The sequence below is a fragment of the Nocardia sp. NPDC050175 genome, assembly GCF_044459885.1.
Classification (GTDB): Bacteria; Actinomycetota; Actinomycetes; order Mycobacteriales; family Mycobacteriaceae; genus Nocardia.
Map to the genome: position 1 here is coordinate 1 of NZ_JBITJI010000020.1, position 57,475 is coordinate 57,475.

Genomic DNA, 57,475 nt, shown 5'->3' on the forward strand with positions numbered 1-57,475 from the left:
CGAACCCCGGCTTCCAGGATGGTCAAGCCACCTGCGTACACCCACTGTGTGAGCCGCCCACCCAGCACAGGAGGTGTGAGGCTGACACAACGGGTATACGGATAGGTTCTCACGGGGTGATCGGGCTGCGGTTGCGTTGCGAGACCTCGATATTCAGCGAACCCCGGCTTCCAGGATGATCAAACTACCTGCGTACACCCACTGTGTGAGCCGCCCACCCAGCACAGGAGATGTGAGGCTGACACAACGGGTGTACGGATAGGTTCTCACGGGTGATCGGGCTGCGGTTGCGTTGCGGGAGAGCGATACTCAGTGAATCCTGGCTTCCGGGGTGGTCAAGCTACGTGCGTGCACCAGCTGTGTGGGCTGCACACCCGGTACAGGGGGTGTGAGGCTCAGACAGCGGGTGTACAGACGGGTTTTCGCGTAGTGATCGGGCTGTGGTTGCATCCCATGGGCTCGGGTGTGGTGAAACCTGTTGGTGGGGATGGGGTTTCGCAGGCCGTGCATAACTTTCACAAGCGCTCACACTCTGTGAAAGGTGTGGGCGGTCTGTGGTTCGGTGTCTGCGGGGACAGGGAGGTGTCGGTCGGCACCGCCTGTTGCGGGTTTCGGGACGTGTCGCCTCGGATCCGCACCCTGTCCCGGGATCCGCACCACCCTGGGCGCCCAGATCGAGTGCAGTTCCCGAGAGGGAGTGCGGACTTGGTGGTGCGGGGTCGGGGCTAGCGCTAGGGGCCGACTCCGGGCGTTTGTCGTGGAGCGACGCTCGGGCACCACCGGTTGCAGGCTCTGTGAGTTCGGCGTGGGCGGGCCGGTGAGGCGTCGGTCAGCGCCACCCGTGGCGGGGTTCGGGCCGGATCGCACGGAACCTGCACTCTCTCTCGGGATCTGCACTCGGAATAGGGCCCTAGAGTCGGTGCAGATCCCAAGTGAGAGTGCGGATTTGGTGGGGCGGGTTAGCTCTGGGGGTGGGCGGCGCCGGGGCGTTCGCGGTGGACGAGGCCGTGGGACTCGTCGCAGTGTTCTTCGAGGACCGGGAGTAGGCGGTCGGCGCTGGGGCTTGCGGCGGTGGAGACCAGTTGGGAGTGGTCTACCTGGAGGGTGGTGTGGGTGATTTCGTAGTCGTGGTCGAGGAGGCGTTCGATTTGCTGGCGCAGGCCGTGGCAGTCGGCGCCGGGTTGGACGAGGACGTGGGCGGAGAGGGCCACGTTGCCGGAGGTGATCTGCCAGACGTGCAGGTCGTGGACCTCGTCTATGCCGGGCATTTCGACCAGGCGGCGGCCGAGGGCGTCCGGGTCGACGCCGGCCGGTGCGGCTTCCAAGAAGATGCGGCCGGATTCGCGGACCAGGCCGAGGCCAGCCTTCACCATCAGTGCGACGACGACCAGGGTGGCGATCGCGTCGGCGCGGGCAAATCCGGTGACCAGCACGACGATGCCTGCGACAGCGGTCGCGATGAAGCCGTACAGATCGTTGAGGACATGCTGGAACGCGCCCTCCACATTCAAGCTGGAGCGGTTCGCCTTGCTGATTGCCCACGCCGCAGCCACATTCACCACGATGCCGACGAGCGCGGTGGCGACCACCAGCCCACCGGTCACCTCCGGCGGGTCGAGCAGCCGTCGAATGGCCTCGTAGGTCAGCCAGCCCGCGAGCACCAGCAGCGTGATGCCGTTGGCCTGCGCGGACAGGATCTCGGCGCGCTTGAAACCGTAGGTGTATTTGCCGCGCGCGGGGCGGGCGGCGAGCCGAATCGCGGTGAGCGCCAGCACGATCGACGCCGCGTCGGTCAGCATGTGGGCCGCGTCGGAGAGCAGGGCCAGCGAATTCGCCAGCAGGCCGATCACGACCTCGACCATCATGAACCCGGCGATCAGCGCCAGCGCGACCGTCAGCCAGCGACGATCGGCATCACCGGACACACCGTGTGAGTGTGCGCCGTGACCGCCGCCATGGCCGTGTCCGTGCTCGTGTTCATGTCCCATTAGCCGCCCGCTTTCGTCACCGCCATGTATGCGCATATCTGCATCTGTGCGACCACCTTAGCTCACCCTATGCCGACCGCAACCTACTACATGGGATGACCTGGATCACAGAGTTGCGGTCGGCAGGTGTGTCAGCTGTAAAGCCCCTTCGCGAGCACCGGCCACGACGCCACGAACGCGTCCTGCCAGTAGCCCCAGGAGTGCGTCCCGGTCGGGGTGAAGTCGAAAGTAGCGGGGATACCCAGCTGGTCGAGCCGGTATTGCAGGTTCGCCGAGCACAACCGGATGCCCGCCTCGATCGCACCACCGACCACCAGCTGATCGGCCCACTGCGAAACGCCGGGCTTGATCTGGAACGGCCCGTCGAGGGTGTCGTGCGCGCCGGGCAGACCGCTGCCGCTGGACACGAACAGGTTCACCCCGCGCAATTTGTCCGCATGCACGAGCGGATCGTTGGCCACCCACTGCGGATCGTCGGGCGGGCCCCACATGTTGGCCACGGTGCCGCCGCCGCGCTCCACCGTCATCTGCACGAACGCCTGACCGATCGGATCGCTGGTCTGCGCGCACCCGCTGTAGGAGGCGACGCTGCGATACAACTCCGGCTTAGCGATCGACAACGCCAGCACCGAGGTGCCCGCCATCGAGAGCCCGGCGATCGCATTCACCTTGTCGGTGCCGAGCGCCGCATCGATCAGCGGCGGCAACTCCTCGGTGAGGTAGGTCTTCCACTTGTTGGGCCCGAGCACCGGATCATCCTTGATCCAGTCCGTGTAATAGCTGAACTGACCGCCGACCGGCTGCACCACGTTGATGTTCTTGTCCGACAGGAAGTCGAGCACATTGGTGCGCAACTGCCAGCTGGCGTCGTCCACACCGCCGCCCGCGCCGTTCAGCAGATACAACGTCGGCCGAGCTTGCGAGGTATCGGCGGGCCGCTGAATATCGACCGGGAAGGTCGCCCCCTCCATCGCCGTCGACCGCACCCAGATCCGAATGTTGCGCCCGTCGGGTTCCTCCACCCGCGCGATCACCGACCCATCCGGTGCGGCGGGCGTATCGACCCACTGCGCACTCGATGCCGTCGCCTGAGCAGGTGCCCCGGCCACGATGCCCACACCGAGACACAGCGACGCCGCGAGCACTACCGCCCGAGCCCGAAACCTCCACATCGATCTGCGATCCACGAACACACTCCAAAAACCCCGACCCACACGGCTTCGAACTCATACACAACTCCCCCACCGTGTCGGTCATCTGCCCAGGTCCGTTACTGGATGTTCGCTGGGACACACCACAGCGACGGCCGCCGTGCGCTATCCCACGAGGGCCGCCGCGAGTTCGATTGCCGGACCACCTAGACGCGGGACAACCCTGCCCCGCCCAGGCACCCTCCGACGGGCGATGGGCGCGATCGCCCTCAGCTCAGCGCCGACCCAGTTCAACCATCTACACGGCACTGGTCTCGCCGCGCGCCACAACGCTCGACGATTGCCTCGGCACCGGAACTCGGTTCGAGACCTTCAGCCCCGAATGGATCCGACTGCCTGCCGCAACGCCGACACTCACCTCGACCGAAACCCCAACAGCCTCCGTGATGGCACGCGATCCCGCAGGATCGCCTGAACGCGGGAACCCTGCCGCGCCCAGGGCCCTCCGACGAGCGCCGACCCCCATCACTCATCCGCACGATACTGATCGCGCCGCGCGCCAAACGCTCGACGATTACCTCGGCACCGAGACTCAGTTCGAAACCCTTCAGCCCGAATAGATCCGACTGCCCGCAACGCCGACATTCTCGCCTCGACCAGAACCCACAACAGCCTCCGACGTGGCATCCGACCCCCAGGACCGCCTGAACACGGGACACCCTGCCGCGCCCCGGCACCCTCCGACGAACGCCGACCCACTTCACCCATCCGCACGGCGCTGATCTCACCGCGTACCCAATCGCTCGACGATTACCCCGGCACCGGACTCGGTTCGACCTCCACCCCGAACGGATCCGACTTCCCCGAATAGGTGTACCTATCCAAGGGAATGACCGAGTAGTGCTGAGCACGTCGCCTGCCGTACCCGACTGTAGTTATCGGTCAGGCGCGCGATGTCGCGTTCCCGAGATGGTCATCTGGCTGTGGTTACGTTGCGAGAGCTCAATAATCAGCGAATCTCGCCTTCCGAGGTGGTGAAGCTACCGTCGCGCCCCCGCTGTGTCAGCCCCACACCCAGTACAGCGGGGGTGAGGCTCACACAGCGGGTGTACGGATAGATTTTCGCGTGACGATCTCGGCGTTGGTTGCGCCCCAAGAGCGGCGCTGATCTCGCCGCCTACCCATCGCTAAACGATTACCCCGACACCGGACTCGGTTCGACCTCCACCCCAAACGGATCCGACTGCCTGCCGCAACGCCGACATGCTCGCCTCGACCGGAACCCACAACAGCCTCCGACGTGGCATGCGAACCCCCAGGACCGCCTGGACGCGGGGCACCCTGCCGCGCCCCGGCACCCTCCGACGAACGCCGACCCAGTTCACGCCTCTGCACGGCGCTGATCTCGCCGCGTACCCATCGCTCGACGATTACCTCGGCACCGAGACTCAGTTCGAAACCCTTCAGCCCGAATAGATCCGACTGCCCGCAACGCCGACACTCTCGCCTCGGACCAGACCACAACGGCCTGCGTCGTGGCATCCGAACCCGCAGGATCGCCTGAACGCGATACAACCCAAGTCGCGCTCAGGCGCCCCTCCGGCGGGCGATCGTGGGATCGCCCCAGCTCAGCGCGCTCCCTCGGCGCCGCGCCGCGCGACCGAGTCGATGGCGACCGAGATCGCGAGCACGGCGCCGGTGACCATGAAGCGTACCGAGGAGTCCACGTTGAGCAGCAGCATTCCGTTCGTAATCGATTGGATGACAAGGATTCCCAGCAGCGCGGCGTAGGCGCGGCCGCGGCCACCGAACAGGCTGGTGCCACCGATGACGGCGGCGGCGATCGCGTTGAGCAGGATGTCGCTGCCGCCGGAACTCTGGTTGACCGCGACCAGCCGGGAGGCGGCGAGGATGCCGCCGACGGTGGCCAGCGCGGAGCAGCCGACGAAGGCGTAGATGCGGATCGCGGTGACGTTGATGCCTGCCCGGCGGGCCGCCTCGGCATTGCCGCCGACCGCGTACATGCGGCGGCCGAAGACGGTGCGCCGCAGGATCAGATCGAGGCCGAGGACGAGTCCACCGAAAATTACCAGGGTCAGCGGCACGCCGCGATCGGAATTCAGCACGACGACGGTGAGGCCCAGCAGCAGGGCCAATCCGCCCGACCGCACCACGATCCAGACCGGCGCTGTGGCGTCGAGACCCGCGTGCACCCGTTGATGCCGGGTGATCAGACTCGCGACGAGGTGCCCGCCCGCGAGCAACACCACGAGCAACCAGCCGAGCACAGCAGGCAGCCAGGTGTCGCTGATGGTGGCGATGCCGCGGTCGAACGGCAGGTTGACGGTGCCTTCCTTGCCGAGCAGATACAGCATCATGCCTTGCCAGCCGATCAGCCCGGCCAGCGTCACGACGAACGACGGCATGCTCAGCATCGTCCGCATCAGCCCGTGCAGCAGGCCGATCGCGGCACCGACGGCAATGGCGGCGATCACCGCGAGTATGACGTTCCAGCCGTGCCGCACGTAGAGCAGCGTCATCACCACGGCCGTCAAGCCGCTGACCGAGCCGGCGGAGAGGTCGATCTCGCCGAGCAGCAGCACCAGCACGATGCCGAGCGCGATGGTTCCGGTCGCGGCCATCTGCAAAGCCAGGTTGGTGAGGTTCTCCGCGGACAGGAAGTGGGCGTTGAGCCGGTAGAACACGATGCCGATGATGACCAGACCGATGGCTACCGGTACCGATCCGACCTCGCCGCGACGTAGCCGATCCATTGCGGCGTCGGCTAATCCACGCCCTTGGTTTCCCTGCCAGACAGTTCTTTTCATTACTACGTCACTCATGCAGCTGCTCCCGTGATCGCTGCCACGATATCTTCTTGAGTCGCTTTAGCGGTCTCGAACTCTCCTGCATTCCGGCCGAGCCGCAATACCACCACTCGGTCGCTGACCGAGCGCACATCGACCAGGTTGTGCGAAATCAACAGCACGCCGAGCCCGCGCTCGCGTAATCGGCCGATCAACGCCAGCACCTGCGCGGTCTGTTCGACGCCGAGCGCTGCGGTCGGCTCGTCCAGAATCACCATCCGCGGCCGCCCGAGCAGCGCCCGCGCGATGGCGACCGACTGCCGCTGCCCGCCGGATAACGAGGACACCGGCGAGCGGACGTCCTTGATCTTCACGTCGAGCGAGGCCAGCAGATCGCGGGCGCTGCGCTCCATCTCGATCTCGTCGAGCACGCTGCAGATGCTGGTCTCCGCACCGAGATGCAGATTGGCGACGACATCGAGGTTGTCGCACAGCGCGAGATCCTGGAACACGGTCGTGATGCCGAGGGCCTGCGCGTCTTGCGGACGGGTGATCCGCACGGACGCACCGGCGAAGACGATCTCGCCCTCGTCGGCCACCGTCACACCCGAAATCGCCTTCACCAGAGTCGATTTGCCCGCGCCGTTGTCGCCGACCAGCGCGACCACCTCACCGGCGTGCACCTCGAGATCCGCACCGTCGAGCGCCTGCACCGCACCGTAGCGCTTGGTCAGCCCGCGCGCCGAGAGAACCGTTGTGGGAGCTGTCATTTGATACCCGCGGCCTGGCATGCCGCCGCCACATCGGGCGTGCAGATATCCGCGACGGTGTATAGGCCGTCTTTGATGATGGTGTCTTTGATGTTGTCCTTGCCGACCGCGATCGCGTCGAGCAGGTACGACGGGATGTCGGTCGCGCCGTTGTTGGTTTTCGCGGGCGCCGTCGGCTTTTCGCCCTTCGCGAGGGCCACCGCGAGTTCGGCCGCCTTCTCCGCCTGGGCCCGGTAGTCCAGGTAGATGGTCATGGTCTGCTCGCCGGTCAGAATCCGTTGCACGCCTGCCAGTTCCGCGTCCTGCCCGGTGAGCGGCGGCAGCGTCGCGTAACCGGCCCGCTTCAGCGCCGCGATCGCGCCGCCGGCCATGCCGTCGTTGGCCGAGTACACGCCGACGATCGCGTCCTTGCCGAGCGCGGTGATGGCCTGCTCCATCTGCTGCTGCGCCTTGTCGGGAGACCAATCGGGAGTGTCGAATTCGCGCCCGATCTTCACCTTGCCGTCCAGTGCCTCGTGCGCGCCCTTCTTGTAGTCGCCCGCGCTGGGGTCGGTCGGCGATCCGTTGATCACCACCAGCTGCCCCTTGTCGGTGGTGCCGCGCTTGTTCAGCTCGGCGAGCAGCGCCTCGCCCTGCACCTTGCCGACCTTCACATTGTCGAAGGAGACGTAGTACTCGTAGCTGATGCCCGAGATCAGCCGGTCATAGGCGACCACCGGTATCTTCTTCTGCCGCGCCGTGTTCACCTGTGGCGCAACGGCATCGGCGTTGACCGCGTCGAAGACGATGACATCGGCGCCCTGGGTGAGCGCGGATTCGAACTGGCCCTGCTGTTTCGCCGCGTCTTGATCGGCGTTGAAGTAGAGCACCTTGCAGTTGCCGCAGAGCTGCTTGACCTTCGCCTCGAACAGCGGGCGATCGAAGGCTTCGTAGCGGGTGGTCTTGGATTCCGGGAGCAGCAGCGCGATCGTCGGGGTGTCGCTGCCCGATTTCGCGTCTTTGGTGCTGTCGCCGGAGCTACAGCCTGCCGCCAGGACGAGTGCGGCCGCCGCCGCGGTGAGGAGCTGAATTCGACGCATGAGGTCACCGTGCCGAGAGGAGAGTGAGAGCGCCCGGTTGAGCGTTGGTAAGAAAGGTAGTTTACTAACACGGAGGTGTCCAGTGGTACGAGCAGGAGGATTGATGAGTAGGGTCGGCAATCCCCAGCTCCTTCGGACGATGAACGAGCGGCTGCTGCTCGACTACCTGCGGCTCAGCGGCCCTGCCTCGCGCGGTGACCTGGCCAAGGCCAGCGGATTGTCGAAACCGACAGTGTCGGCGGCGCTTTCGGGGCTGGAGCAGGCCGGGCTGGTGCAGTTGGTCGGGTCGCTCAGCGGCAGGCCGGGGCCGACCACCGCACTCTACGACGTGAACGTGCGCGCCGGGGTGGTTGCGGGCATAGACATCGGCCGCAACTGGATTCGCCTCGCCATCGCCGACCTGCGCGGCGATTTCATCGGGCGGCGCGATGTGCGCAACTCGGCCCGTTCGGCCGCCGATCTGGTGCGGCGGGTGCGCGCGCTGGCCGACGAGGTCGCCGCCGAGTCCGGCGTCGAGTGGTCGGATGTGCACTACGCGGTCATCGGCAGTCCCGGCGTGCTCAACCCGCGCACCGGCCGCCTCGACTACGCCCAGAACCTGCCCGGCTGGGGCCGTGCCGGGCTGGTCGGTCAGCTGCGGGACGCGCTCGAGGTCGAATCGACCATCGAGAACGACATCAATCTCGCCGCCGTCGGCGAGCTCACCTTCGGTGCGGGCGCGGGTGTGCGCAACTTCGTGCTCATCTCGGTCGGCACCGGCGTCGGCATGGGCATCGTGATCAACGGCGAGCTGTATGTCGGCAATACCGGTGCGGCGGGCGAGGTTTCGTTCCTGCCCGCCACCGAGATCGACGCTCCCCCACTCGATGCCCGCGAGCGCGGGATGACCGAAACCGTCGCCGCCGCAGGCGGAGTCGCGCGTGCCGCCGAGCAGGCCGGTCTGGCCGGGGCCTCGGCCAAGGAGATTTTCACCGCGGCGGCCGCGGGCGACCCACGCGCTCTGGCGGTGGTCGAGTCCGAGGGACGTCGGATCGGCGCCCTCATCACCGCCGTCGCCTCGATCCTCGACCCGGAACTCGTGGTGCTCAGCGGCGGTATCGGCAACAACCTCGATCTGCTCGGCGCGGCGATCGCGCGCCGGATGGCCGAGCTCGGCCCGCTGCACCCACGCATCGTCGCCAGCACGCTCGGCGACGACGGCGTCCTCACCGGCGCCGTCTCCCGCGCGCTCTCCGTCGCCAGGGATCGGCTCTTCGAAAGACGTTCGGCCGGAATCTGATTCGGCTCAGCGGGCGCTGAGCGGTGGGCCGTATTGCGGGCCCTTCGGTTCGGCGAAGACGGTGGGGCAGGTGCGGCGCATCCGATCCATCGAGCCGTTGAGGGAGGTCAGGGCGGCGGTCACCGAGTCGGCGACCGGTTGCGCCGGGCTCCCGTTGTCGAGGACCGCCGCGAAGTCGGACAGCGAGCTGTGCAATTGGCCGCCCGCATTGGCGACGTCGCGGTAGGCGCTGCCGATGAGCGGGGATCCCATTCGATCGACCACCGGGTTGAGGGTGTTCGACACCTGGTTCGACAACCACATGCCATGGGTTACCCGGGTTTTCACCTCGCCGAGGTCGCCGCGGGACGCGGCCGGGCCGAGTCCGTCGAGTTGTTCGGACAGCTGACGGAAGGTGTCGCGCAAACCCGCGACGGCCGTGCCGCCGCGGGCACAATCCGCGGTGTCCGCGTCGGCGACGCGGTTGCGGATCGCATCGTTCGAGCCGCCGCTCGAACACGCGCTGAGCAGCGCGGCGACGACCAGGAACAGTACGGCCATGGCCGTCACGCCGAGGGAGGCTTTCCCTCGGCGTGACGGCCGCCTGCGTGCGTTATCCACCATGGGTCAGCACCGTGAGGATCGCGTTCTGCACCGCGGGCACGAAGGCGAGCGTCAAGACGATCGCCATGCCGAACCCGGCTTGCACGTGCCGGTGCCTATTCCACCATCCGATCGGGGCGGTGCGATGTCGGCCGTTCCACTCGACGCCGGTGGCCGTCGCGACCTCGTTCTGTTCGTAGTAGCCGAACGCGATGGGCGACGATTGGACGTCGAGCAGACCACCGAGCGGGTCGGTGGCAATGCCACCGGGGCCGATGTTTCGCGAATCGAACATGGTGCCAACCTCTTTCGTGCTGGTCGCGGACTACCCGTCGATGTTGCTACTCCACGGCAGCATCAGCTCGTCGTAGACGGCCTGGGTGAATTCGCCCTGGCCGACCAGGTCACTCAGGACTGCCGCGGTGACGGCCTGACCGACCACGGTTACCGCGCCGATCGAGCCGAACGACTCGAGCAACCCGCCGAGGTCACCCGCGCCGGTCGCCGCCGTCGGGGACACGGCCTGCCCGGCGATCATGCCCGCGAGCTGCACATTGCGGGATCGCCCGAACGCCTTGGCCGTCGCGGTCGCGATGTTCAGCGGATGCGACGCCACCGATTGGGCGTTCGCGCCCATGCCGAGCCCGGCCAGCAGGCCGCTGAGGCCACCCTCCAGGCCCGCGCCGTTGGACAGGGCCGAAACCTTGTCCTGCATCAGCTTTTTCGCCGAGGCGTTCAGCTTCTCCCGCTCTTCGGCGGTCAGCTGGCCGGAGCGTTCGATGATGCGGATCGCGTCCTGCCACTGCGGGCCGTAGAGGTACTCCAGGTGCAGGGTTTCCGTGGTGTTCGTCATGTCTGATCTCCTTGGCTAGAACCGGATGTCTTGACACAGAGCAGGATTCGTCACATCGAAACGCTGACAAGGCGCGAGGCGCGATCGTGCGCCACCGCTTCGGCGGCCCCCTTTCCGGTGTAGGGCAGCTCGGCGAACGCCACCGGCGCGGCCGCGGGCTTGCTCGGCAGCGGGGCGAGCAGCTGCTGCAGCGAGGCCGCCAGTTGCTCCAGGCTCGGGTCGTCGGGAATGTCGTCGAGGAACTGCGTGCCTGCCGCGGCCGCCCCGCCACCCGAAGCACCGAGCGGCCCATTGCGATCCAGCGCCGCCCGGATGCCGGAGATGATGCCGACCCGCGCGCCCGGAGTGAGCAGCACGGCGATCGCGAGGGCGAGCGCCACCGCGGCGGCGGCCCCCAGTGCGGCCAGCGGCGCACCGATCAACGCGGCAAGCCCGACCAGCGGCGCGGCAATCAGCGCCGCCACACCCACCGCGGCAAACGGTGCCAGCACCGTCGCCGCCGCGGCCGCCAACGCACCACCGATCAGCAACTTCGGAATCTCGATCAGCGCGAACAGCCCGAGCGCCGCCAGCGGCAGACCGACCAGCGCCGCGAACGCACCACCGGCCAGCAGCACCGGAAGCGCAAGCAGCGCAATGGCGCCCGCCACGGCGAGCGGCACACCGATCAGAGCCGCAAGCGCACCACCGGCCAACAGGACGGGAAGCGCAAGCAGCGCAAGCGCACCCACCGCCGCTAGCGGAACACCGATCAGCGCGGCCAGCGCTCCACCGACCAGCAAGACCGGAAGGGCAAGCAGCGCAAGCGCACCCACCGCAGCAAGTGGCACACCGATCAGAGCCGCCAATCCGGCCAACGCGCCACCGGCCAAGAGGACCGGAAGAGCCAGTACCGCGAGCGCGCCGAGTGCCGCCAACGGAACGCCGACCAGCGCGGCAAGCCCGGCCAGCGCACCACCGGCGAGCAACACCGGAAGGGCAAGCAGCGCAAGCGCTCCGACCACAGCCAGCGGCACGCCGACCAGCGCGACCAGTGCGGCCAACGCACCGCCGACCAGAAGCACCGGCAGCGCGAGCAGCGCCAGCGCACCGAGGGCCAGCGGCAGGCAGATCAGCAGCTTCACCGCGACGAACGCGGCCGCTAGGGCAGCGAGCGCACCGCCGACCAGAAGCACCGGTATGCCGACAATCGCAGCCAACGCAGCACCGACCAGCAGGACCGGAACGACAACCGCAGCGAGCGCGACACCGACCACCGCGACCAGCGCCCCAGCCGCCAACAGCGCCGGAATCGCCAGCAGCGCAACCGCACCCACCGCGGCCAGCGGCACACCGATCAGTGCGGCCAGTCCAACGAGGGCACCACCGATCAGCACGACCGGCAGGGCGAGCAGCGCCAGCGCGGCGAGCGGCACGCCGACCACCGCGGCCAAGGCCCCGCCGATCAGCAACACCGGCAGTGCGAGGAGCGCGAGCCCGCCGACCGCGGCCAGGGCCAGCAGCGGCACGATCGCCAGCAGTGCCAGCGGCGCACCGATCGCGAGAACGCCGAGTACTGCTACCGCGAGTGCCGTTGCCCCGGCGACCGCGCCGGCCACGAGGGTCACCGCCAGCGCGGCCAATCCGGCCAGCGCGAGCAGCGGCACCGCCACCAGGGCGAGCAGCGCGAGGACCGGCAGGGCGAGGACCGCGAGCACCGGAATGGCCACTACGGCAAGCGCACCGAGCGCGGCCAGCCCGAGTACCGGCAGCGCGACCACGGCCAGCACCGGCAGTGCGACCAAGGCCAGCGCACCGAGCGCGGCCAGGCCGAGTACTGGCACGGCGAGCAGGGCGAGTACCGGGAGGGCGAGCAGCGCGAGCGCGCCGAGTCCGGCCAACGCGACCAGCGGCACGAGTACCGCCGCGATGAGGCCGAGCGTGGCGAAGTCGAGCAGCAGGCTGCCGACGAACAGCGTGACCGCGAGCGCGGTCGTCACCGCCACCACCGAGACGCCGATGATCGCCGCCAGCACCGGTAGCCCGACCAGCCCGAACAGGCCGATGCCGATCCCGAGCGCCGCGACGACCAGGCCGGCCACCAGCACCGGCGACCAGACCGCGAGCAGCGCGAGCGCGATGATCGGCGACAGGGCCGTCGAGACCACGACCGCGAACGGCCCGAAGATCAAGAACGGCACCGTGAGCACGGCGGCGAGCACGAACCCGACGATCGCGACCGCGGCGGTGGCGATCACCGCCGCCACGCTGAGCACGGCCGCAATCAGCCAGCCCGCCAACAGGATTGCGCCGAGGCCGACACCGCCGACCGCGAGTGCCGCGATCGCCAGCACCGCCATGACCGCGAACGCGGCGGCCGCGACCGGAATGGTGACCAGCAACAACGGCGGGAACAGCGCGGACGCGGCGACGAACACACCGAGTGCCAGCACGCCGAAGAACATCCAGGCGGCCACCAGGCCGAGCCCGAGCGCCGCGACGAATCCGCCGAGCAGCGTGCTGACCACGGCCACCGTGCCGATGGTCGCCAGCGTGCCCAGCAGCACCGCGCCGAACAGCAGCGGAATCGCGATCAATGCGAGCGGCGGGTTGATCACGATCGCCGCGAACGCCGCGAGGGTGAGCATGACGAACGACAGCACCGAGACCACCAGCCCGCCCGCGAATACCGTTGCGACAACGGCGAGTGCGAACGCCATCAGGCCGAGCACGATGGCGCCACCGCCCACCCAGGTCGCCACCACGAACGCCGCGGCGACCGCGCCGATGCCGACCCCCGCGATGATCGAGAAGGCCAGTGCGGCAACCAGAATCAGCGGGATCGCGTACGGCATGGTGACCATGAACGCCAGCGTCGCCAACAGCGCCGCCCCGGCCAGTGTCGCGATCGCCAACAGTACGGTCCCGGTCAAGGCGAATACCGAGAACGCGATCAGGCCGAACCCACCGAACAACACCGCGAGCCCCAACGCCGCCGGAATGGCGACCAGGCCGATGAACAGCAGCGGCGCCAACAGCGGCCCGAGCACCGGAATGGCGAAGACCAGCGCGATGGTGGCGATCAGACCGCCGACCACCGCGAGCGCGACGCCCGCCGCACCGAGCGCGGCGAACACGATGCCCGCCGCGGCCAGCCCGGCCCAGAACACCGCGGCCGCGACGAGCTGAATCGCGGTAGCCACCACGGCAAGCGCGAACAGCACCGTCACCGCGGCACCGGCGACCACCGAGAGCACCAGCAACCCGGCGAGTGCCACCACGGCAAGAATCACGCCGCCCGCGAGCCCGACCGCGCCGAACGCCACCAGGGCGACGACAGCGAGCGCGATCAGGATCGGAATGGCGATGAGCCCGAATGGAGTCAGCAGCGACAGCAAACCAAAGCCGACAATCAGTGCGGCGGTAGCGAGTCCAGCGACACCGAGCACGCCGAAGAAGGCCACGGCCGTGGCGATGAGGCTGACGACCAGGAAGGCCAGCACGCCGCCGAACAACAGCGGCGCGAGCACCAGGCCGAGGACCGGAACGAAGACCGTGGTCAGCAGCGCGGCCACGGCAAGCACGACGAAACCGACGACACTCAGCGCGAGCCCAATCGCCAATGCGACTACGGCAAGGGCGATTCCGCCGACGATGGCCACCGCGATCGCGGCGATACCACCGACCAGGATGACCGGCGCCAGCACCGAGAACGCGACGATGGCGACCGGAATAGCGATGAGCAGCACCGGAATAGCGATCACCGCGAGCACGATCAGCACCGGGATGGCCAGCACCGCGAGGATCAGTCCGCCGATGATCAGCGCACCGATCACCAACGGCGCCAACAGGATCGCGCCGAGCACCACCGCACCGAGCGCGAGTAGGGCGGCCACCCCGATCCCGCCCGCGAACAGCAGCGGCACGATCGCGAGTACCGCGATCACCGGAATCGCGAGCAGCGGCAGCGCCGCCGGATGCCTGGCATCGGACACCAGCCCGCGTACTGCCTCGCGGATCTCGGTGAACACCGCGCCGATCGCGGCGGCCGGGTTCGAGGCCAGGGCGAGCAGCGGTGCGAGGAATGCGAGCACCGGCGCCATGCCCGCCAGTTGCGGCGCGAAGAGGCCGATCACCGGCGCGGCGATCGCGAGCAGTCCGGGCGGCAGCTGCTGCGCGACGGGATCCTGTTGTCCCACAGTGGGAGTCAGCATGTCGCGCAGACCCTTGACCGGATCGGGTCCATCCTTGGGGAAGCCGAAGAGCGTGCGGGCCTGGTCGATCAGGTCGTCGATGGCCGGTGTCGTGCCGGTACGGCGGGTGCCTGCGAGCTCGGTGGCCTGCTCGACGAACGCCAGCAGGTCATTAACCGGCCCACGCATCGGGCCGTCAGGGAACGTCTTGTTTGCCCAGGTCGCCAGCTGATCTAGCTGCATGCCCGAACCCGCGATTTGCGCGACGGTTGCCGCAAGGTCAGCGACGGGCGCGGGGACGCGGCCTGCCACCTCGGTGGCGACCGCGCCGGGCGCACCCTGACCGCCCAGGGCACCGCCGCCACCACCGAACCAGTCCGGTCCGGGTGGCGGCGCACCGCCCGCGCGATAGTTGTCGATCGCCGAGTTCACCTGGTCACCGAAGGGAGTGTTCGCACTCGCCGCGCTCGCGGCCCCGAGTGCGTCGTCGAGCGCGCCTTGCTGGCCGGGATCGAGCACCTGTCCCGCGACGTCGCCGGCGCCGGACAGCAGGCCGTTCAGATCGGCGGGGGGTGCGGGAAAATCGATATCGGCGGAGGCGTGGCCGGCACCGATCATGGCCGTTGCCATGGAGGCGAAAGTGGCTGCGGCGTACATGCCGCGCCGGGACTTCTCGACGTTCTTGCGGTGCTTTGCCGATGCTTTGGTTTCTCGCTGACGTTCGTTGGTGACTACACGCATTTGGAGCCTCTCCGTGAACCCGTCTCGAGGGACGTGCTGGTTGGATGCGCGCATGGCCCCGGTAGTCGAGAAGTTCGCGGGCGCTGGCGCGGAAGGCGATATCGGGGTCGAAGCCCCGCCCGGATCAGACCGGACCGGTTTCGGCCGGGGCGCAGTTCGCCCTGGACCAGCCGCCATCGGTACCGATGGTTGCGCCGATATGGGTGTGCGGCATGCCGAGCAGATCGCGGCAGCGGATAAAGGCGTGCTCGCCGACGCCGGCGCCGCGGTCACACGTGACGGTCAGTTGATTGGGCACCGATGAGTCCGTGGTGCAACCGGACGGGTCCGCAGCGGCCGCGCCGGGTCCGGCGAACCAGCCGCCGACCAGCACTGTGCACAACACCAGCAGCGCGGCCGGGAAGGTGCGGCTCCGCCGCGCCAGGCTTTGCTGAACATTTGCTGAATGTGCCATGCGGTCCATAGTTCGCGCACGGCAGAATCGCAGTCAACATAACGGAGATCACTATCCGCCATTCGCCGAGGTCAGCGGCGCCTTTTTGGTCCGGAAATCGCGGAGCGCGTCAGGATTGCGTTAACGGATATGTACAGACATTCTCGACAAGCCTATGATTCAAATCTCAACTGGACGAACGACCATCTATTGCGGTGGCAACATCATCCGACGTCCGGAAACCGCAGTCCGACACCGAAATCGGCGCGTCACCCCACGGCGGCGGCACGATAAGCCGAGAGCACCTCGGCGGCCGCGCGCTCGCCGGAACGGACGGCACCCTCGAGATAACCGGCCCATTCCGTGGCGGTTTCACTGCCCGCCCAATGAATCGCGCCAATCGGCTGGCGCAGCGCCGAACCGATACCGGTCAACACGCCGGGCGGGAAAAACGCACCGTAACCACCGCGGGTGTACGGATCGTCGGCCCAGACCTTCTCGCGCCAGTCGATCGGATCACGCGCCTGATATCCGAAGGCGCGCACGAGCGAGCCGACGATCATGGTCCGGCGTTCGTCGGGCGAGAGCGCGGCCAGGCGATGTGCCGCGCGACCGGGGATGAGTGCGCCGAGCACGCCGGGTCCGCCGGGACGAGTGGCGTCGAAGGTGACCGGGACCGGGTCGTGCAGATTCAAGGCCTGGCCGGTTAGTCGATCGTCGCGCCAGAAGGGCCGCTCGTACACGGCGAACGCCTTCAGCACCGACCCCATCGGCATCCGCTGGGTGAGGTGATCGCGGGCGGCGGGCAGCGGCGGGTCGTAGGCGATCCGACCGGCCAGCGCGGGCGGCAGCGCGACGACCACCTGCGCGGCGCGCACCTCACCGAACTCACCGCGCACCGAAAGACCCTCCGCCGCTTGCTGAATCGCGGTGACCGGAGCGTGCAGTCGCAGCACGTCACCCAGCTCGGCGGCGATCGATCGGGCAGGCCCATCCGCGCCATCGACGAACAGCCGGGTGACCGTCTCGGCCGTCACGCCGCTGTCGACACCACCCGCGGCACGAATGGTGGTCAGCAGAGCCAGCATCGAGACGCTGCCGACATCGACGCACAGTTCCTCACCGATCATCACCTCGGCGAGGTGCCTGGCCCGGCGCTCGGGCAGGTTGCGGCGCAGCCAGGTCGCCGCGGTCATCGAGTCGAGCCGGTCGGCGCCCGGGGTGGTCCAGGGGCGCGCGAGGTCGATGTGCGCGGCCAGCCGCTCGATCCGCCACATGGCCTGTGCGAGAACGATGAGCACGAGCGGCGGCAGCGGCGGGCGGGTACCGGCGAATGGATGCCGAACAGCGCCCTCTACCAGCAGATTCGCGCCGTCGGATGGTGCGGCGTACGTTTCGGCGCCGTACTCCTCGGCCAGCGCGGCGAACCGGGTGTGGCCACCGGAGATCCATTGAGCGCCGAGATCCACGGCCCACTCGTCGGCGATCCGGTCGGTCTGCGCCCGGCCGCCGACGCGATCGCTTGCCTCCAGCACGACAATCTCGCGTCCGGCCGCGCGCAGCGCCCGTGCCGCGGCCAGCCCCGCATATCCGGCACCGACGACAACCACGTCAGCGTGGTCCATGCCGGCCTCCCGTCACTACACCGTTGAACACCCACTGTTGATCACCGCCCGCCGATGCGCAACCGCTCGACCCGGATTGCCGAACCCGATGTCGCGGTGCCGGATCCGGTCAGCGCGGGTGCGGTGCTGGTCACGCGAAATTCCTCCGCAATTCCGCATTCGAGAAACACACATAGAAATGCGGTGCCACAGAATTCCTATGCTAATTTCCGGTCATCCATAAATCTCCGTCGCCAGGAAAGGCGCGATGACTTCACAATCCGTCGACATTCCGACCACCGACAAATCGTGGGCGGTCAAAGCCTGGATTCTGCAAGCCATCGCCTTCGTGCTGACCTTCGGCGCACCCACCGTTGTTGCCATCGTCTTGCTGGTGAACCGAACCGACCCGCAGTGGACCGGATTCCCCGCCAACGCCTACCGCATCGCGGGCTGGGCCGCCTTCCCCTTCGCCGCGCTGGCACTCTGGATCGCGCACCGCTGGCTGGGTCTGACCGGCACCGAACTCGGTCTGCGCGCAGGCCGACCGACCCGCGCGGGCTTCCTCGGCGCGATGGGCGCGGGCTACCTCACCATGTGGCTCGGCCTGCTCGGCCTCGGCACCTTCCCCGAATGGGTCACCGGCGAAGACGGCAACCCCATCGGCGCCATGTCCGCCTGGGACGGCGTGACCTGGAGTCTGCGCGCCGGATTGGTCGAGGAGACCATGCTGCTGGCATTGCCGATGGCCATCATGCTCCGGCTGCGCTGGTCCTGGCCCGCGCAGTTGGCGGTGCTCATGGCGCTGCGACTACCTTTCCATCTCTACTACGGCCCGGCCGCGATACTGATGGCCCTGATCTGGTGCGTCTTGCTGCGGTACGCATACATCCGCGTCCAGCTGATCTGGCCGTTCATCGCCGCGCACATCCTTTACGATCTGAACGTCGCGGTGGTTCCGATCGGCCCGCTCCGCGCGGCCATCACCCTCGCGATGCTGGTACTCGGCGGCATCGCCTTCCTGTCCTGGTGGCGCGAACGAGGTCGACACTCGTAGCGAATTTGCTCGCCGGTAGCCAACGGATGACAAACTGGCACGATGGCGGACACCTTGGCGATTGTGGAACCGGGCGCGGCCGAGCAGGGCCGGCGGGCGCGCAAGCGGGTCGGACGACGGACCCTGGGAGTGTGGGAGCCGCCCGCCGATCGCGCGGACCCGATCGCCGTGCTCGAACGCCAGGCCAAGACGCGGGTCGCCGAGCTGGTGCCGATCCGGTACGCCCGGATGGCCGCGGGCGAGTTCCCGTTCCTGCGTGGCGCGCCCGCGATCATGGCCGCCGACCTGGCCGCCTCCCCCAACACGGGCCTGACCGTCCAGCTGTGCGGTGACGCGCACCTGTCCAACTTCGGCCTGTTCGCCTCGCCGGAACGCGCACTCGTCTTCGACCTGAACGATTTCGACGAGACCCTGCCCGGCCCGTTCGAATGGGACGTCAAGCGCCTGGCGGCCAGCATCGCAGTGGCCGCGCGCGCCAACGGCTTCGCCGACACCGACGCCGAAACCGCGGTCGGCGCCGCGGCGCTGGCCTACCGGGAGGCGATGATCCGACTGTCCGGACTCGGCGAATTGGCCGTCTGGTACGAGAAGGTCGACGCCGACCAATTGGCGACGCTGGCCCAGAAACCCAAGCGCCGCAAGGGCGTCGAGCAAGCCCTCGCCGAGGCGCGGGCCAATACCAACCTGCAGGCCTTGGAGAAACTGACCGAGCCGGATGCCGACGGCGTCCCGCGCATCCGGCACCGTCCGCCCTTGCTCATCCCGATCGGCGAGATCGACGCCGCGACGATCCAGAAGGTGTTCAGCGACTATCGCCGCACCCTCGCCGAGGAACGCCAGGTGCTGCTCGACCGGCACGAGATGCTGGATCTGGCCATCAAAGTGGTCGGTGTCGGCAGCGTCGGCACTCGCTGCTTCATCGCGCTGCTGGCCGGGCGATTGAACGGCAGCCCGCTGTTCCTGCAGGTGAAAGAGGCCCAGCAGTCGGTGCTGGCGCCGCACACCGCGGCGAGCAAGTTCCGCAACCAGGGACATCGAGTCGTGCACGGGCAGCGGCTCACTCAGGCCGCGAGCGATATCTTCCTCGGCTGGGCGACCGGCCCGGATGACCGGCATTATTACTGGCGCCAGCTGCGCGACATGAAGGGTTCCCCCGACATCGAGGAAATGTCACGGTCCTACCTGCGCGACTACGCGGCACTGTGCGGCCACACCCTGGCCCGGGCGCACGCGCGCTCCGGCGACCGGGTCGCTATCGCGTCGTATCTCGGGTCGAGTGACACCTTCGATCGCGCGATGATCGATTTCGCCGTCGGCTATGCCGATCAGACCACCATCGATCACCAAACCCTGCTCGCCGCAATCGAATCCGGCCGAATCGTGGCGGCGAAGAAGGCGTACTGAGCGTCACCCCGCGCGCCGGGACCGATGCTCGGCCACATGCACCCGGTTCGAACACTGCGATGAGCAGAACCTGCGCCTGCCGTTGCGCGAGGTGTCGATGAAGACGGTGTCGCACCCGTCGCGGGCGCACCGGCCGATGCGGTTCGGGTCGTCGCAGAACAACGTGGCCAGGCCGACCGCGGTGTAGGCCTTGACTCGTTCGTCGACGGGTGCGGTCTCCTGGGCGAAGTGCAGGTGCGGCATCCGGTCGTCGTGCGTCGAGATATAGGGCTGACTGGTTGTTTTAGCGAGCAAGGCATTGAGCCGCTGGACCGTGGGGTCGTCGAACACCGCGCCGAGCTCACCGATCCACCGACGCAGCTCCGCATCCTGCGCCGCATTGAGCGTACCGATCGGTTTGTAATCCGCTGCGGCCAGCAACTTCCGCAAATCCTCGTCCCGACTCGCGTTCACCAGCCGAGCGGCCAGTTCGGCCGCCGCGCCACCGTAAGGGTTGAAATGCACTAGGTCATTACATCAGGCTGGGTCTATGGACCTGACCTGCCCCTCCTGTTCCTGGCCGACGCCGACGATCGTGTCCGCGCACGGCTCCGTCCGCTACCTGCGCTGTGTGTGCGGTCAGTGGCTGATCGCCGAGCATGGTCTCGTTGTGGCAACGACCGGAAACAGCTCGTTCGGTATGCGCGATATACCACTCAGAGGTGATGATCCCGAAAGGCCGTGCAGGGCCCGGTATTCGGGCTAGCCTCGATGGGCAGTCTCATGTGGAGGGTATTTCGACATGACCACGGCTACCGTCATTCGGCCGTTGGCACCGAGCGAGGAAATCTTTGCCGGTAGTGAGGTTCTCGTCGGCTACTCGATGCGACTGTCCGGTCGGTTGAACCTGGCGGCGCTGTCTGCCGCGTTCGACGCGGTGGTGCGCGCGTATCCGGCGCTCGGCGCGCATCTCGAGCCGGACGGGCGCGGCCACCTCCTCGTCGAATCACCCGGCAGCACACCGGAAATCACCGTCGTCGACGGCGATCCCGAACAGTTGCTGAGCGGCGCGCGGTTGGACCAGCGCTCGGCCCTCGCCGCGCTCTGCGTGGTCCGCGACGGGGACAGCACCGGGGTGACGCTGGTGACCCACCACAGCGTCGCGGACGCGTGCCACTCGCTCGCGGTGCTCGCCGAGCTGTGGTCCTGCTACACCGAGATCAGCGGCGGCCGCGCGCCGACGCTCACCTCGCATCGGTTTCCGGATGCGGTCGAGGACCTGCTACTAGAGCGGTGCGTCGAGAAGATGTCCGGCCTGCCGGTGTCCAGCAGGCCGTTGCTGGTCGCCGAATCACCAGGCCTCGCCGCCCCTGTCGCGGACGGCGAATCGTACCTACTACCGCTGACGGCACGCTGCCGTCTCACCAAGCGGGAGACCGCAGCCCTGGCCGACCTCGCCCACCGCGAGGGCACGACGATCAACGGGCTGGCCTCGGCCGCGATCCTGCTCACCGAGGCCGAGCTGCGCGAGCTGCCGCTGACCGAGCTGAGTTACACCTACTCGGTCGACCTGCGTAACCGGGTCTCCCCCGCGATCGGCCACACCGAGGGCACGAATGTCCTCGGCTTCGCCGACTTCGTGCCGACCCGCGACGCGGGCACCACGCTGATCGGCCTGGCCCGCGGCATCAGCGACGCCCTGCGCACCGGCCTGGCGAGCGGCGTCGTGCAGCAGACGCCGCTCCACATCCCCGACATCGCGTCCGGTCCGCCGCCGCGAGCTCCCGGCATCGTGCTGGCCACCAACTGGGGCCGAATCGATCGGCCGCGACTGCCGGAAGGATTGCGCATCAACGACTTTCGCACGGTGATGATCGCGAAGCCGGACAAGGCCGGGCATCGGCTGCAGCAGCCGAGCGGCACCATCATCATCAGCACCTTCGATGATCGGCTCAGTATCGAGATCCATCATCCGGTGGAGACCACCGCGCAGCAGCGGCGGCGGGTGCGTCTGCTGGCGTCGCATCTGGATGCGGTCCGCGAGGTCGGCGCCGCTTAGTCGCTTTCCCTTCTCGACGGCGATACCGCACTGAGACGTCTGTGAAATCCCTTGCGCGGATAGTGGTCGACGGCCGGAAATCCGATTGATCCGGCATGCGTGCCTGGCTTTGATCGCCGGTTGGCACGCGCTGATTCGTCACAGATTGAGGGGAGCTCTCTATGACCATATCTACTGTTGTCCGCCCACTGGCCCCGAGCGAGCAGATGTACGCGGCCGCCGGGGTCTATGTGGGTTACGCGGTTCAGGTGTCCGGGCGGTTGGATCTCGCGGCTTTGTCCGCGGCGTACGAGGCTATTGTGCGCGCCTTCCCCGTGCTGGGTGCGCGGCTGGAGCCGTCTGAGGACGGTGGCTTCCTCCTCATGAGCTCGACGGGCGCTGCGCCGGAAATCTCCGTGGTCGACGACGATTCCGGGCGGTTGGTGATCGATCAGAAATTCGATCAGCGGGTTGCGTTGAGCGCGGTGTGCGTGGTCCGCGACCGCGATACCGCGAGTGTGACGCTGCTGACGCATCACTGTGTGGCGGACGCCTACCACTCGTTGGCCGTGCTGGCCGAGTTGTGGTCGTGCTACACCGATGTCGTTGCCGGGCGTTCGCCCGAGCGCGCGGTGCACCCGTATCCGGTGTCTATCGAAGCGTTGCTGGCCGAGCGCGGTATCGAGAAAATGGCCGGTCCGGTTTCCGATAACCAGCCGACGGTTGCCACTACTTCGACCGAACCGGTCGACGACTGGTCGACCCCACCACAAGTCTCACGCTGCCACCTCTCGGTGGCCGAGACCGCGGCGCTGGTCGAGCTCGGGCATCGGGAAGGGGTAACGATCAACGGTCTGGTCTCGGCGGCAATTCTGTTGAGCGAAGCCGAGATTCGCGAACTCGCGCTAACGGACATCCGGTACATCTACCCGGTCGACCTACGCACCAGGATCACGCCGGCAGTCGGTCTGACCGAGGGCACCGATCTGCTCGGGTTCGCCACCTACGCCCCGACCGAGCCCATCGGGCTGGTCGAGCTCGCCCGCGGCATCTGCGAGTCGCTGTGGGCCGGATTGGCCGACGGCACCGTGCAGCAGACGCCGTTGCACATTCCCGACATGGCGGAGACCGTCACCGCGCCGGTGCCTGGCATGGTGATCGTGTCCAACTGGGGCCGGGTTCCGGATCTGCGGGCACCGGATAACTTGCGCATCACCGACTTTCGATCCACCGTCACCGCGACGGTGGACCCCGAGATGGGCCCGCCGCAGCAACCCGGCGGCGGCACCTGCATTCTCAGCACCTTCGGTGGTCGGCTGAGCATCGAGATCCATCACTTGGGATCGACTGCCGCGCAACAGCAACGACGCGCGGACAGCTACGCGGCGAAGCTACGCGGCGTCATCTCATAACCGGGGCAACAGTTCCGGCGCGAGCAAGAGCTGGGCCAGGCTTTCGGCGACCCAGTTCTCCGCGTCCGCGCCGGACCAGCCGCGGTCCTCGATGAGCGAGCGGTACACGTCATAGGTTGTGACCGCGTACAGGATGTCGGCCGCGCGCTCGGCCGTGAGGCCGGGGCGCAGCGTGTGCTTGGCCGCCAGTTCCGGGGTGATGTGCCGAGGTCCGTCGTAGCGGCCGCAGCACGCTTGCAGTCCGACATCGAGGACATGCCAACGCCCGCAGCAGTGGCCGGTGAGTTATTCGAAGTCCCCTTTTATCCATCCTAAATATAGCTGACCGAGTGCCGAAAAACATCGGCACTCGGGATGATGTTTCCGCAGGTGGTCCTGCCTAATCTGGTGACCTCTACCCGGACAATCGCTGTGCGGAGGAATCTTGGAAACCTTGACGAATACGGTCATGTGCCGGGTCCTCGGACCGATCGAGGTCGAGATCGACGGCGTTCCGGTCGATCTGCGTGGGGCGCGGCCGCGTCAGCTGCTCGCCGCGCTGTCGTTCGCAGCGGGCGCGTCCGTCTCGAACGAGGTTCTTGCCGAATACCTTTGGGGCCGTGCGGCGCTCGATCAGCCGAGCGCCAACGTACGGGTCGTTGTGCATCGCTTGCGGGCCGCGCTCGGGCCGCACTCCGGTCGCATCCTCGAGCTCGACCGATGCGGCTATCGGTTGGCGCTCCCGCCAGAGCACACCGATCATGGGCAGTTCGCTGACCTGGTCGGCGCGGGAATGCGGGCGTTGCTCGACGGTCGGGCAGCCGAGGCGGTGGAAACGCTGCGCACGGGACTGGCTCTGTGGCACGGACAGCCGTGGGTCGAGCTCGGGGACTCGCCGGAGGTGCTCGGCGCGCGGGCGAAACTGGTTGAGTTGCGTGAGTTGGCGGTCGAGGAGTTACAGGCCGCCCGGTTGGCGTGCGGGGATACTGCCGAGGCCGTCGCGGCGTTGAGCGAGGCCGTCATTCAGGCGCCGTACCGCGAGCGACGGTGGGAACTGTTGGCCGTCGGCCTGTTTCGCAGCGGTCGGCAGGCGGACGCGCTGGCGGAGCTGCGTAAGGTCCGGCAGGTGCTGCGGGAGCAGGTCGGTGTCGAACCGGGGCCCGCTCTGCGTGAGCTGGAGCGTCGGCTGCTCGACCATGATCCGGGGCTGCTGCTGCGAGAAAGGTCGATCCAGGCCGGCGGCCGAGCCGCCGGAAATCTCGTGCGCGGGTTCCGGACCTATCCCGTCGCACGGCAGGCCAGTTGATCAGGACGATCCGGCGGTGGCGCCGGAGACGAGCATCGACATCACCCAGGCGAAGGCCTGGCCGAGGATCGTCATCCAGTCGCCTACATTGAACGAACCCATCGCGAATGTCTTTCTGGTTGTGTGAGTTTCAGCGTGCGCCTGCGTCAGGTCGGACCTCGTCGCCCGCGGCGGTGAGGTCGCAGGAGTGGTCGTTGCTGAGGTTGCCGCCGGTGGAGAGGATGATCGCGAACACCTTCTTGCAGTTCTGTTCGCCGAGCCCTGCGGTGTTCTGCGCGATGGTCGAACCGCGCAGGATCAGGTGGCCCATACCGGGATTGACGGCATCGGTGAACTGATACGGCAAGGTGTCGAGGTAACCGGGGGCGATGTTGATGCCACCGCCGCCCTCATCGGCGCTGTTCCCTAGGACAAGTGTGTCGATGAGCACCACCTCGCCGACACCGCGGATGTCGAGTCCGCCACCGCGGCCCGCGAATCCGCCGAATCGGTACCACTTGGCATGCGGGTTCACCACGTGGTTGTCGGTGATCTCGGTGCGGGTGAAGGTGCAGGTGTTGTCACAGCGGACTCCCCCGGCCTCGCCCGCCGCATTGGCGGTGATGATGGTGTCGGTGGCCTTCATGTCGGCGACCGGGATGTTGAAGATGCCGCCGCCGTAGTCGGCGGCGTTCCCGGTGACCGTCACATGATCGAGAATCAGCTTGCCGGAGTTGGCGATTCCGCCGCCACCGGTCTCGAACAGCGGGATCTCGTGCTCGGTCGCATTGCCGCCGGTGATGGTCAGGCCGGAGATCGAGACATGCGCCGTGGTCAGCACGACGCGGTCCCGGTGTCCGGCATCGAGGATCGTGCGATCCTGTCCCGCGCCTTCGATGGTGGTGTCGGCGTTGACATCGAGGTCACCGGTGGCCGGATCGATCAAGGGCCCGTTGGTGTTCCAGAAGTTCGGCGGAATGGTCAGCACATACCGCCCTTCCGGCACCCGAATAGTGCTGCCCGGCCGGACATTCGCCGCCTGCACCGCGGCCCGCAGCGTGCACGCACCGGAGTCGGTGCGGCACTGACCGTCGAACGGATTCGCCGCCGCCCCATCGGCGGTAGTCGTCACAGTGAACACTTCGGGCGACGCCGACCCGGTATCGGCCGTCGCGGGCGCCCCGCACAGCACACCGAGAAATACGGCACCGATCATCGAGATAGACGAGACCTTCATCTGACCAACCACTCTCGGCACGACAACTCCGGATCGAGACGGCACCTATCCGGCGCGCTGTCTCAGTCGTCTCGGTTCTAACAGAACCAAAACCCGTGCCGTGGTGGGTCGACCAGTTCCTTCGCAATTGCACAATTCCCCTGGGCGTGTCGACAGCAGCGTTCTTTCAGCGCAGCAGAGATCGTGCCGTCGGTGCCAGGAGGAGCTGTTCGGCCGGACCGGATAGCCGCTTCACCAGCTGCGGGTACACGTCCTCGGTCCACGCCGTCGACACTGTAAGGCGGTCGAGATGCTCGGCGCGCCGGTCGGCGTTGTCGAACAGTGCGAACCACACGAACACCGACTCCTCGCGGATCGGAAGCGCCGCAAAGGTATTCGGCGCCGGATCGGTCACGTAGCAGGCGATCGGCGAGGCACCGGACCCCGCGAGAATCGGTCGAACTCGGTCGTCGAAGAATTCGGTGAACTCCGCAGGACGCGTGTCGAGGTAGTAGATCGTGGCCAGCACTCGCGATTCGGGCAGATCCGTCGCGTGCACGCCGGGACGGCCGCCCGGCAACCTGAACCCGGAGGCAGGTGCGGCGGGCTGCAGCAGTAGCGCGTTGTCGGTGTCGACCATCGTCGCCCGCGCTGCGGGAGCGTGTGTCCGCCAAGCCGTCCCGTCCACGTAGAAGGCGGTCAACGCGGCACCGCGGGTGGCCAGGTCCGGAAAAGCGCGGAGCCAGACGAACCGATCCGGGTCGTCTTCGTCGCGGAACTGCGCGACGATACGCATGCCGACAGCCTCCTGCGACTCGACCAGCTCGCGATCGAACAGCTCGATCAGCACGTCCCGCGTCCCCGGACGGAGCGTGTACTGCCTGAGTTCGACTACCGGCCAAACATTTTCAGTCATCCGATCAGCGTGCCAGCAGGCACCGACAAAGCCGTATTCAGTGGCGGGCCGTTCCTGTCGGCCTTGGCCGAGTAGACGCGGAGAACGGATACGGCGGAGTGCTCTTGCCCATGATGCGGTATCGGTTCCAGAGGTCGCGGTCGCCGACCACGGCGGGGCGGGCGTCGTCGCCGGTGCGGACGACGCAGGCGGTGCGTTGTTCGTCGCCGAGTACCGCGGTGAGGGTGTCATTGGCGTCGACTCGGCCGACCCAGCGGTAGACGCCGTCGGTGGGCTCGGGGTAGCCCCGGATCTCCAGGTGGACCGGCACTTCCACGCCGCGGACGACCAGCGTTCCGGCGCCGTAGTAGTCGGCGCCGTCGTGCGGGCTGCGGTCGGCTGCGCTGCGTTGCGCCATGGCGTCCACCTTTTCGGAGCTGAGCAAATCCGTGTCTCAGACAATCTTGACAATACCGACCAGTGGTTCCAGACTCAAGGGTGTCGGTACCAGCGGTACCGGATACACATTTCACGATCGTGCGCCGTTGCGGGTCGAGGCCGGTGACGCACGCGCGCGCACCGGAAGAGAGCCGAGCACGATGGGAACGCCGAGCCCTGAGCCGATCGAATTCCATTCGCCCACCACTACTTCGGGCGCTCCGGTGCGCCGTCGGCGCACCGTCACCGACCGCAAGCTCAGTGCCAGGCGGCTACTGCTCGATGCCGCGGCGGAGACCTACGACGGTGACCTCGACATCGATTGGTCGGCGCCGATCGATCCCGAAAAACGCTGGCTGCCCGACCATCTCAGCACCATTCACGACACCTGGCTGTGGCACAGGATGGGTACCGAACAGCGCACCACGCTCGCCAAATACGAGCTCGCCAATCTACTGACGCTGGCCGTCTACGCCGACGCCGCCCGGTCCATGCTGTTGTTCCGCGAAATCATCGAGACCTCCGGCCCGGCCGACGACGAGACCCGCGCCGCGCTCGCCAGCATCCACGCCGACAGCCGCACTATGGCCATGTTCGCCAGGATGGTGCACAAGAGTGGCCTGGCCCCCTACCGACGGCCGGTACTCGCCCAGGTGGTGTCCCGGCTGGTGCTGTTGATGCCGAAGAACACCGCGACCTCGGCAGTGACCCTGTTGATCCAGCAGGCCATGTACGACTTGGCCGCGACGATCGCCGACGATCCCGATATCCAGCCGCATCTGCGCCAGCTGATGAAGATCCATCGGGTCGCGGCGCAACGCAACCTGGCCTACGCCCAGGACGAGCTGATCGCCGAAATCGATGAGCACGGCCGGATTTCCAACGCGATGGCCGCGCTCTGGACCGCGGCGGCGACCAGCGTGCTCTATCCGGCACTCATCGCGCCACGCCCCTATCGCGCGGCAGGCGTGCGCGCCAGGCACGCACTGCCCACCGCCCTGCTCAGCCCGCACTATGCCGACTCGGCCCGCACCTTCACTGAATCCTTTGTGCGCCAAGGCGTTCAGGTCGGACTGTTCGGCGGCCCGCTGACCACCACCATTCTCCGGCTCGGCCGCGTCTGGCCCGGCTCCACCTCGAGGAGGCAGCGATGACCACCCAAGACACCACGCCAACCCAGCGGCATGCGGTCAGCACCGCGGGCATGTCGACCACCCGCGGCAAGAACGTCGGCGACCGGCAGAAGACCGCCCAGCGCCTGCTGCGCTCGGCGGCCGACCGCGCCTACGACGGCGAGGTCGACATCAACTGGGACGCCCCGCTCGACCCGGACAAGAAGTGGATGCTCGATCATCGGCAGACGCTGTACGGCACGTACCTGTGGGACCGGCTCACCGAGGAGCAGCGCCGCACCCTCGGCATGCACGAGGCGGTCAGCGCGCTGAGCTTCGGGATCATCGTGGAGTCCGGCCTTTCCGCATTTCTGCTGCGCCAGTTCCTCGAGCACGGAGACCCAGGCGACGACCACAGCCGGTACGCGCTGGCCGAAGTCGGCGAGGAGACACGGCATTCCACGATGTTCAGCAGGCTCATCAACAAGTCGGGTCTGCCCGCCTATCAGCCGTTCGTGCCCAAGGCGCTGTTCAAGGCGGTGCGGCTGATCGGCCTCGTGCCGATGGGCCCGGCCACCATGGGCGGGCTGCTGTTGGTCGAGGAGACGCTGGACCGGTTGCAGCGGGAGAACATGGACGATCCGCGCATTCAGCCACATATGCGCCAGCTCAACAAGATTCACGTGTTGGAAGAGGCGCGGCACATCACCTATGCCCGTGAGGAGCTGGTGCGCCAGATCGCCAAGCACGGCAAGGTGGTGAATGCGGCCCATCGGCTGGTGTTCTCGGTGCTGGTGTTCGGGATTCAACCCGCCATCGTGACGCCGCGGGTCTACCGCTCGGTCGGCATCCACCCGCTGCACGGGCTGGCCGTCGCGCTGCTGAACCCGAACTACCGGGAGAACGCCAAGTTCGCCGGGGAGATGCTGCTGCGCTACGGCTACGAGGTCGGGTTGGTGCGCGGCGCGGTCAGCACCCGGATCCTGCGACTGGCCAGGGCGCTGCCCGACGACATCGTGGCCGAGCTGTCGCGGACGGCGTGACGATGGCCGAACCGGATACCGCCGCGCCGCTACCGGCGGCGACCGCGAATACCCATGTGCACGAGCTGCAAATCGTCGAGGTGATCCGCGAGACCGCCGACGCCGTCTCGCTGGTCTTCGAGGTGCCCGACCCGCTGGTGCCGCGATTCCGCCATCGCCCAGGGCAATTCCTCACGCTGCGCATCCCGAGCGAACAGACCGGCTCGGTCGCCCGCTGCTATTCGCTGTCCAGTTCACCGCATCTCGACGACGATCTGATCATCACCGTGAAGCGCACCGAAGGCGGCTATGCGTCGAACTGGCTGTGCGACAACGCCGTTCCCGGCCTGCGGGTGACCACCTTGTCCCCGTCCGGTGTCTTCACGCCTAAGTCGCTCGACGCCGACCTGCTGATGATCGCCGCGGGCAGCGGCATCACGCCGGTCATGTCGATCATCAAGTCCGCCTTGATCGCAGGCACCGGCACCATCTATCTGTTCTACGCCAATCGCGATGCACCTTCGGTCATCTTCGGCACCGAACTCGCGGACATGATGACCGAGTACCCGGATCGACTCATCGTCGACCACTGGCTGGAGTCGGCCATGGGCCTGCCCACCGCCGAGGCGCTGACCGAGCGCCTCTGGCCGTACACCGGCTTCGATGCTTTCCTTTGCGGGCCAACGGCATTCATGAACACCGCCAGATCCGCGATGATCGCCGCGGGGATGACCGATCGGCACGTGCATACCGAGATATACCAGTCACTGACCGGTGATCCCTTCGCGGAGATCGTGATCACCCACGACGATGCCGAAACACCGGCCACCGCAACGGTGGAACTCGACGGTCGCCGCCTGGAGCTGCCCTGGCCACGCCACACCCCGCTCCTCGACGTCCTGCTCGCCAGCGGATACGACGCGCCCTACTCCTGTCGTGAGGGCGCGTGCAGTGCCTGCGCCTGCACCGTCCGCTCCGGCGAGGTCCGGATGCTCCGCAACGACACCCTGGTCGACGCCGACCTCGCCGTCGGCCTCACCCTCGCCTGCCAATCCGTCCCGCTCACCGACCACGTCGACATCGCCTTCGACCAATAGGACCGATCATGGCGGACCCCGCCGACGACTACGACTATCAGGGCTCGGCGACCGTCACCGTCGACGGCACCGACATCACCGTCGAGCTCACCCTGCGCGGGCACTTCCAGGGCCTCGACGGAATCTACCGCTGGTACGGGCGAATTCGGCCGAATCCGGAACTCGCCGCCGCCGTGGGTGACCTGGCGGACGCGCAGGTCAGCACCGCGTTCGGCACGGTGCCCGCCGTCATCGGCGACCTCGACTTCTGGGGCCGCTACCGCATTTCCGGTCGCAGCACACCGCCGTTCTTCGTGCCGAAGAGCCTGGCCGAGATCGACGGCCCGCGATCAGTACACTGAACCGCCCGGCAGCACAACAACTTCCGCCGCCATGTCTGCCGCAAGCTCAGTCCAGTTGCGCGCGATGAACGCCCGGAACGATCCGGCCTCGCGGCCGGTCACGTCCGGCACCACCGACGTGACACGGTCTTCGGCACCACGCCGGATCTCGTCATCGAGTCCGGCGAGGAAGGCCGCATAGTCGGCGGGCACGCCGGATTCGCGGACCAGCGCGGCGAATTCGGCGACGCCGACCGACTCATGCCGCACCAGCCGCCCGGTCTCCTCGGCAATGATCGCGGCGGCCTGCGCGTAACTCAACGTCTCCGGTCCGGTGATCACGTGATCGGTGTTGTGCGGCAACGGATCCAGCAGCGCGCGTACGGCCACGGCGGCGATGTCCTCCGCGTCGACGAAGGCCACCCGGCCGTCACCGGTCGCGGTGACGATCTCCCCCGTGGCTCGAATGCCAACGGCCACCGGGTGTCCGCCGACGAAGTTCTGCATGAACCAGGACGGCCGCAGCACCGCCCATTCCGGCACCGCGTCGCGCACCAGGCCGTACAGCCTGCCGAGCCCCGGCGTCTGGTCGGTGATCGCCGACGAGCCGAGCAGCACCACTCGCCGTACACCGGCCCGCACCGCCTGGGTCAGAAAGGGTTCCACGATCAGCGCCGGATCGGTCGCGCCGATCGGCGGGACCAGGTAGATGCCGTCCGCTCCGGCCAATGCTGGCCCGTATGTCTCGGAGTCGTGCCATTCGAATCGAATCTGTTTGTCGCCCAGTGGGTTCCGGCTGGCGATCCGTACCTCGGCCCCCGCCGCGGCCAGTCCCGCGGCGACTCTGCTTCCGGTCTTCCCGGTGCCACCGGTGACCAGGATGGTCGGCTCGCTCATAGATTTCCCTCCGTAGCGCCGAACGATGCGAGCTCACCGGCGCCACCGAGCGCTTCGGCGGCGGCGAGTGGATTCCAGTAGTCGCGGTAATGCACGATCTCGCCCGCGCGCACGGTGATCACCGCGATATAGCGCATCCGGTACGGCCGCCCGGTCCGCACCGCGACACCTTCCGCCGCGAACTCGACCACGACGACCTCCGGGTCTGCCGTCACGTGCACGGTCGGCGCATCGATCGCACGGATATCGAGCTGCTCCGGGTAGTCACGCAGGTAGTCCTCGATGGCCGCGCGACCGGTCACCTCGGACGGGTATCCGGGCGGCGCGAAGGGAAATTCGACGCTCCCCCGCGCTGCCCAGAGCCCCGCGAACCCGACCATGTCCTTGGCCAGCAGCAGCCGTAAGGCCTCGTCGACCACCTCGGCCGGCGTGCGTACCGATTCGGGCATCAGACCCTCCACTTCATTTGGACGATACGGTACCGTCCCATCCAAATATAGACGGGACGGTACCGTCTCGTCCATTCCGTATACTGACCCGCATGCCCGAGAAGCCCCGACGCACACCCACCGGTGCCGCGGTCCTGCAACCGCAGATCACCACCGCCGTCACCGAGGCGGTGATGGCAGAACTCGCCACGAACGGCTACGCCAGGCTGTCGATGGAGGCGGTGGCCAAACGCGCGGGCGCGGGCAAGAGCGCCCTCTATCGACGCTGGCCCTCGAAACAGGACATGGTGATCGCGGTGCTCGCCGAATTCAGCGTCGAGCTGGCCGAATTCGCCGACACCGGTGCGCTGCGCACCGATCTCATGGCATCGCTACGCGCACTGCACGAGTGGCTCACCCACTCGACAATGGCGACGATCCTGCCGGATCTCACCGCCGAGGCAGGCCGCAATCCCGTACTGGCGGAAGCGGTCCGGACGACCATCGGCGAACCACGGCGCGCACTGGGCACCCAGCTGCTGCGTCGGGCCATCGAGCGCGAGGAGCTACCCGCCGATACCGATGTCGAAATGGCGCTGGATCTTATTGCCGGGACGATGTTTTGGCGATTGAACGTCCGGCACGCCGAAGAAGGACCGGACTACCTCGACCGACTGGCCGACCACCTGCTGCGCGCACTGAACGCCCGCTGAAGCACTGTCACCGCTGCCGGAACCGCGACTCGCGCATGCCCTGCGCGGCCTTGTTGCGATACATGGCCGTATCGGCCGCATGCATGAGTTGATCTGGGGCAGTGGGTACATCGTCGAGGAAGACGGTGCCGATGCTCGCGGCGACGGTCACCAGATGCCCCTCCACCGCCATCGGCTCGACCAGCGCCCGCGACAGCCAGCCGGACACCTCGTCCAATTTCCCTGCCCCCGTACACTTTTCGATCAGCACGATGAACTCGTCGCCGCCGAGGCGCGCGACGAGTCCGTCGACCGGCTCGACGGCCGCGCGTAGTCGCTGCCCGACCACCCGAAGTACCTTGTCCCCCACCGTGTGTCCCCACACATCGTTGATCTCCTTGAACCCGTCGAGGTCGAGGTAACAGACGCCGATCGGGGGGCTGGCGTTCGCCAGCCGATCGAAGAACAGGGTGCGGTTGGGCAGGCCGGTGAGGCTGTCGTGGTTGGCGTCGTGCCACAGCCGGTCGGCCAGCTGCTTGCGTTCGGTGATGTCGACCGCCACCCCGATCAGGAACCGCACCTGCCCGGCGCTGTCGCGCACGGCCGACATCGACAGGTCGATGGTGGTGACGGTGCCGTCCGGGCGCAGGTGATCGGTCTCCAACCGGAAGCGGTCGGACACGCCGCTCAGCAGCCCCTGCAACTCGGCGAAGGCGTACCCGATGTTGGCCGGGCCGAGCAGGTCGGCGACCGACCGGCCCGGCATGAGTTCCACTGGCAGACCGAGCATTTCGGCCATCGCGACGTTCGAGTCGAGCACCCGCCCGGCCACATCGATGGTGCCGATACCGACCGAGGCGCCCGCGAAGACGGCGGCGAACCTGGCCTCCGACAGCTGCCGTTTGGCCTCGGCCTCCTGCGCGGCCGCGAGCGTCGCGACCAGGGTGGCTTCCTGTTCGGCCAACGCCGCCGTCCGCAGCGCCGCCGTGAAGCCTGCCGCGAATTCGGCGGCGGCGACCACCGCGCGGTCGCGGATGCGCTCGTAGTTCGGTTCGGTCCTGGTCGGGCAGAGGTCGGCCACCAGGTCGTGGCAGATCACCACCACCGAACGACTGACCGCCACCGCGTCCCGATAATTCGCCGCGACCAGCACCGAGGCGGCCTCGCGAGCGACGCTGAGCTCGGCCAGGCCGAGCACAACCGCTTCGAGCGCCTCACCGAGCCCGGCGAGCATGGCCTCGATCTGAGTCCGCGTGAGGGTGGGGGCCACGGCGCCATCGAGCGCCTCGGCCCACCGCATCGCTAGCTCATGCGACCCCACTCAGGGACCCCCTGCTGGTTCGTGTTCGCGCTTCAGACCTTTCGACCGACGCCGGCCAGACCGAGTGACCGGCCCGGTGCCTCGTGCAGATCCCGCTCGGACTCCGGGCGCCAGACCGGCAGCTCGACCACGCCGGGCTCGATCAGGTCCCATCCATCGAACATAGCGACGATTCCGTCGCGATTGCGGAAATGGATGCCAACTCGACTCTCATCCGTTGCGTGGGCGCCTAATTTGCCCGCGTCCTCGGGACGCATCTCGGAGGTGAGGTGCGAAATGGCGACGTAGCTGCCCGGTTCGACGGCGGCGCGCAGGTCAGCGACCTTCTTGATGGGCTCGTCGCCGTCCGAGAGCAGGTGCAGCACCGCGACCAAGAGCAGACCAACCGGTTGGTCGAAATCGATCAGTCCGGTATCACTCGCCCGGTCGAGCAGCTCGGCGGGCTTGCGCAGGTCGGCCTCGATGGCGGCGGCCCGGCTGTTGCCCTGCAGGATCGCGCGCGCATGCGCCGCGGCCACCGGGTCGATGTCCACGTACAGCACCCGAATTTCGGGGTCGATGCCCTGCACGACCTCGTGCACATTGCCTGCGGTCGGGATCCCCGACCCGATGTCGAGGAATTGGCGGATGCCGGAATCGGCCAGGAAGCGCACCGCCCGGCGCAGGAACGCCCGATTGCTCAGCGCCAGGCGCGGCAGATCGGGCACCAGGTTCTTGGCCATCTCGGCGGCCCTGCGGTCGATGTCGAAATTGTGCGAGCCACCGAGCAGTGCGTCGTACATCCGTGCCGGGCTCGCCTGCTGCATATCCACGCCTTCGGGTGCCCACGCCGGCCTGTCCATCGAAACCCCTTTTAATTGCTCGCGCTCGAAAACACCGTCATTGCGATCGGCCGACCCACTCGAGTGTCGTGTGCTTGATCACCCGAACGGTGGTCTGAGCATAGTAGTCGGCTTTGGTGACCAGCGGGAAGATCACGTCTGACCGTGGTTGGCCCGCACCCGGTTTCAGCTGCGGATCCGGGCCAGCGTCTGCACGGGATCGGTCAGCACATCGGTGAAGGCGAGCTCCGCCGCGCCGAGCAAGGTCGCGTCGCCGCCGAGCGCCGAGGTGCGCAACCGCACCCGTTCGCGGACCGCGAGCAGGCCGTCGACCGCCACCCGGCTGCGCACCTGGGCCGCCGAGGCGAGGTAGATCTCGCGCAGCACGCCGCCGAAGACGACCATCGACGGGTTGAAGATGTTGACCAGGTTGGCGACGCCGTAGCCCAGCCAGTCCCCCACCTGGTGCAGCGCGTCCCTGGCCGTCGAGTCGCCGCGGGCCGCGTCCTCCACGATCGCCTCGACCGCGGCCCGGCCGGCCGGATCGGTGCGCCCGGCGGCGGCGATCAGACCGAGTTCGCCCGCCTCGACCTCGAGACAGCCGCGCGATCCGCACGCGCAGGCCCGCCCGTCCCGGTTGACGATCATGTGGCCGACCTCGCCCGCGTAGCCGCCCTCGCCGCCGAGCAGCTGGCCGCCCATGATGATGCCCGCGCCGATGCCGACGTCGCCGTGCAGGTAGATCAGGTCGGACAGGCCGGCGGCGACACCGCGTTCACGTTCGGCGAGCGCGCCGAGGTTGGCGTTGTTGCCAACCGCGACGCGCAGGCCGAGGTCGAGTTCCCGAGTCAGGCTGGCGCCGAACGGCACATCGACCCAGCCGATGTTCGGTCCGTAGCGGACGACGCCGTCCTCCTCCCGCACCATCCCGCAGAACGCCACGCCGACGCCGACGCACACGGCATCGCGGGTGGCCTTGCCGATCATCTCGCGGGCCATGCTCGCCAGCGTGGTGATCACGTCGTCCGGGTCGAAAGTGCCACGCGGACGGACGGTTTCGACCTGGTCGAGGACCGATCCGCCGAGCCCGACCCTGGCCGCGGCGAGCCGGTCGGCGCCGACGTCGAGCGCGACGACGTAGACGCGATCCGATTCCGGCCGCACCACCAGCGAGGGACGGCCCGCCTTGCCGGTCTGGCCCGGCAGTTCCTCGCGCACCAGACCGACCGCGGCGAGATCGGCGGTCAACGCCAGAATGGTGCTGCGGTTCAGCCCCATTCGCTCCGCGAGCGTGGCCCGCGAGACCGGACCGCCGCGATGGACGTGCCGGAGCAACACAGCCAGATTGCTCTTGCGGATCTCATCGGGAGAGGGGGCTGCTCGCATTCACCGTCCTTCGCTGCCGGGTGGGGTTACCTACGGAGTAGCGTGCGCTTTCGGGACAAGGCGTCTACGCCGGCCGCCAAGAGCAGCACGAATCCTGTCACAACGAATTTCGTGCCCGCGCTGTAGCCCATCAGGCCCATGCCGTTGTCGATCACCGCGACCACCGCGGCGCCGAGGACCGCGTCCAGCATGCGGCCGCGACCGCCGAACAGACTGGTGCCGCCGATGACCGCCGCGCCGACCGCGAGGAGCAGGACGCTGCTGCCGCCGGTGTTCGGGTCGACGGAGTTGGCGCGGGAGGCCGCGACCAGGCCACCGACCGCGGCCATCGTCGAACACAGCACGAAGGCAGTGATTTTCACGCGATCCACCGTGATGCCCGCCCGCCGCGCGGCTTCGGCGTTGCCGCCGACCGCGTAGATGTGCCTGCCGAAGGACGTGCGGTTGAGCACAAAGGTCCACAGCAGCAACAGGATCGCGATCAGCGGGACCACGATCGGCATGCCCTTGAGCGAGTGCAGTTCCGGGTTGCGGCTGCGTTCGCCGTTGAGCACCAGCACCGCGATGCCGAGCACCACCGCGACGCCGACGATCCGCGCCACGATCACCGGCGCGGTCTCGCCGGTGAGCCCGAGTTTGTTGCGGGCCCGCAGTTTTCGGTACTGCAGGAACGCGAACCCGACCACCAGCACGAGGTACATCAGCCAGCCGATCAGCGGCGGGACGTTCTTGTTCGCGATGGCGAGAATGGTGTCGTCACGGATGGAGATGTTGCGGCCGTTGTCCATGATCTTCAGCGCGACCCCTTGCAGCGCAAGGAAAGCCGCGAGCGTCACCACGAACGACGGTATGCCGATCTTCACCACGATGGTGCCGATGATCAACCCGATCAGCACGCCGGTGAGCAGCGACGCCACTACCGCCAGGTACCAGGGCCAGCCGCGGTCGGTGAGCAATACCGCCAGCACCGCCGCGCAGACGCCGCTGGTGAATCCGGCCGACAGGTCGATCTCGCCGAGCAGCAGCACGAAGATCAGGCCCATCGCGATCACCGCGATCGCCGCGCCCTGGGTGAACAGGTTCGCGAAGTTGGCCTCGGACATGAAGACCGGGCGCGCGGCCCAGAAGACGCAGGACAGGATGATCAGGGCGAGCACGGAGGGTAGCGCGCCCATGTCACCGCTGCGCACCCGTCCGACATAGGTGTTCACTAAATCGGAAACCGGTGCGGTAGTAGGTTTTTCGGTAAGCACGGCGCTCATCCTTTTACTCCATTCGCGTCCAGGCCCAGTGCGCCGCTGCGGCCCGCCGTAATCAGTTCGACGACCTGGCCGTGGGTCACATCGGAGGTCCGGACCTGGGCGGCCATCCGCCCCAGGTACAGCGCCGCGATCCGATCCGAGACCGCGAAGACGTCGTTCATGTTGTGCGAGATCAGCACCACCGCGAGACCTCGATCGGCCAAGCGGCGCACCAGCTCCAGCACCTGCTGGGTCTGCTGCACGCCGAGCGCGGCGGTCGGCTCGTCCAGGATCACCACCTTGCTGTTCCACAGCACGGCCTTCGCGATCGCGACGGTCTGCCGCTGGCCGCCGGACAGGCTGGACACCTGCTGCCGGACGCTCTTGACGGTCCGAACGGACAGGCTCGCCAAGGTCTTTCCGGCCAGCTCCTCCATCGCGTACTCGTCGAGCACGATGCCGTTTTTGCGCTCGCGACCGAGGAACATGTTCTGGACGATGTCGAGGTTGTCGCAGAGCGCGAGGTCCTGGTACACGATCTCGATGCCGAGCGCGCCCGCGTCGCGTGGGCTGTGCACCTGAACGGGGTTGCCCTCGAACAGGAATTCGCCCGCATCGATCGGATGGGTGCCGCCGATGCATTTGACGAGCGTGGACTTTCCGGCCCCGTTGTCGCCGACCAACGCCGTAACCTCACCCGCGTAGGCGCTGAAAGCGACGTCGTGCAGGACGTGAACCGGCCCGAAACTCTTTTCTAGGCCGCGTAATTCGACTACCGGCGTATCACTCATGAGTACTGCTCCTGAGAAGGGAGCCCCGTCCGCCGTCCCCTCATCGAAACGGCGGAAGGGGCTGGGTCGATCAGATGCCGTTGTCCGCGCAGAGTTTCGCGATCTCGCCGGTGCACAGCTCAGCCTTGGTGACATAGCCGTCCGCCACAACGTCTTTCACCTGCTGGATGTAGATCGGCTTGGGCTCCAACAACACCGACGGCACGTCGGTCTTCGCCTCGGGATCCTGCACCTTGCCGTTCGCCTGACCCGGCTGGCCCTTGGTCAGCCCGATGGCCAGTTCGGCCGCCGCCTCGGCTTCCTTCTTGATCGCCTTGTACACGGTCAGGCACTGATCGCCCTTCAGGACGTTCTGCAGGCCCTGCACCGTGGCGTCCTGGCCGCTCACCGGAACCTGGCCGTTGAGCTTCTGCTTCTTCAGCACCGCGATCGCGGCGTTGGCGAGTCCGTCGTTGGCGGCCACCACGCCGCCGATGTTCGGCGTGCCGGTGAGCATCTGCTCGAAGATGGTGCCCGCCTGGGTGTTATCCCATTCCGGGACGGCCTGGTCCGGGCCCTTCACGAACTGGCCCGCGTCGAACTTCGGCTTCAGCACGCCGTCGTAGCCGGTCTTCAGCAGCGTGGCGTTGTTGTCGGTCGGGCCGCCGTTGAGGTAGGCGACAACCGGCTTGACCGCGTTCTTGTCCGTCAGGCACTTGGCCACGCCCTCGCCGAGCAGGCTGCCGACCTTCACATTGTCGAACGACACGTAGAACTGGGCGCCGCCGCCGAGGGTGAGCCGGTCGTAGTCGATGACCGTGACGCCCTGCGCCTTGGCCTTCTGGATCACGGCCTTGCCGGTGCCACTGTCCAGGTTCGTCATCAGCAGTACCGAGGCGCCGTTGGTCATCATCTGATCGGCGATCGTCTGGAAGGCGGTCTTGTCGCCCTGCGCGTTCTGGATGTCGGCCTTGACGCCCGCCGAATCGAAGGCCTGCTGCAGGTACTTGCGGTCCGCGGTCTCCCAGCGGGCCGAGGTCTTGCTGTCCGGCAGGATCACCCCGATCTTGGCGCCGCCACCTCCTGAGCTTTTCGAGTCGTCACCACAAGCAGTCAAAGTCAACGAGGTAAGCACGGCGACCGAGACAGCCGCAACGCCGAGAATGCCCTTACGCATGAGGGGGCCTTTCGTGGAACCACCGCCCCGGGAGTGCCAGGACGGTCGAGGTCGAGCGAATGTTGTTCGCTGCAACATATTCGACTGTGACCCACAGCACAACCTGTTCTAGCGACCAATTTGTTGTTCGAGATAACAATCAGGACACGTGAGCATGTGCTCACATCCGGCTCGGGGCCGGGTGGCATGGCGTCGGCTCGACTGCCGAGATCGACTGCCTAGCTGTCCGCGGCGAGGGCGGCGGCCAGGTTTCGGGCTTCGCGCAGCCAGGTGCTGCGCTGCTGTTCGGTGGAGTCGGTCACCGTGCGGAATACCTTGCGCCGCACGTCTTCCACGCCGATGTAGGGCAGTACGCAGGACGCCCAGATCTGCTGCAGTGGGTCGCCGAAGACGTCGCGCTCGCGGTCCTCGGTGGTGTCGGAGGTGTTGAGTATCAGGGCGCGCTTGGCATGCAGTAGTCCGATCGGTTCTCCAGCCGCGTCGGTCAGCTTGTATGCGACGGCCGGGGTGAGCACCCGCTGCACCCAGCCCGTCAGGATCGCGGGCGGCATGCCCCACCAGTTCGGATGCACGAAGATCAGGGCATCGAGCTCGGTGAGTTCGTCCTGGTACCGCCGAACCTGCTCGTCGTTCGACTGCGTCCCGTCGACGGTCTCGGTCTCCTGCGCGGCCAGCATCGGATCGAAGCCCTCCGCATACAGATCGTGCGACACAACCTCGACCGCTTGTCCCCGTAACTCGTCGATCACCGCATCGAAGAGGGCTTTGTTGAAACTGTCGGCCTGGGGATGGGCCAGGTACACCGCGATACGCATGCCGATCACTGTGCCTGCGAGACGCCTTGCTGGACAATCCTATTCAGCACGGCCTCACGGGGATTCTCGACGCAGCACCGCCTGATATTCCCACGCGTCCCAGAGCGGATGAGTGGTCGAATACCGCTGGTCCGTCCGGAGTTCCGCGCCGTCGAGTTCCATTCGCTCTACGGCAAGGCCGGTGCCCTCGGCCAACAGCAGCAGATCGGCGGGCGAATAGCAGCGCCCGAACTGGTCGAGCGCCTCGTCCTCCTTGTCGACCGGCCACCACCTGTCGCTGAAACGGCTGGATATCGGGTCGTAGTCATTGAAGTTCGCCAGGTCGACGACGTACTCCTCCTGGTCGATCTCGCCTGCGACCCGAGCCCATTTCCACGGGCTGAACACATCGACGATCATCGTGCCGCCCGGCCGCAGCCATTCGCCGCTGACCCGGCGCAGCAACCTGCGCTGGTCGGCGTCACTACCGACACCGAAGCCGTTCCAATAGACCACACAGTCGAACTGCTCATCGAATTCGACCTGATAGAAATCGCCTTCGACGATCCGCAGGTCGCGCCCGGCGACCTCGGCCGCGCGTTCTGTCGCCTGCCGCGCGCGCACCGAGCTGAGTTCCACCGCGACCACGGAGTAGCCGAGATCCGCCATCACCACCGCGGTTGTCCCACTGCCCGCGCCCAATTCGAGGACACGTTCGACGCCATCACCCGCCAGCCGCGCGATAGACGCGGCGCGCCGCCGATCCGACTCCTGCACGGTCTGCGGACCCCACCACATCGGCGCGGTCTCGAAGAACTGCTTTACCCAATCCATGAATAGTTCCCCCGGGTCAGACGATCACCGGCCCGCTTACCCCCAGGCCGATTCGGTACCTCTCGGATCCTGCCCGATGTTCGGCCACACGGAAAGGGCAATACCGAGAGACCTGTTGGTCCGGGTTGCCTCGGCCTAGCTCAGGCGACGTGCGGCAGGACCTCGGCGGTGATCCGTTCCATCTGCGCGGCCGAGTCGAAAAGTGGGTTGATCAGGATCATTTCGGCCCCGGCCGCAGCCACCGCGCGCAGTTCCTGAATACAGGTCTCCGGTGGTCCGCAGACGGCGACCGGCAGCAAAGTCTTACCGAAGTCACCGTATTGGGAGATCAGTGCCTCGGTCATCCGGCGCTGTGCGCGATCCACGTCGTCATCCACCGCGATATAGACGCGCTTCGCAATGGGGAAATCCGCTGCCTCCCTGCCGTTCTCGGCGAGCGCCGCACGAACAACCGGGACCTGCTCGGCGAACTTCGCCGTCGTCGTGGACCCAGCCCCGAAGAACCCGTCCCCCTGCCGAACCGCCCGCCGCAACGCAGCAGGCTTACTACCACCGAACCACAAAGGCGGATAAGGCTTCTGAAACGGCTTCGGCTCCATCGCGGCGCCATCCAACTGCCAGAACTCCCCCTCGATATCCACCTCCGGCTGAGTCCACAGCGCCTTCATCACCCGCAACCCCTCATTGAACCGCCGCACCAAATTATCCGCAGGATCAACACCAAAAGCCGAAAACGCCCGCCCCCTCCCCCCGATCCCCACCCCAACCTCGAGCCGCCCCCGACTCAACTGATCCACCGTCGCGATCCGCTTCGCCAAATGCACCGGATTGTGCAACGGCGTAACAAACACCGCACACCCCAACCGCAACCGCTCATTACAAGCCGCCGCAAACGCCAACATCTCCAACGGACTAGAACCAGGCGCCGCCCCCAACACCTGCTCCGTCATCCACGCACTCTCGAACCCGAGCTCCTCCGCCCGCCCCAGATACTCCCGAAGCTCCTCCGGCTGGAAGGCCCCGTCGGCGGCATGCTGCGGAATCGAGATTGCGTATCGCATACTCCTGACCCTAACTCCGCAAGCCGACGACGTCTGCGACCCGAGGTCAGCGGCGGTGTGGTGGGCCCGCGAGTGTCGCCAACCGGTCCACCATCTCAGAAAGCGGGGTGCGGGTATCGATTTCCGTGGTGGCCGATGAACGGAGCACGCGCTCGATCTCGGCCGTATCCGCCATGATGCATAAATGTCCAGTTTGCCCGTTTCGGGCGGAAATATCTGCATTCGTTGGGAATTCGTCATCACGGTCGGCACCGATCCGATACGGTTTGGTCGACCGGGAGCGTTGGGGTGCGATACCGAGGGGGACAGTTCATGGTGACTACCAGGCGCGAGCGACGGCGAACAGCGGCGCAGACCGACCATGCCACCGGATATCAGTCAACCGATGCGGACGCAGGAAGCATCGAGGACTGAGTACCGACAGTGCCTCGCCCGAAGCCGACGGCAGTGCTGCACTTTACGCATATCTCCCATCTGCCGAAGATATGCGAAAGCGGTCTACTCGCAGACAGCCGAGCGCAGCAAGCCGGTGTGATCGACCATGAGGTCGGCAATCTGGGGATCAAGAAGAACCGGCGATTCCGATCGGTGCCAGTCAGTCGAGGTGGCGCGGTTGCCGACTATGTGCCCTTCTATTTCGCCCCTAGAAGTCCGATGATGTACGCAATTCATAAAGGAAACGTAGAGACTTATAACGGCGATCATGGTGATCTCATCTATCTGCGGACTACAGTCGAGCGATTGGTCACGCACAACCTACAACCGGTATTCACCGACCGGAATGCCGCATTGGAGATCGCAAGGTTTTCCGACGACATCGCCGAATTGGACACGATGATCGATTGGCCGCTGATGACAGCACGCATGTGGAATAACACTGCGGATGATCAGGATCGCCGCGAACGACGGATGGCCGAGTGCCTCGTCCATGGGCGGGTACCCTGGTCTGCGTTCACCGAGGTCGTCGTGCAGAGCAAAGACCATGCAACCCGGATCGAGCTGCCCGATAGCCCGGACAGCAGGCCATCCATCTCTGTCAGACCCTACTGGTACTTCTAACACATGGAGTCGTTCGCTGTGATCACTCAGGCCACAGGCAACCTGCTCCGCGCCGACACGGATGCGTTGGTGAACACCGTCAACACCGTGGGCGTGATGGGCAAGGGGATCGCACTACAGTTCCGTCGCGCCTATCCCGAGATGTTCGCGGCGTACCAAAAGGCATGTGAGCGTGGCGAAGTCCGGATCGGCAAGATGCATGTCTGGGAAACGGGAACACTCGAAGGCCCGCACTACATCATCAATTTCCCTACGAAGAGGCATTGGCGAGCCGGCTCGCGACTGCAAGACATCGAATCAGGTCTCACCGATCTTGTCGCGGTGATCACCGAGCTCGGCATCACTTCGATCGCCATTCCTCCCCTCGGCTGTGGAAATGGTGGACTGAAGTGGCCCGAAGTGGAGCCGCTCATCACCTCGGCGCTGCAGTCACTGCCGGATCTCGACGCTCGCGTGTACTCCCCCGGCGCTACGCCCAGTGCCGATGACATGGTGAACGCCACACCTCGACCTGAGATGACGATCGGCCGCGCGGCGCTCGTCGAACTCCTGTCTCGATACCTGCGAAACGCGCTGGAAGCGACACCACTCGAAATCCAGAAGTTGATGTACTTCCTGCAAATAGTCGGCGAGCCGCTGCGACTCGAATACACCAAAGGGACCTACGGGCCGTATGCCGACAGCCTCCGGCGGGTGCTGAGCCTGGTCGAGGGGCACTTCCTTACCGGCTACGGTGATGGCTCGTCGCGAGTGCTGGATGCGGAGTCGATCCGTCCGCTACCTGGAATCGCACTCGAAGCAACGCGAATCCTGACCGACTATCCCGTCACCCGCCAACGAATAGCACTGGTAGACAACATCACCGACGGTTTCGAGTCGATGTACGGCATGGAATTGCTCGCGACCGTGCACTGGCTCACTGATCATGACCCAGACGCCGCGAAAGACTGGCGGCGTACCGCTGAGCTCGTCCGGGAATGGACCCCACGCAAAGCGGAGATGTTCACCGATGACCACGTACAAACCGCATGGAAACGGCTACGGGAATACGGCTTGATCGCCGACGGTACGACCAGCAATTCAATGCTACAAGACAACAATCTTGCGTTGTCTGCCCATCGCGCGGTATCAGAGAATATAAACCGCAGCGAACTCGACGCCAGACTTGTCCAGGTCATCAAGGGTTCCCGATTTTCATGGTCGGATATGGCCGTGATCACCGGCACCCGCGACGAGGCCGAGCATCTCCAGGATGTGCTGGATCACGCTGGTATTCCAACCCTTTCGCTCGAAGATTTCGACGGCACCCCACAGGATGCCGTCAAAGTCGGCACGGTACGTCGCGCAAAAGGGGTTGAATTCGCGGCCGTCTTCCACCCGACCGCAGCACACAAACCCGATGAGGAACTCTCCGACGCGGAACGCGCGGCCGCCGAGCTGGTGGCACGACAGGCGATGGTGGCACTGACGAGGGCGCGGGATTACCTGTGGGTAGGCGTGATCGAGGGGTGAATCCCATCGGCTCTCAGTCGATGAATTGCAGGGTTACTACGGGGATTACTCGGTCGGTTTTTTGTTCGTATTCGGCGAAGCCGGGCATTACGGCGACCATAGCGGCGTAGAGGCGGTCGCGTTCTGGGCCGGAGGTGATGGGGGTGGCGGTGGCTTTGTGGGTTTCGGTGCCTACCTCGATGGTGACCTCGGGGTTGGCGCGGAGGTTGTGGTACCAGTCGGGGCTGGTGGGGGCGCCGCCTTTGGAGGCGATGATGACGAGGTTGGCGCCGTCGCGGACGTAGGCGACGGGGGTGGTGCGGGAGAGGCCGGATTTGGCGCCGGTGGTGGTGAGTAGGAGGAGGTCGCCGCCTTCGAAGGGGCCGCCTACCTTGCCTGCGTTGGTGCGGAATTCCTCGATGATCTGCGAGTTCCAGTCGGACATGCGGGCTCCTCGGGTGGGAAAGCGGATCTATGCCGTTATCCGAGCCTATCGACAAGATCGCCGAACCGGCGCGACCCGAGGACCAACCGGCCCGTCGAGCGGGACATCGCTGCGGCTCGGGCCGTCGCGCTGCCCCGTTCGACGAGGTCGGTCAGTGAGACGCCGACAGAATGGGTTCTCGCACTGCCGATTTGGGGGTGGCGGCGAGAGTCTTGGTGAGGTCGGTGCGGAGTGTTCGCGCCGAGTCCAGGAGGTAGTTCTGGCGGATTTTCCAGGGGTGGCGGTCGCCCTGGTGGGGGAAGTCGGCGATCGAGCGGTTGATGTAGCCCGCGTCGAGGTCGAGCAGGGGTTGTTCGTTGAGGTTGCCGTCGGGCTTGGGGACGACGGCGGCGTAGCCGCGGCGGTCCATGTGGTTGAGGACCTTGCAGACCAGGCGGGAGCTGAGGTCGGCGCGCAGGGTCCAGGAGGCGTTGGTGTAGCCGATGCAGACGGCGAAGTTGGGCAGGCCGGTGAGCATGGCGCCCTGCCAGATGAATTGGTCGGACAGCACGATCGGTGCGCCGTCGACGCGCGGGGTGATCCCGCCGAACGGCAGCATCTGCAGGCCGGTGGCGGTGACGACGATGTCGGCCCGCAGGATTCGGCCGGACTTCAGTCGAATGCCTTCCGGCACAAAGGTATCGATGTGGTCGGTGACGACCTCGGCCTTGCCCTTCTTCATCGCCTTGAAGAAGTCGGCGTCGGGGACGGCGCACAGGCGCTGGTCCCACGGGTTGTAGCTGGGCGTGAAGTGTTCGGCTACTACCTTCTCGTCCTTGAGGATTCGAGTGGTGAGGGCCGTGAGCAGTTTGCGCGCGGCGGCGGGGCGGCGACGGCAGTACTGGTAGAAGCCGATGGTGAACAGGATGTTCTTGGTGCGGATCACCCGGTGCGCCAAGTTCGGCGGCAGCAGCTCGCGGATCTTGTCCGCGTACTTGTCGCGGCCGGGGACGGCGCTGATCCAAGTCGGGCTGCGTTGCAACATGGTCACCAGCTCGGCCTGCTTGGCCATCGACGGAACGAGGGTGACCGCGGTGGCACCGCTGCCGATCACGACGACCCGCTTACCGGTGTAGTCGAGGTCTTCCGGCCAGAACTGCGGATGCACCACCTGACCGGAAAACGAAGCGAGACCGGGGAATTCGGGCGTGTAGCCATGGTCGTAGTTGTAGTAGCCCGCGCACGCGTAGAGGAAGCCACAGGTCAGCGAGCGCCACGAGACGTTCCCCGCCGCGTCCCGCTCTTCGAGAGTCAGTGTCCAGCGGGCGGTTTCGCTCGACCAGTCGGCGGCGACCACCTTGGTCTGGTAGCGGATGTGCCGGTCGATGCCGAACTCGGCGGCGGTGTCGTTGATGTAGCGCCGAATCGACGGCCCGTCGGCGATCGATTTGGCATCGCGCCACGGCTTGAACGGGTAACCGAGGGTGAACATGTCCGAGTCCGAGCGGATGCCGGGATAGCGGAACAGATCCCAGGTGCCGCCCATCGCGGCCCGCGCCTCGAGGACGGCGTAGGTCTTGCCGGGGCACTCGGTCTGCAGCCGGTAGGCGGCGCCGATGCCGGAGAGGCCGGCGCCGACTATGACGACGTCGAGGTGTTCGCGGGCTGCGGCGGTCTCGTTCATGGTTCCAGTGTGAGACCGCATGGACCCGCGTTCTTGACTTTGCACGACAAGTATTTGACTCTGGACGACATGACGGTGATTCGATCGGCCGGACTGCGCGGCTTCCGCGCGACGGTGGCCGAACTCGGCGGCGAGGCCGAGCAGTACGCCACCGCCTGCGGCCTGCCGATCGCCGCGCTCGACACCGACGACCTGCTGATCCCCGACCAAGCGCTGGCCGCGGTACTGGAGCTGGCCGCGCAGCGACTGGACCGCCCCGATCTCGGCCTGCTCATTTCCCGCCGCCAAGACCTCGACATGCTCGGCCCGCTGGCCCTGGCCATCCGCAACTCGCCGTCGCTGACGCACGTCCTGGAATGCACGGCGCGCTACCTGTTCCTGCACGCCCGCGCACTCACCCTGACCCCGGAGCCGGACCCGTACGGCGATCGCGGCGTGATCGCGCTGCACTACGGCGTCCAGCCCGGCATGCTGTCACCCATCCAGGCAACAGATCTCGGACTTGCCTTCGTGCACCACACAATTCAGCGTCTGGCCGAAGACCATTACCGATTGCTGTCGGTCGAATTGCCTTACCGGCCAACGGCACCGATCGAACAGTACGAGGAATTCTTCGGCGCACCGGTACACACGAACCGGCCGTACGCGGCGCTGCGGGTGCCGCGAAATCTGCCGACGCTGCCGCTGAGCGGCGGTGACGAGAACCTGCACCGATTGGCGATGGCGTTCCTGGCCGAGCAGGCGGGCGGCATCGACGCCTCGATGGTGCCAAAGGTACGCGCCACCGTACAGCAGCTACTCGGCACGATGGCACCCGAAATAGGTTCCGTAGCAAGGATATTGACCGTCCATCCACGCACCCTGCAACGCCGCCTGGCCGCGGCGGGCACCTCGTTCGCCACCATCCTCGACGACGTCCGCCGCGACGAAGCCCGCCGCTACCTCACCACCACCGACATGCCGATGAGCCAGGTAGCCTCCGTGATCGGACTCGCCGAGCAGTCGACCTTCACCCGATGCTGCCGAAGATGGTGGGACACAACGCCGACCGCGGTGCGCCGCGCGGGCGCGAACAGTCGAACCTGACGACTATCGGGAAACGCGCAACCCGTCGAGCGTGACACCGAGCAGCCGTTCGGCCGCCTCCGGCGCCTTCTCGCAGGCGGCCCCGATGCCGTGCCCCAACCGCAGCACGTCGCGCGCCTCGATATCGGAACGGATCACGCCGGCACTCTGCGCGGATTTCAACAGCGCGGCCGCCGCGTCGTTGATCATTCCCCGGCACAGGGTGAAGACCTCGGAGTCGTGATCGATCAACGCCTTCAACGTGACCGCGAGACTGCGTTTGTCCATCACGAACGCCACTTGCTCGCGCATCCACTGCTCGAACGCGTCTGCGGGCGAATGGGTTTCGCTTAGTTCGTAGGCGCGCCGACTGAGCCGTTCGATGCTGTCGCGATACACCGCCTCCATGAGCGCCTCACGATTCGGGAAGTGCCGGTAGAGCGTTCCCGGCCCGACAGCGGCACGGCGCGCGATGTCGTCCAGGGGCGCCTCGGGCCCGTCTTCGGCGAACACCTCGCGCGCACACTCGACGATCCGCGCATAGTTTCGCCGTGCGTCGGCCCGCATCGGCCGCGCCGTCGACGGTTCGTCCACGATCCCTCCACTGGAAACGGATGAAGTCTCCGGTTAGTCTTGCGTAAACGGAGAACCTCTCCATATGATAGCTCTATCGGAAACGGAGACTCTCTCCGTTTAGCTCACGAATCGATGGAGCGCTTCTTGTCCACGACCACAATCTCCGCGGGCACCCCCACGTCCGCACTCGGAAGCCGGCCGTTCCGCTCCGGCCTCGTGCTGGTCACCCTGCTGACCTGCCAATTGATGATCATCCTCGACATCACCGTGATGAATGTGGCGCTGCCACGCATCCGCACCGACCTGGAGTTCAGCGCCACCGGCCTGTCCTGGGTGATGAACGCCTACACCCTGGTCTTCGGCGGCCTGCTGCTGCTCGGCGGCCGCGCCGGTGACCTGTTCGGCAGGCGCAACCTGTTCATCGCGGGCACAACTCTTTTCACCCTGGCCTCGCTGGCGGGCGGACTGGCACCGTCGGCCACCTGGCTGCTCGTCGCCCGCGTCGTCCAGGGCATCGGCGCGGCCATGGCGGGCCCGAGCACGCTCGCGCTGCTGACCACGACGTTCACCGAACCCAAGGCCCGCATCCGGGTACTCGCGCTGTTCTCCGGCATGTCCAGCGCGGGCTTCGCCATCGGCCTGATCCTCGGCGGCCTGCTGACCCAATGGCTGAGCTGGCGATCGGTGCTGTTCATCAACGTGCCCTTCGGGCTGGTAGTCGTCGTGCTCGCGCTGCGGTACCTGCCCGACGCGGTGCGCAAGCCTGCCCACCTGGACCTGCCCGGCGCGGTCACCGCGACCGGCGGCGTCGCCGCGCTGGTCTACGGCTTCATCAGCGCCGCATCGAACGGCTGGGGCAACGACATCACCGAGATATCGCTGGCCGCGGGCGTGCTGCTGCTCGCCGCGTTCCTGACGATCGAACTGCGCACGGCCGAACCCCTGCTGCCGCTGCGGCTGTTCACCGACCGAAACCGCGCCGCCGCCTACGCGAACATGTTCCTCGGGCCGATGGCGGGCATGTCGATGTTCTTCTTCCTGACCCAGTATCTGCAGGAAGTGCGCGGATTGAACGCGCTGGCAACGGGTTTCGCGTTCCTGCCGACCGCGATACTGATGTTCACGATGGTCCGGCTGATCCCCCGACTGCTGCCGCGCTTCGGGCCGAAGCCGGTGACTCTGATCGGCACGGCGTTGATGGGGTCCGGGTTGGCGTTGCTGACCCAGCTGACGACCGACAGCGGCTACTTCCCGCTGCTGTTCGTAGCGATGCTGTTGATGGGGCTCGGTCTCGGGCTGGCGTTCTCGCCGCTGAACGTGATCATCATGTCGAGCGTGCCGCCGAGCGACGCGGGTGCGGCGGGCGGTGCGCTGCAGACGCTGCAGCAGAGCGGTTCGGCGCTCGGCCTGGCCATCCTGGTCACGGTGTTCGGCACGGCGGCGCGGGGCGCCTCGGGATCGGCGCAGCAGGTCCTGGTCAGTGGCACGACGACGGCGTTCGCCGCGGCGGTCGGCATCGCGGTACTGACCTTCCTCGTCGCACTCACTTTCCGCAGTAACCGATCGACCACCTGATCTCTCGCCAGCGGTCCAGTGCCCACTCGTGGCGCTGGACCGCCGTCATTCCGGCACCACCGCGCGTCGGTCGCGGCGCCACGTACACTCCCAGCGTTCGGGAGGTGTCGTTGCAGTTCGTGGTGTTAGGCGAGGTCATGGCGTGGCGCGGCGAGGAACCGCTGCAGCTCGGACCGCCACAGCGTCGGGCCGTGCTCGCGGCCCTGCTGCTGCGTGCCGGTAGCGCGGTGACCGCGGCCGAATTGGTCGAGGGGATCTGGGGTGCGCGGCCGGTGCCGCGCGCGATCGCCGCGCTGCGCACCCATGTCGCGCAGTTGCGCCGGACGTTGGAGCCCGATCGGGTGGCGCGCGGTCCGGCGACGGTGCTGGTGTCCATCGGGGACGGCTACGCGCTGCGGATACCGCCGGGATCGACCGATGTGGCGGAGGTGGAGCGGCTCGTCGCGGCGGCCGGACAGCTGCGCGACGGTCAGCCCGCCGCGGCGCGCGCGAATCTTGTTGCCGCACTCGGTAAATGGCAGGGCACCGCGCTGAGCGGGCTGCCGGGCCCGTTCGCGGAGCGGCAACGCTCCCGGCTGGAGCAGTGGCGGCTGACCATCCTGGAGGATCGGCTCGCCCTCGACATCGAGACCGGCCGCAGCGCCGATGCCGTCGCCGAACTCGGCGCGTTGATCGAGGAACATCCACTGCGCGAACGGTTTCGGGCGCTGCTGATGACCGCCCTGTACCACTGCGGCCGCCAGTCCGACGCACTCGACGCCTACGCGCAGGCGCGCCGGGCCCTGGTGGACGGTGTCGGCGTGGAGCCGGGGCCGGAGCTGACCGTGCTGCACGAGCGGATCCTGCGCGGCGGACTGCCCGCGATCGGCGAACCCCGCACGCCGGTCGAACACGGCACCGAACCGGTGCCCGCCCAATTGCCGCCCGACATCGCGGATTTCACCGGCCGCGCACGGCTGGTCGACGAGTTGGCCGCACAGCTGACCGACGCGGGCAGTGCGGTGGCGATCTCCGCGGTCGGCGGCATGGGCGGTGTCGGCAAGACGACCCTTGCCCTGCACGTCGCGCACCGCGTCCGAGATCGCTTCCCGGACGGGCAGTTGTACGCGAACCTGCACGGCGTCGACCCGGTGCCCACTCCCCCCGGCACCGTGCTCGGCAGCTTCTTACGCGCGCTCGGCATCGCCGAGGGTGACCTACCGTCCACCGTCGACGAACGCGCCGCCGAACTGCGAACCCGCTTGTCCGGCAAGCGAATACTGATGGTGCTCGACAATGCTCGGGACTACGCGCAGGTGGCGCCGCTGCTCGCCGGGTCGGCGGTGCTGATCACCAGCAGGTCGGCACTGACCGAGCTGCCCGCGGTGACCCGGACCCGGCTCGACGTGCTGGAGACGGCGGAGGCGATGGCGCTGCTCGTCCGCATCCTCGGCGCGGAACGCGTTGCCGCCGAGGCAGAGTCGGCGCTGGAGGTGGTCGCGCACTGCGGCCTGCTGCCGCTGGCGGTGCGCATTGTCGGCGCCCGGCTCGCGGTCCGGCCGCAGTGGACGATCGCCTCGTTCGCCGACCGACTCGCCGACGAGAAGCGCAGGCTGACCGTGCTGAAGACCGGCGAGCTCGCGGTCGAGGCGGTGTTCCGGCTCGGCTACGGCCAGCTGGCCGACGCGCAGGCCAAGGCCTTTCGCACGCTGGCGCTCGCCCAGGTGCCCGATCTGTCCATCGACGGCATCGCGGCGATCCTCGGCATTTCCCCGCTCGACGCGGAGGAGGTGTGTGAATCACTGGTCGACCTCAGCCTGTTGGAGACCACCGCGCCCGGCCGCTACCGATTCCACGATCTGCTGCGGCTTTTCGCGCGCGAGGTGGCCGACGAGGACGAATCCGCCGTCCTGGTCCGAGTGCTCGACTACCACCTGGCCAGCGCGAAGAATCTGCTGAGCGCGATCGACTACAGCAACACGACCCGGCTGCTCGTCGCGACCACCGTCCCCGGACGGGCGTTCGGCAGCGGCTCGGATGGCCAGGCGTGGAACGACATCGAACGCCCGGTCGTCATCGCGTTGCATCAGCAGGCGGCGCGGGTCGGCGGCCGCGCGCTCGACGTGGCGGCCGATCTGGCCTGGGTGATGGCCGAGTTGATGGACGCGGGCACCGGCGCGCGTGAGCTGTCCCGCGCGCTGGAGTCGTTGCTGGACACCGCCATTGCCGAGGACAACCTGGCCGCCGAGCGGCGGATCAGGACCGCGCTCGGCGCGCTGCTCCAGGTGGGACTCGGCGAGGTCGAGGCGAGTCTGCCGCACCTGCGCGCCGTCTCGGGTCCACCCGCCAACGATGCCGACCGCAGGCTGTCGGTGCTCGCCTCGGTGCTGCTCGGCGTCGCGGCGCGGCGGCTCGGCGACCCGGACGCCTCGCATCGGCATTTCGAGCACGCGACGCAGCTCACCCGCACCCTCGGCGACCAGTCGATGGAGGCGTGGTGCCTGGCTTTGGTGACCCGAACCTATTGTGAAGCAGGGCAATACGACGAGGCGGTGGCGATGGCGGAGCGGGCCATCGCGCTCGCGCGGGAGTCGTCCAACCCGGTGGCGCTCGGCTGGGCCACGCACGAACTGGCCGCCACGTTGTCGATGCGCGGCGAGCATCGGCGCGCGATCGAACTCGGCACCGAGGCGGTGCGCGCGGCACAACGCAACGGGGTACGGCTGTGGGAGGGCTGGGCGCGCACCAGGCTGGCGCAGATTCACCTGCAGGCGGGCAATATCCCCGAGGCGGAGACGAACGCCGCCGACGCGCTGCACCTGCTGACCAAGGCCGCCGACCCGATCGATCGCGCGCGGGCGATGGCGTTGCATGCCGCCGCGCTGGCGGCGCGGGGTCGGCCGGTGCGCGCCGAGCAGGAGTTCCGGGAGTCCGCCGAAATCTTCAGTCGCGCCGGGCTTTCGCCGCCGACCATCGACCGGCTGTTCGGCCCCGGCGCGGACGGACCCGACGGCACCGAATAGCGAACGTTCATTCGATATTTATCGGCCGCTGAACGACGGCTGGCATCCTGCTTTGTCGATGCGACCACCGTCGCCGGTGGTGCGCAGGAGATGGGTCGTGCGGACTCGCGACCGCCGGAACTGGGACCGAGCGGTCGGTCGGGTCCGCGCCGACTCGCGCTCGAGGGGTGCGTGAGGCGTTGCGCGGACCCGTTCCGGCACCCATCGCCGGTGCGACAGATCGGATTCCTTTGTACAGGTGATGATATCGACATCACCGAGCCGCCGCTGGTGAATCGTCACCGTCGAAATCCTTTGGGCAGCGCGGCGATCCGGCCGCGGTGGCGTTCTTGCAGTTCGCGGGAGCGGCGCAGGAAGTCGAGCACGATACCCAGTTCGTCGGCGGTATAGCGCGCCACGTCGGCCGCGCCCTCCTCGGCGATGGGTCCGTAGATCTCCCATGCCTTCGCGGCGGCCGCCGGGGTGATCCGGACCAGGACTTTGCGCCGATCCCCCGGTTCGGGATGACGGACGACGTAGTCGAGCTTGGCGAGACGATCCAGCATCGTGGTCACGCTGCCGCTGGTCAGGCCGAGCGCGGTCGCGAGCGCACTCGGCGTCGAATCACCCGCCAGCAGAATCTCCAGGCAGCTCAGGTCGGTCCGGTTGACACCGAGGACGGTGGCGGCGGCCGAGTCGACCGCGTCGACCGCGGCCTGCATTGCCTGCGATTCGTGTCCTACCTGCTCACGTAGGGTTTCCAGGTTTTCTCTTGACATTCAAGCCTCTTGACGGTCAAATTACTTATGTCTTGATTATCAAGATACATCAGATGAGTAGCAGGGTTTCGGAGGCACACCATGAAGAAGGCGTTGATCATCGGCGGCGGGATCGCCGGGCCGGTCACGGCGATGGCACTGCAGCAGGCGGGGCTGGAGCCGATCGTCTGCGAGGCCTACCAGGAGGCGGCGGCCGAGCAGATCGGCGCGTACCTGACGGTCGCGGTGAACGGACTGTCGGCGCTGTCGCTGCTGGATGCCGAGCGCGTCGTGACGGAGACGGGACATCCGACCGACACGCTGTCGTTCTCGACCAGCGGGGGCAAGCACATCGTGGACATGCCGATCGGCGGCACGCTGCCGGACGGCACCACCACGCACAGCGTCAAGCGGCGCGACCTGTATCGCGCGCTCAATGCCGAGGCCGCGCGGCGCGGCGTGCGTTACGAGTACGGCAAGCGCCTGGTCGACGCGACGCCGACCGCCGACGGCGGGGTCAGCGCCCGGTTCGCCGACGGCAGCACGATCGACGCCGACGTGCTGATCGGTGCCGACGGAATCCGCTCCCGCACTAGGGAGATCATCGATCCGACCGCACCGGAGGCGCACTACCTCGGCATCTACGGGCTCGGCGGATTCGTCACGAACCGGGCCCTCTACGCCGAACTCGGACTCCGGGCCGGCGTCTACAGCATGATCTTCGGCAAGAAGGCGTTCTTCGGCTACCTGGTCGCGCCGGACGGTGAGATCTGGTGGTTCGCCAATGTGCCGCGGGCGAGCGAACTTTCGCGCGAGGAATCCGCGAGCACCACCGTGGCACAGTGGCGTGACCAACTCGTCGAACTACTGCTGGTCGACAACACCCCGGCCGCCCGCATCGTCGGCGCGACACCGGATCACACCTTCGTCCCCGGCTTCAACCAGTACGACATGCCCTCGGTGCACACCTGGCACAACGACAACATGGTCATCGTCGGCGACGCCGCGCACGCCGTGGCCTCCTCGTCCGGTCAGGGTGTCTCCATCGCGGTGGAAGACGCGGTGACACTGGCGATCTGCCTGCGCGATATCCCCGATACCGCCGCCGCGTTGGCGGAGTACGAGGTCCGCCGCCGCGACCGTGTCGAGCGTGTCGTTCAGCACGGTGCGGAGACCAGCGGTGACAAGGCGTCCAATGGGTTCGGCAGGCTGCTCGTCCGCCTGCTCACGCCCTACTTCCTGAAGAAGGCCGCCAAAACCGGTGTCGCCCCGTTGAGTTGGATGTACGACTACCGAATCAGCTGGGATACCGACGCTCAGAGCGCGACGACGAGTTTGCCGGTCGCACCGCCGGATTCCATGTAGCCATGGGCTTCCTGGATCTGGTCGAGGGTGAAGACGCGGTCGATGGGGACGGTGATCCGCCCGTCGGCGGCCGCGTCGAGGAAGTCCTGCAGGACGTCGGCGGGCAGGTCACTCGCGTCGCCGCCGTAGGCGGTGAGACGGACGCCCTGCGGGAGATAGCCGAGGGGATAGAAGTTCTCGACGATCCACTCGTTGGACAGCATGCCGGTGAAGCAGACGACGCCCTGGATTCTGGTGGCGCGCAGGGTATCCGGCAGGGTCGGGGTGCCGACGAGTTCGAGGGCGGTATCGACGCCGCCGGGGCTGATGTCGCGGACCTGGTCGGCGACCGCACCCGTGTCGATCAGCACATGGTCGACGCCGAGTTGTTTCAGCGCGTCGGCCTTCGCCGGATTCCGCGTGGTCGCGAAGACGATCATGTCGCGCTGTTTGGCGAGGATCGCGGTGGCCGCGCCGACCGAGGAGGTGCCGCCGCGGATCAGGATCGATTGGCCCGGTCGGCCATCGAGCCCGATGGTCAGCGAGCCGTAGGCGGTCTGCAGCATCTCCGGGACCGCGCCGAGGGTGGACCAGTCCAGCGTGCTGGTGAACGGAATGACCTGGGCCGCGGGGACGCAGGTGTATTCGGCATAGCCGCCGTCGAAGGTGCGGCCCATGCCGCCCATCATCGCGACGACCTGCTGGCCGACCTCGAATTCGTCGGCGGGACAGGCGACTACGACGCCGGTCGCCTCGATGCCTGGCACCCGGGGGAAGGTAACCCCTTCCGCCAGACCGAGTCTGGTGTGTAGTTCGGACCTGTTGAGGCCGAACGCCTTTACCTGGATGAGCACCTCCCCCGGCCGCGGCGTCGGGACAGGTAGCTCCCTTATCCGCAGGGCCTCCAGTGGACCCGGACCGTCCAGTACTACGGCCCGCATAGTGGTGGGAATCGCGGACATTCGATCACTCCTTCTCGAGCTCCGCCGTCGGTGCGGCGGACAGGTTGGCGGTGCGGAGCAGCCGCAGGGTGGCGTCGAGCCGGTCGACGGAATCGGTGCCGAGCACCGCGCCGATCCGCCCGGCGAGTTCGGCCTCGACGGTGGCCGTCGCCGCACGCAGCAGGCGTTCGCCACTGCGCGTCAAGGTGATTCGCGACGAGCGACCGTCGGCGGGATCGCGCTGCCGTTCCGCGTGGCCCGCGGCCTGCACCCGGTCGACGACCTTGCTGGCCCCGCCCTCGGTGATGGTCATCGCGTCGGCGATATCCCGCACCCGCGCCCCGCCGAGCCGGTCGGCGACCCGCATCATCTCGAACCAGGGCAGCGGCATCGCATGGTCATCGCGAAGCCGCCGCTCGACGGCGTTCCACAGCAGGATCTCCACCCGCACCAGTTGGTCGAACAGCTCGACCAGGCGCGCTTCCGCCACGAGTCACTCCATTCCATGTCGTGCTTTGGATTCAGACGATGCCGATTTTAGTCACGTCGGAGTCGACAAGATCCATTCCATGGAATGGAACATACCGAAGCGCCCCGGTATTCCGCCAGGATTTCGGTATCGTCGGGCTGGTGACCGGGCTGCGACGGGCTGGAATCTTCTTCGGAGCCCTGCTCGGCCTGGTCGTGCTGATCGGGCTCGCGGGTCTGCCGGTGTACGTCTATCCGCAAACCGATCCGCTGCGTAAGGCCGACGCCATCGTGGTGCTCGGTGGCACCGCCTACGAACGGTTCGACGTCGGGCTCGACCTCGCCGAGCGGGGATACGCTCCTACGCTGCTGATTTCGCGGTCCACCGGCCTCGAGGACCACGAGATGGACAAGTACTGCGCGGGGAAGTTCGACTTCACCGTCAGCTGCTTCGTGCCCGACCCGTGGACCACCGAGGGCGAGGCGCACGAAATCCGGCGGCGGGCACAGCAATACGGCTGGCATCACATCATCGTGGTGACCTACACCCCGCATGTGTCGCGGGCGCGCTACATCGTGTCGAAATGCTTCGGCGGCGAGCTGACCATGGTGGCGAGCCCGAGCGATTCGGGGCTGCGCTTCTGGGCATGGATGTACCTCAGGCAGTCGGCGGGATACCTGCGGGCGTTTCTGTCGCCGGGATGTTGAGCGGGCGCACAGCTCGACGGCCGAACTTCGCTTAGTCTTTCGCCTCATGGACGAAACGACCAGCGAACCCGCAGGCGCGCACCCGCACGAGCCCCACACCGAGGGGCTGGCGTCCAAGCTGAACTGGTTGCGCGCCGGGGTGCTCGGCGCCAACGACGGCATCGTGTCCACGGCCGGGCTGGTCGTCGGCGTCGCCGCGGCGACGACCAGCACCAGTGCCATCTTCACCGCGGGCATCGCGGGACTGTCGGCGGGCGCGATCTCGA

51 protein-coding genes (1 of these 51 cut by a window edge) are annotated in these 57,475 nt (G+C 67.1%); 19 read left to right on the plus strand and 32 right to left on the minus strand.

Annotated elements, in window-relative coordinates; all coding sequences use genetic code 11:
- Positions 1-959: 959 nt before the first annotated feature.
- From ACIBK2_RS42260 to ACIBK2_RS42280, 5 genes are all read right to left on the minus strand, one after another.
- Positions 960-1,988 (minus strand): cation diffusion facilitator family transporter, encoded by a 1,029-nt coding sequence (locus tag ACIBK2_RS42260; RefSeq protein ID WP_396976258.1) that lies wholly within the window; start codon positions 1,986-1,988, stop codon positions 960-962.
- 131 nt (positions 1,989-2,119) lie between these two features.
- Positions 2,120-3,160: an alpha/beta hydrolase gene (locus tag ACIBK2_RS42265; RefSeq protein WP_396976260.1), complete on the minus strand. Its 1,041-nt coding sequence runs from the start codon at positions 3,158-3,160 to the stop codon at positions 2,120-2,122.
- Positions 3,161-4,767: 1,607 nt separating this feature from the next.
- On the minus strand, positions 4,768-5,982 hold the full coding sequence (locus tag ACIBK2_RS42270; protein WP_396976262.1) for a sugar ABC transporter permease: 1,215 nt from the start codon (positions 5,980-5,982) through the stop codon (positions 4,768-4,770).
- Positions 5,979-6,716, minus strand: a complete 738-nt coding sequence (locus ACIBK2_RS42275) for an ATP-binding cassette domain-containing protein (RefSeq protein WP_357390809.1) — start codon at positions 6,714-6,716, stop codon at positions 5,979-5,981. Before ACIBK2_RS42275 ends, ACIBK2_RS42270 begins: the two co-directional genes overlap by 4 nt.
- Positions 6,713-7,795, minus strand: coding sequence for a sugar ABC transporter substrate-binding protein (locus tag ACIBK2_RS42280; RefSeq protein WP_396976265.1), 1,083 nt, complete (start codon positions 7,793-7,795; stop codon positions 6,713-6,715). The genes ACIBK2_RS42275 and ACIBK2_RS42280 overlap by 4 nt, the downstream gene beginning before the upstream one ends.
- Before the next feature lie 103 nt (positions 7,796-7,898).
- Between ACIBK2_RS42280 and ACIBK2_RS42285 the strand changes: the two genes are divergently transcribed.
- Positions 7,899-9,074 carry an ROK family transcriptional regulator gene (locus ACIBK2_RS42285; protein ID WP_396976267.1) on the plus strand — a complete coding sequence of 392 codons (1,176 nt, stop codon included), beginning with the start codon at positions 7,899-7,901 and terminating at the stop codon, positions 9,072-9,074.
- Positions 9,075-9,080: 6 nt separating this feature from the next.
- Here the strand turns inward: ACIBK2_RS42285 and ACIBK2_RS42290 are convergent, their stop codons facing one another.
- From ACIBK2_RS42290 to ACIBK2_RS42315, 6 genes are all read right to left on the minus strand, one after another.
- A complete protein-coding gene (locus ACIBK2_RS42290; RefSeq protein ID WP_396976269.1) occupies positions 9,081-9,677 on the minus strand; it encodes a hypothetical protein in 597 nt (198 codons plus the stop codon).
- The gene (locus ACIBK2_RS42295; RefSeq protein WP_396976271.1) at positions 9,667-9,951 is read right to left on the minus strand and encodes a hypothetical protein; all 285 of its coding nucleotides are present in this window, start codon (positions 9,949-9,951) and stop codon (positions 9,667-9,669) included. Before ACIBK2_RS42295 ends, ACIBK2_RS42290 begins: the two co-directional genes overlap by 11 nt.
- Positions 9,952-9,981: 30 nt before the next feature.
- Positions 9,982-10,509, minus strand: coding sequence for a hypothetical protein (locus ACIBK2_RS42300; protein WP_396976273.1), 528 nt, complete (start codon positions 10,507-10,509; stop codon positions 9,982-9,984).
- Positions 10,510-10,559: 50 nt separating this feature from the next.
- Complete coding sequence (locus ACIBK2_RS42305) at positions 10,560-15,422, minus strand: hypothetical protein (RefSeq protein WP_396976275.1); 4,863 nt, start codon at positions 15,420-15,422, stop codon at positions 10,560-10,562.
- Positions 15,423-15,546: 124 nt separating this feature from the next.
- Positions 15,547-15,876, minus strand: a complete 330-nt coding sequence (locus ACIBK2_RS42310) for a hypothetical protein (protein ID WP_396976277.1) — start codon at positions 15,874-15,876, stop codon at positions 15,547-15,549.
- A gap of 248 nt (positions 15,877-16,124) precedes the next feature.
- Positions 16,125-17,480 (minus strand): flavin monoamine oxidase family protein, encoded by a 1,356-nt coding sequence (locus ACIBK2_RS42315; RefSeq protein WP_396976279.1) that lies wholly within the window; start codon positions 17,478-17,480, stop codon positions 16,125-16,127.
- Between the two features lie 247 nt (positions 17,481-17,727).
- Here ACIBK2_RS42315 and ACIBK2_RS42320 point away from each other — a divergent pair, with 247 nt between their 5' ends.
- The gene (locus ACIBK2_RS42320; RefSeq protein WP_396976281.1) at positions 17,728-18,516 is read left to right on the plus strand and encodes a CPBP family intramembrane glutamic endopeptidase; all 789 of its coding nucleotides are present in this window, start codon (positions 17,728-17,730) and stop codon (positions 18,514-18,516) included.
- A 42-nt stretch (positions 18,517-18,558) separates the two neighbouring features.
- Entirely contained in the window at positions 18,559-19,920 is a 1,362-nt protein-coding gene (locus tag ACIBK2_RS42325; protein ID WP_396976283.1) for a DUF2252 domain-containing protein, read from the plus strand.
- Positions 19,921-19,923: 3 nt separating this feature from the next.
- On the opposite strand, the gene ACIBK2_RS42330 is transcribed toward ACIBK2_RS42325, so the two are convergent.
- Positions 19,924-20,424, minus strand: a complete 501-nt coding sequence (locus tag ACIBK2_RS42330; protein WP_396976285.1) for a CGNR zinc finger domain-containing protein — start codon at positions 20,422-20,424, stop codon at positions 19,924-19,926.
- Between the two features lie 277 nt (positions 20,425-20,701).
- On the opposite strand from ACIBK2_RS42330, the gene ACIBK2_RS42335 reads away from it, so the two are divergent.
- The 3 genes from ACIBK2_RS42335 to ACIBK2_RS42345 all read left to right on the plus strand — a co-directional run bounded on the left by ACIBK2_RS42335 (position 20,702) and on the right by ACIBK2_RS42345 (position 24,634).
- Positions 20,702-21,958, plus strand: coding sequence for a hypothetical protein (locus ACIBK2_RS42335; RefSeq protein WP_396976287.1), 1,257 nt, complete (start codon positions 20,702-20,704; stop codon positions 21,956-21,958).
- Between the two features lie 161 nt (positions 21,959-22,119).
- Positions 22,120-23,349, plus strand: coding sequence for a hypothetical protein (locus tag ACIBK2_RS42340; RefSeq protein WP_396976289.1), 1,230 nt, complete (start codon positions 22,120-22,122; stop codon positions 23,347-23,349).
- A 424-nt stretch (positions 23,350-23,773) separates the two neighbouring features.
- Positions 23,774-24,634 carry a BTAD domain-containing putative transcriptional regulator gene (locus ACIBK2_RS42345; RefSeq protein ID WP_396976291.1) on the plus strand — a complete coding sequence of 287 codons (861 nt, stop codon included), beginning with the start codon at positions 23,774-23,776 and terminating at the stop codon, positions 24,632-24,634.
- Positions 24,635-24,764: 130 nt separating this feature from the next.
- On the opposite strand, the gene ACIBK2_RS42350 is transcribed toward ACIBK2_RS42345, so the two are convergent.
- The 3 genes from ACIBK2_RS42350 to ACIBK2_RS42360 all read right to left on the minus strand — a co-directional run bounded on the left by ACIBK2_RS42350 (position 24,765) and on the right by ACIBK2_RS42360 (position 27,142).
- Positions 24,765-25,850 (minus strand): CSLREA domain-containing protein, encoded by a 1,086-nt coding sequence (locus ACIBK2_RS42350; protein ID WP_396976293.1) that lies wholly within the window; start codon positions 25,848-25,850, stop codon positions 24,765-24,767.
- Between the two features lie 166 nt (positions 25,851-26,016).
- Complete coding sequence (locus ACIBK2_RS42355) at positions 26,017-26,745, minus strand: NIPSNAP family protein (RefSeq protein ID WP_396976295.1); 729 nt, start codon at positions 26,743-26,745, stop codon at positions 26,017-26,019.
- A 37-nt stretch (positions 26,746-26,782) separates the two neighbouring features.
- Positions 26,783-27,142: a DUF4873 domain-containing protein gene (locus ACIBK2_RS42360; RefSeq protein WP_396976297.1), complete on the minus strand. Its 360-nt coding sequence runs from the start codon at positions 27,140-27,142 to the stop codon at positions 26,783-26,785.
- A gap of 181 nt (positions 27,143-27,323) precedes the next feature.
- Between ACIBK2_RS42360 and ACIBK2_RS42365 the strand changes: the two genes are divergently transcribed.
- From ACIBK2_RS42365 to ACIBK2_RS42380, 4 genes are read left to right on the plus strand one after another with little or no spacing between them, the layout of a single operon-like run.
- Positions 27,324-28,316 (plus strand): diiron oxygenase, encoded by a 993-nt coding sequence (locus tag ACIBK2_RS42365; protein ID WP_396976299.1) that lies wholly within the window; start codon positions 27,324-27,326, stop codon positions 28,314-28,316.
- Positions 28,313-29,317, plus strand: coding sequence for a diiron oxygenase (locus ACIBK2_RS42370; RefSeq protein ID WP_396976301.1), 1,005 nt, complete (start codon positions 28,313-28,315; stop codon positions 29,315-29,317). Before ACIBK2_RS42365 ends, ACIBK2_RS42370 begins: the two co-directional genes overlap by 4 nt.
- Before the next feature lie 2 nt (positions 29,318-29,319).
- A complete protein-coding gene (locus ACIBK2_RS42375) occupies positions 29,320-30,393 on the plus strand; it encodes a 2Fe-2S iron-sulfur cluster-binding protein (protein WP_396976303.1) in 1,074 nt (357 codons plus the stop codon).
- Between the two features lie 8 nt (positions 30,394-30,401).
- Positions 30,402-30,734 (plus strand): DUF4873 domain-containing protein, encoded by a 333-nt coding sequence (locus ACIBK2_RS42380; RefSeq protein WP_396976305.1) that lies wholly within the window; start codon positions 30,402-30,404, stop codon positions 30,732-30,734.
- On the opposite strand, the gene ACIBK2_RS42385 is transcribed toward ACIBK2_RS42380, so the two are convergent.
- Together ACIBK2_RS42385 and ACIBK2_RS42390 are read right to left on the minus strand one after the other, a co-directional pair.
- Positions 30,723-31,610: an NmrA family NAD(P)-binding protein gene (locus ACIBK2_RS42385; RefSeq protein ID WP_396976307.1), complete on the minus strand. Its 888-nt coding sequence runs from the start codon at positions 31,608-31,610 to the stop codon at positions 30,723-30,725. The genes ACIBK2_RS42380 and ACIBK2_RS42385 overlap by 12 nt on opposite strands.
- Positions 31,607-32,059: a nuclear transport factor 2 family protein gene (locus ACIBK2_RS42390; RefSeq protein ID WP_396976309.1), complete on the minus strand. Its 453-nt coding sequence runs from the start codon at positions 32,057-32,059 to the stop codon at positions 31,607-31,609. Before ACIBK2_RS42390 ends, ACIBK2_RS42385 begins: the two co-directional genes overlap by 4 nt.
- Positions 32,060-32,151: 92 nt before the next feature.
- Here ACIBK2_RS42390 and ACIBK2_RS42395 point away from each other — a divergent pair, with 92 nt between their 5' ends.
- On the plus strand, positions 32,152-32,751 hold the full coding sequence (locus tag ACIBK2_RS42395; RefSeq protein WP_396976311.1) for a TetR/AcrR family transcriptional regulator: 600 nt from the start codon (positions 32,152-32,154) through the stop codon (positions 32,749-32,751).
- Between the two features lie 7 nt (positions 32,752-32,758).
- Here the strand turns inward: ACIBK2_RS42395 and ACIBK2_RS42400 are convergent, their stop codons facing one another.
- The 9 genes from ACIBK2_RS42400 to ACIBK2_RS42440 form a co-directional block, all read right to left on the minus strand.
- A complete protein-coding gene (locus ACIBK2_RS42400) occupies positions 32,759-34,030 on the minus strand; it encodes a diguanylate cyclase domain-containing protein (protein WP_396976314.1) in 1,272 nt (423 codons plus the stop codon).
- A gap of 53 nt (positions 34,031-34,083) precedes the next feature.
- Positions 34,084-34,893, minus strand: coding sequence for an SAM-dependent methyltransferase (locus ACIBK2_RS42405; protein ID WP_396976316.1), 810 nt, complete (start codon positions 34,891-34,893; stop codon positions 34,084-34,086).
- Between the two features lie 165 nt (positions 34,894-35,058).
- On the minus strand, positions 35,059-36,258 hold the full coding sequence (locus ACIBK2_RS42410; protein WP_396976318.1) for an ROK family protein: 1,200 nt from the start codon (positions 36,256-36,258) through the stop codon (positions 35,059-35,061).
- Positions 36,259-36,284: 26 nt separating this feature from the next.
- Positions 36,285-37,520: a sugar ABC transporter permease gene (locus ACIBK2_RS42415; RefSeq protein ID WP_396976320.1), complete on the minus strand. Its 1,236-nt coding sequence runs from the start codon at positions 37,518-37,520 to the stop codon at positions 36,285-36,287.
- Complete coding sequence (locus ACIBK2_RS42420; RefSeq protein ID WP_396976322.1) at positions 37,517-38,290, minus strand: ATP-binding cassette domain-containing protein; 774 nt, start codon at positions 38,288-38,290, stop codon at positions 37,517-37,519. The genes ACIBK2_RS42415 and ACIBK2_RS42420 overlap by 4 nt, the downstream gene beginning before the upstream one ends.
- Positions 38,291-38,360: 70 nt before the next feature.
- Positions 38,361-39,446, minus strand: a complete 1,086-nt coding sequence (locus ACIBK2_RS42425; protein WP_396976324.1) for a sugar ABC transporter substrate-binding protein — start codon at positions 39,444-39,446, stop codon at positions 38,361-38,363.
- Positions 39,447-39,664: 218 nt separating this feature from the next.
- A complete protein-coding gene (locus ACIBK2_RS42430; RefSeq protein ID WP_396976326.1) occupies positions 39,665-40,261 on the minus strand; it encodes an NAD(P)H-dependent oxidoreductase in 597 nt (198 codons plus the stop codon).
- A 54-nt stretch (positions 40,262-40,315) separates the two neighbouring features.
- Complete coding sequence (locus ACIBK2_RS42435; RefSeq protein WP_396976329.1) at positions 40,316-41,074, minus strand: class I SAM-dependent methyltransferase; 759 nt, start codon at positions 41,072-41,074, stop codon at positions 40,316-40,318.
- A 140-nt stretch (positions 41,075-41,214) separates the two neighbouring features.
- A complete protein-coding gene (locus tag ACIBK2_RS42440) occupies positions 41,215-42,135 on the minus strand; it encodes an LLM class flavin-dependent oxidoreductase (RefSeq protein WP_396976331.1) in 921 nt (306 codons plus the stop codon).
- Positions 42,136-42,582: 447 nt separating this feature from the next.
- Here ACIBK2_RS42440 and ACIBK2_RS42445 point away from each other — a divergent pair, with 447 nt between their 5' ends.
- Together ACIBK2_RS42445 and ACIBK2_RS42450 are read left to right on the plus strand one after the other, a co-directional pair.
- Positions 42,583-43,194: a DUF4433 domain-containing protein gene (locus ACIBK2_RS42445; protein ID WP_396976333.1), complete on the plus strand. Its 612-nt coding sequence runs from the start codon at positions 42,583-42,585 to the stop codon at positions 43,192-43,194.
- Positions 43,195-43,212: 18 nt separating this feature from the next.
- Positions 43,213-44,706, plus strand: a complete 1,494-nt coding sequence (locus tag ACIBK2_RS42450) for a macro domain-containing protein (protein ID WP_396976335.1) — start codon at positions 43,213-43,215, stop codon at positions 44,704-44,706.
- Between the two features lie 13 nt (positions 44,707-44,719).
- Here ACIBK2_RS42450 and ACIBK2_RS42455 read toward each other — a convergent pair whose 3' ends face one another.
- Together ACIBK2_RS42455 and ACIBK2_RS42460 are read right to left on the minus strand one after the other, a co-directional pair.
- Positions 44,720-45,130 (minus strand): nitroreductase family deazaflavin-dependent oxidoreductase, encoded by a 411-nt coding sequence (locus ACIBK2_RS42455; protein ID WP_396976337.1) that lies wholly within the window; start codon positions 45,128-45,130, stop codon positions 44,720-44,722.
- Positions 45,131-45,281: 151 nt separating this feature from the next.
- On the minus strand, positions 45,282-46,793 hold the full coding sequence (locus ACIBK2_RS42460; protein ID WP_396976339.1) for a flavin-containing monooxygenase: 1,512 nt from the start codon (positions 46,791-46,793) through the stop codon (positions 45,282-45,284).
- Positions 46,794-46,862: 69 nt separating this feature from the next.
- Here ACIBK2_RS42460 and ACIBK2_RS42465 point away from each other — a divergent pair, with 69 nt between their 5' ends.
- Positions 46,863-47,879, plus strand: coding sequence for an AraC family transcriptional regulator ligand-binding domain-containing protein (locus ACIBK2_RS42465; protein ID WP_396976341.1), 1,017 nt, complete (start codon positions 46,863-46,865; stop codon positions 47,877-47,879).
- 3 nt (positions 47,880-47,882) lie between these two features.
- Here the strand turns inward: ACIBK2_RS42465 and ACIBK2_RS42470 are convergent, their stop codons facing one another.
- Positions 47,883-48,452, minus strand: coding sequence for a TetR/AcrR family transcriptional regulator (locus ACIBK2_RS42470; RefSeq protein WP_396976343.1), 570 nt, complete (start codon positions 48,450-48,452; stop codon positions 47,883-47,885).
- A gap of 126 nt (positions 48,453-48,578) precedes the next feature.
- On the opposite strand from ACIBK2_RS42470, the gene ACIBK2_RS42475 reads away from it, so the two are divergent.
- Positions 48,579-50,009 carry an MFS transporter gene (locus tag ACIBK2_RS42475; RefSeq protein ID WP_396976345.1) on the plus strand — a complete coding sequence of 477 codons (1,431 nt, stop codon included), beginning with the start codon at positions 48,579-48,581 and terminating at the stop codon, positions 50,007-50,009.
- A gap of 104 nt (positions 50,010-50,113) precedes the next feature.
- A complete protein-coding gene (locus ACIBK2_RS42480) occupies positions 50,114-53,011 on the plus strand; it encodes an AfsR/SARP family transcriptional regulator (RefSeq protein WP_396976347.1) in 2,898 nt (965 codons plus the stop codon).
- A gap of 278 nt (positions 53,012-53,289) precedes the next feature.
- On the opposite strand, the gene ACIBK2_RS42485 is transcribed toward ACIBK2_RS42480, so the two are convergent.
- A complete protein-coding gene (locus ACIBK2_RS42485; protein WP_396976349.1) occupies positions 53,290-53,769 on the minus strand; it encodes a MarR family transcriptional regulator in 480 nt (159 codons plus the stop codon).
- An 81-nt stretch (positions 53,770-53,850) separates the two neighbouring features.
- Between ACIBK2_RS42485 and ACIBK2_RS42490 the strand changes: the two genes are divergently transcribed.
- A complete protein-coding gene (locus ACIBK2_RS42490) occupies positions 53,851-55,113 on the plus strand; it encodes an FAD-dependent oxidoreductase (RefSeq protein ID WP_396976351.1) in 1,263 nt (420 codons plus the stop codon).
- Here ACIBK2_RS42490 and ACIBK2_RS42495 read toward each other — a convergent pair.
- The gene (locus ACIBK2_RS42495; protein ID WP_396976353.1) at positions 55,065-56,054 is read right to left on the minus strand and encodes a zinc-binding alcohol dehydrogenase family protein; all 990 of its coding nucleotides are present in this window, start codon (positions 56,052-56,054) and stop codon (positions 55,065-55,067) included. The two genes, ACIBK2_RS42490 and ACIBK2_RS42495, sit on opposite strands and share 49 nt — an antisense overlap.
- A gap of 4 nt (positions 56,055-56,058) precedes the next feature.
- A complete protein-coding gene (locus tag ACIBK2_RS42500) occupies positions 56,059-56,523 on the minus strand; it encodes a MarR family winged helix-turn-helix transcriptional regulator (RefSeq protein WP_396976355.1) in 465 nt (154 codons plus the stop codon).
- A 149-nt stretch (positions 56,524-56,672) separates the two neighbouring features.
- Here ACIBK2_RS42500 and ACIBK2_RS42505 point away from each other — a divergent pair, with 149 nt between their 5' ends.
- Both ACIBK2_RS42505 and ACIBK2_RS42510 read left to right on the plus strand, forming a co-directional pair.
- Positions 56,673-57,209, plus strand: a complete 537-nt coding sequence (locus ACIBK2_RS42505) for a YdcF family protein (protein ID WP_396976566.1) — start codon at positions 56,673-56,675, stop codon at positions 57,207-57,209.
- 46 nt (positions 57,210-57,255) lie between these two features.
- On the plus strand, positions 57,256-57,475 hold the 5' portion of the coding sequence (locus tag ACIBK2_RS42510) for a VIT family protein (RefSeq protein WP_379289678.1). Its footprint extends 512 nt past the window's final position; the window shows 220 of its 732 coding nt (coding positions 1-220); it begins with the start codon at positions 57,256-57,258; its stop codon lies beyond the right edge, outside the window.

Coding starts and splice junctions, on each gene's coding strand:
- ACIBK2_RS42260 (WP_396976258.1), bottom strand. CDS start 1,988: ATGGGACATGAACACGAGCACGGACACGGCCATGGCGGCGGTCACGGC.
- ACIBK2_RS42265 (WP_396976260.1), bottom strand. CDS start 3,160: ATGTGGAGGTTTCGGGCTCGGGCGGTAGTGCTCGCGGCGTCGCTGTGT.
- ACIBK2_RS42270 (WP_396976262.1), bottom strand. CDS start 5,982: ATGAGTGACGTAGTAATGAAAAGAACTGTCTGGCAGGGAAACCAAGGG.
- ACIBK2_RS42275 (WP_357390809.1), bottom strand. CDS start 6,716: ATGACAGCTCCCACAACGGTTCTCTCGGCGCGCGGGCTGACCAAGCGC.
- ACIBK2_RS42280 (WP_396976265.1), bottom strand. CDS start 7,795: ATGCGTCGAATTCAGCTCCTCACCGCGGCGGCGGCCGCACTCGTCCTG.
- ACIBK2_RS42285 (WP_396976267.1), top strand. CDS start 7,899: ATGAGTAGGGTCGGCAATCCCCAGCTCCTTCGGACGATGAACGAGCGG.
- ACIBK2_RS42290 (WP_396976269.1), bottom strand. CDS start 9,677: ATGGTGGATAACGCACGCAGGCGGCCGTCACGCCGAGGGAAAGCCTCC.
- ACIBK2_RS42295 (WP_396976271.1), bottom strand. CDS start 9,951: ATGTTCGATTCGCGAAACATCGGCCCCGGTGGCATTGCCACCGACCCG.
- ACIBK2_RS42300 (WP_396976273.1), bottom strand. CDS start 10,509: ATGACGAACACCACGGAAACCCTGCACCTGGAGTACCTCTACGGCCCG.
- ACIBK2_RS42305 (WP_396976275.1), bottom strand. CDS start 15,422: ATGCGTGTAGTCACCAACGAACGTCAGCGAGAAACCAAAGCATCGGCA.
- ACIBK2_RS42310 (WP_396976277.1), bottom strand. CDS start 15,876: ATGGCACATTCAGCAAATGTTCAGCAAAGCCTGGCGCGGCGGAGCCGC.
- ACIBK2_RS42315 (WP_396976279.1), bottom strand. CDS start 17,480: ATGGACCACGCTGACGTGGTTGTCGTCGGTGCCGGATATGCGGGGCTG.
- ACIBK2_RS42320 (WP_396976281.1), top strand. CDS start 17,728: ATGACTTCACAATCCGTCGACATTCCGACCACCGACAAATCGTGGGCG.
- ACIBK2_RS42325 (WP_396976283.1), top strand. CDS start 18,559: ATGGCGGACACCTTGGCGATTGTGGAACCGGGCGCGGCCGAGCAGGGC.
- ACIBK2_RS42335 (WP_396976287.1), top strand. CDS start 20,702: ATGACCACGGCTACCGTCATTCGGCCGTTGGCACCGAGCGAGGAAATC.
- ACIBK2_RS42340 (WP_396976289.1), top strand. CDS start 22,120: ATGACCATATCTACTGTTGTCCGCCCACTGGCCCCGAGCGAGCAGATG.
- ACIBK2_RS42350 (WP_396976293.1), bottom strand. CDS start 25,850: ATGAAGGTCTCGTCTATCTCGATGATCGGTGCCGTATTTCTCGGTGTG.
- ACIBK2_RS42355 (WP_396976295.1), bottom strand. CDS start 26,745: ATGACTGAAAATGTTTGGCCGGTAGTCGAACTCAGGCAGTACACGCTC.
- ACIBK2_RS42360 (WP_396976297.1), bottom strand. CDS start 27,142: ATGGCGCAACGCAGCGCAGCCGACCGCAGCCCGCACGACGGCGCCGAC.
- ACIBK2_RS42365 (WP_396976299.1), top strand. CDS start 27,324: ATGGGAACGCCGAGCCCTGAGCCGATCGAATTCCATTCGCCCACCACT.
- ACIBK2_RS42370 (WP_396976301.1), top strand. CDS start 28,313: ATGACCACCCAAGACACCACGCCAACCCAGCGGCATGCGGTCAGCACC.
- ACIBK2_RS42375 (WP_396976303.1), top strand. CDS start 29,320: ATGGCCGAACCGGATACCGCCGCGCCGCTACCGGCGGCGACCGCGAAT.
- ACIBK2_RS42380 (WP_396976305.1), top strand. CDS start 30,402: ATGGCGGACCCCGCCGACGACTACGACTATCAGGGCTCGGCGACCGTC.
- ACIBK2_RS42385 (WP_396976307.1), bottom strand. CDS start 31,610: ATGAGCGAGCCGACCATCCTGGTCACCGGTGGCACCGGGAAGACCGGA.
- ACIBK2_RS42390 (WP_396976309.1), bottom strand. CDS start 32,059: ATGCCCGAATCGGTACGCACGCCGGCCGAGGTGGTCGACGAGGCCTTA.
- ACIBK2_RS42395 (WP_396976311.1), top strand. CDS start 32,152: ATGCCCGAGAAGCCCCGACGCACACCCACCGGTGCCGCGGTCCTGCAA.
- ACIBK2_RS42400 (WP_396976314.1), bottom strand. CDS start 34,030: ATGCGGTGGGCCGAGGCGCTCGATGGCGCCGTGGCCCCCACCCTCACG.
- ACIBK2_RS42405 (WP_396976316.1), bottom strand. CDS start 34,893: ATGGACAGGCCGGCGTGGGCACCCGAAGGCGTGGATATGCAGCAGGCG.
- ACIBK2_RS42410 (WP_396976318.1), bottom strand. CDS start 36,258: ATGCGAGCAGCCCCCTCTCCCGATGAGATCCGCAAGAGCAATCTGGCT.
- ACIBK2_RS42415 (WP_396976320.1), bottom strand. CDS start 37,520: ATGAGCGCCGTGCTTACCGAAAAACCTACTACCGCACCGGTTTCCGAT.
- ACIBK2_RS42420 (WP_396976322.1), bottom strand. CDS start 38,290: ATGAGTGATACGCCGGTAGTCGAATTACGCGGCCTAGAAAAGAGTTTC.
- ACIBK2_RS42425 (WP_396976324.1), bottom strand. CDS start 39,446: ATGCGTAAGGGCATTCTCGGCGTTGCGGCTGTCTCGGTCGCCGTGCTT.
- ACIBK2_RS42430 (WP_396976326.1), bottom strand. CDS start 40,261: ATGCGTATCGCGGTGTACCTGGCCCATCCCCAGGCCGACAGTTTCAAC.
- ACIBK2_RS42435 (WP_396976329.1), bottom strand. CDS start 41,074: ATGGATTGGGTAAAGCAGTTCTTCGAGACCGCGCCGATGTGGTGGGGT.
- ACIBK2_RS42440 (WP_396976331.1), bottom strand. CDS start 42,135: ATGCGATACGCAATCTCGATTCCGCAGCATGCCGCCGACGGGGCCTTC.
- ACIBK2_RS42455 (WP_396976337.1), bottom strand. CDS start 45,130: ATGTCCGACTGGAACTCGCAGATCATCGAGGAATTCCGCACCAACGCA.
- ACIBK2_RS42460 (WP_396976339.1), bottom strand. CDS start 46,793: ATGAACGAGACCGCCGCAGCCCGCGAACACCTCGACGTCGTCATAGTC.
- ACIBK2_RS42465 (WP_396976341.1), top strand. CDS start 46,863: ATGACGGTGATTCGATCGGCCGGACTGCGCGGCTTCCGCGCGACGGTG.
- ACIBK2_RS42485 (WP_396976349.1), bottom strand. CDS start 53,769: ATGTCAAGAGAAAACCTGGAAACCCTACGTGAGCAGGTAGGACACGAA.
- ACIBK2_RS42490 (WP_396976351.1), top strand. CDS start 53,851: ATGAAGAAGGCGTTGATCATCGGCGGCGGGATCGCCGGGCCGGTCACG.
- ACIBK2_RS42495 (WP_396976353.1), bottom strand. CDS start 56,054: ATGTCCGCGATTCCCACCACTATGCGGGCCGTAGTACTGGACGGTCCG.